Source organism: Mesorhizobium sp. M1D.F.Ca.ET.231.01.1.1 (assembly GCF_003999155.2).
In the GTDB taxonomy this organism is placed as follows: domain Bacteria; phylum Pseudomonadota; class Alphaproteobacteria; order Rhizobiales; family Rhizobiaceae; genus Mesorhizobium.
In genome coordinates this window covers 1054049-1109869 of record NZ_RZOZ02000001.1, presented here as the reverse complement: position 1 = coordinate 1109869, position 55821 = coordinate 1054049, and the positions used below count along the sequence as shown (strand labels likewise).

The 55821-nt window shown below is 64.7% G+C and carries 55 protein-coding genes and 2 pseudogenes (2 of these 57 only partly in view); 31 read left to right on the top strand and 26 right to left on the bottom strand.

Going from position 1 to position 55821, the window contains the following annotated elements:
* The 3 genes in view from EN874_RS05580 to EN874_RS05570 are tightly spaced (at most 27 nt apart) and all read left to right on the top strand, a layout consistent with a single transcriptional unit that may run on beyond the window.
* Window positions 1–612 carry the 3' portion of a sugar ABC transporter permease gene (locus tag EN874_RS05580; protein WP_127424362.1) on the top strand. Its footprint begins 315 nt before the window's first position, so 612 of the gene's 927 nt are visible here — the last part of the coding sequence; the start codon falls outside the window, past its left edge; it ends in the stop codon at window positions 610–612.
* On the top strand, window positions 612–1463 hold the full coding sequence (locus EN874_RS05575) for a carbohydrate ABC transporter permease (protein ID WP_127424361.1): 852 nt from the start codon (window positions 612–614) through the stop codon (window positions 1461–1463). Before EN874_RS05580 ends, EN874_RS05575 begins: the two co-directional genes overlap by 1 nt.
* Before the next feature lie 27 nt (window positions 1464–1490).
* Window positions 1491–3677 carry a glycoside hydrolase family 127 protein gene (locus tag EN874_RS05570; protein WP_245513459.1) on the top strand — a complete coding sequence of 729 codons (2187 nt, stop codon included), beginning with the start codon at window positions 1491–1493 and terminating at the stop codon, window positions 3675–3677.
* Here the strand turns inward: EN874_RS05570 and EN874_RS05565 are convergent.
* Window positions 3606–4379, bottom strand: a pseudogene (locus EN874_RS05565) (DUF1194 domain-containing protein); the annotation flags it as partial. The gene EN874_RS05570 and the pseudogene EN874_RS05565 sit on opposite strands and share 72 nt — an antisense overlap.
* Window positions 4380–4530: 151 nt before the next feature.
* Between EN874_RS05565 and EN874_RS05560 the strand changes: the two are divergent.
* Window positions 4531–6507 (top strand): BTAD domain-containing putative transcriptional regulator, encoded by a 1977-nt coding sequence (locus EN874_RS05560; protein ID WP_127424359.1) that lies wholly within the window; start codon window positions 4531–4533, stop codon window positions 6505–6507.
* Here EN874_RS05560 and EN874_RS05555 read toward each other — a convergent pair.
* Window positions 6504–7139: a TetR/AcrR family transcriptional regulator gene (locus tag EN874_RS05555; protein ID WP_127424358.1), complete on the bottom strand. Its 636-nt coding sequence runs from the start codon at window positions 7137–7139 to the stop codon at window positions 6504–6506. The genes EN874_RS05560 and EN874_RS05555 overlap by 4 nt on opposite strands.
* 73 nt (window positions 7140–7212) lie before the next feature.
* Here EN874_RS05555 and EN874_RS05550 point away from each other — a divergent pair, with 73 nt between their 5' ends.
* Window positions 7213–7737 (top strand): quercetin 2,3-dioxygenase, encoded by a 525-nt coding sequence (locus EN874_RS05550; protein WP_127424357.1) that lies wholly within the window; start codon window positions 7213–7215, stop codon window positions 7735–7737.
* A gap of 5 nt (window positions 7738–7742) precedes the next feature.
* Here the strand turns inward: EN874_RS05550 and EN874_RS05545 are convergent, their stop codons facing one another.
* Together EN874_RS05545 and EN874_RS05540 are read right to left on the bottom strand one after the other, a co-directional pair.
* Window positions 7743–8543, bottom strand: coding sequence for an endonuclease/exonuclease/phosphatase family protein (locus EN874_RS05545; protein ID WP_126084428.1), 801 nt, complete (start codon window positions 8541–8543; stop codon window positions 7743–7745).
* 24 nt (window positions 8544–8567) lie between these two features.
* Window positions 8568–10028, bottom strand: coding sequence for a phospholipase D-like domain-containing protein (locus EN874_RS05540; protein WP_127424356.1), 1461 nt, complete (start codon window positions 10026–10028; stop codon window positions 8568–8570).
* 270 nt (window positions 10029–10298) lie between these two features.
* On the opposite strand from EN874_RS05540, the gene EN874_RS33605 reads away from it, so the two are divergent.
* Complete coding sequence (locus EN874_RS33605; RefSeq protein ID WP_168247362.1) at window positions 10299–10580, top strand: hypothetical protein; 282 nt, start codon at window positions 10299–10301, stop codon at window positions 10578–10580.
* A gap of 39 nt (window positions 10581–10619) precedes the next feature.
* On the opposite strand, the gene EN874_RS05530 is transcribed toward EN874_RS33605, so the two are convergent.
* The 4 genes and pseudogenes from EN874_RS05530 to EN874_RS05515 form a co-directional block, all read right to left on the bottom strand.
* The gene (locus EN874_RS05530) at window positions 10620–13091 is read right to left on the bottom strand and encodes an adenylate/guanylate cyclase domain-containing protein (protein WP_127424536.1); all 2472 of its coding nucleotides are present in this window, start codon (window positions 13089–13091) and stop codon (window positions 10620–10622) included.
* An 82-nt stretch (window positions 13092–13173) separates the two neighbouring features.
* A complete protein-coding gene (locus EN874_RS05525; RefSeq protein ID WP_127424354.1) occupies window positions 13174–14268 on the bottom strand; it encodes a branched-chain amino acid ABC transporter substrate-binding protein in 1095 nt (364 codons plus the stop codon).
* A 373-nt stretch (window positions 14269–14641) separates the two neighbouring features.
* A pseudogene (locus EN874_RS05520) lies at window positions 14642–14836 on the bottom strand (hypothetical protein); the annotation flags it as partial.
* 137 nt (window positions 14837–14973) lie between these two features.
* Entirely contained in the window at window positions 14974–15723 is a 750-nt protein-coding gene (locus EN874_RS05515; protein WP_127424353.1) for a DUF899 family protein, read from the bottom strand.
* 121 nt (window positions 15724–15844) lie between these two features.
* Here EN874_RS05515 and EN874_RS05510 point away from each other — a divergent pair, with 121 nt between their 5' ends.
* The 3 genes from EN874_RS05510 to EN874_RS05500 all read left to right on the top strand — a co-directional run bounded on the left by EN874_RS05510 (window position 15845) and on the right by EN874_RS05500 (window position 18055).
* Window positions 15845–17065: a helix-turn-helix domain-containing protein gene (locus tag EN874_RS05510; RefSeq protein WP_127424352.1), complete on the top strand. Its 1221-nt coding sequence runs from the start codon at window positions 15845–15847 to the stop codon at window positions 17063–17065.
* 32 nt (window positions 17066–17097) lie between these two features.
* Window positions 17098–17757: a DUF5074 domain-containing protein gene (locus tag EN874_RS05505; RefSeq protein ID WP_127424351.1), complete on the top strand. Its 660-nt coding sequence runs from the start codon at window positions 17098–17100 to the stop codon at window positions 17755–17757.
* 109 nt (window positions 17758–17866) lie between these two features.
* Complete coding sequence (locus tag EN874_RS05500) at window positions 17867–18055, top strand: DUF1059 domain-containing protein (protein ID WP_127424350.1); 189 nt, start codon at window positions 17867–17869, stop codon at window positions 18053–18055.
* A 13-nt stretch (window positions 18056–18068) separates the two neighbouring features.
* Here EN874_RS05500 and EN874_RS05495 read toward each other — a convergent pair whose 3' ends face one another.
* From EN874_RS05495 to EN874_RS05480, 4 genes are all read right to left on the bottom strand, one after another.
* Window positions 18069–19157 (bottom strand): acyltransferase family protein, encoded by a 1089-nt coding sequence (locus tag EN874_RS05495; protein WP_127424349.1) that lies wholly within the window; start codon window positions 19155–19157, stop codon window positions 18069–18071.
* 202 nt (window positions 19158–19359) lie between these two features.
* Window positions 19360–20265: an ankyrin repeat domain-containing protein gene (locus EN874_RS05490; RefSeq protein ID WP_127424348.1), complete on the bottom strand. Its 906-nt coding sequence runs from the start codon at window positions 20263–20265 to the stop codon at window positions 19360–19362.
* A 218-nt stretch (window positions 20266–20483) separates the two neighbouring features.
* Window positions 20484–21740: an MFS transporter gene (locus EN874_RS05485; protein WP_127424347.1), complete on the bottom strand. Its 1257-nt coding sequence runs from the start codon at window positions 21738–21740 to the stop codon at window positions 20484–20486.
* Entirely contained in the window at window positions 21737–22468 is a 732-nt protein-coding gene (locus tag EN874_RS05480) for an MBL fold metallo-hydrolase (RefSeq protein ID WP_127424346.1), read from the bottom strand. The genes EN874_RS05485 and EN874_RS05480 overlap by 4 nt, the downstream gene beginning before the upstream one ends.
* A 109-nt stretch (window positions 22469–22577) precedes the next feature.
* Between EN874_RS05480 and EN874_RS05475 the strand changes: the two genes are divergently transcribed.
* Complete coding sequence (locus tag EN874_RS05475; RefSeq protein ID WP_127424345.1) at window positions 22578–23243, top strand: metalloregulator ArsR/SmtB family transcription factor; 666 nt, start codon at window positions 22578–22580, stop codon at window positions 23241–23243.
* Window positions 23244–23263: 20 nt separating this feature from the next.
* Here EN874_RS05475 and EN874_RS05470 read toward each other — a convergent pair whose 3' ends face one another.
* The gene (locus tag EN874_RS05470) at window positions 23264–25258 is read right to left on the bottom strand and encodes a BTAD domain-containing putative transcriptional regulator (RefSeq protein WP_245513484.1); all 1995 of its coding nucleotides are present in this window, start codon (window positions 25256–25258) and stop codon (window positions 23264–23266) included.
* Window positions 25259–25427: 169 nt separating this feature from the next.
* Between EN874_RS05470 and EN874_RS05465 the strand changes: the two genes are divergently transcribed.
* The 4 genes from EN874_RS05465 (at window position 25428) to EN874_RS33530 (ending at window position 29302) form a co-directional block, all read left to right on the top strand.
* Complete coding sequence (locus tag EN874_RS05465) at window positions 25428–25676, top strand: DUF1127 domain-containing protein (protein ID WP_127424344.1); 249 nt, start codon at window positions 25428–25430, stop codon at window positions 25674–25676.
* Between the two features lie 173 nt (window positions 25677–25849).
* Window positions 25850–26572, top strand: a complete 723-nt coding sequence (locus tag EN874_RS05460) for a phytochelatin synthase family protein (protein ID WP_127424343.1) — start codon at window positions 25850–25852, stop codon at window positions 26570–26572.
* Window positions 26573–27143: 571 nt separating this feature from the next.
* Window positions 27144–29153: a BTAD domain-containing putative transcriptional regulator gene (locus tag EN874_RS05455; RefSeq protein ID WP_168247361.1), complete on the top strand. Its 2010-nt coding sequence runs from the start codon at window positions 27144–27146 to the stop codon at window positions 29151–29153.
* Window positions 29150–29302 carry a YdhR family protein gene (locus tag EN874_RS33530; RefSeq protein ID WP_148671274.1) on the top strand — a complete coding sequence of 51 codons (153 nt, stop codon included), beginning with the start codon at window positions 29150–29152 and terminating at the stop codon, window positions 29300–29302. Before EN874_RS05455 ends, EN874_RS33530 begins: the two co-directional genes overlap by 4 nt.
* Before the next feature lie 377 nt (window positions 29303–29679).
* On the opposite strand, the gene efp is transcribed toward EN874_RS33530, so the two are convergent.
* Window positions 29680–30249: an elongation factor P gene (efp, locus tag EN874_RS05450; protein ID WP_127424341.1), complete on the bottom strand. Its 570-nt coding sequence runs from the start codon at window positions 30247–30249 to the stop codon at window positions 29680–29682.
* A gap of 129 nt (window positions 30250–30378) precedes the next feature.
* On the opposite strand from efp, the gene epmA reads away from it, so the two are divergent.
* Entirely contained in the window at window positions 30379–31425 is a 1047-nt protein-coding gene (epmA, locus tag EN874_RS05445) for an EF-P lysine aminoacylase EpmA (RefSeq protein WP_127424340.1), read from the top strand.
* Between the two features lie 90 nt (window positions 31426–31515).
* On the opposite strand, the gene EN874_RS05440 is transcribed toward epmA, so the two are convergent.
* Window positions 31516–31932: a VOC family protein gene (locus tag EN874_RS05440; RefSeq protein WP_127424339.1), complete on the bottom strand. Its 417-nt coding sequence runs from the start codon at window positions 31930–31932 to the stop codon at window positions 31516–31518.
* Window positions 31933–32124: 192 nt separating this feature from the next.
* Here EN874_RS05440 and EN874_RS05435 point away from each other — a divergent pair, with 192 nt between their 5' ends.
* The 6 genes from EN874_RS05435 (at window position 32125) to lpxK (ending at window position 37783) form a co-directional block, all read left to right on the top strand.
* On the top strand, window positions 32125–33468 hold the full coding sequence (locus EN874_RS05435; RefSeq protein ID WP_127424338.1) for a TldD/PmbA family protein: 1344 nt from the start codon (window positions 32125–32127) through the stop codon (window positions 33466–33468).
* The gene (locus tag EN874_RS05430; RefSeq protein WP_127424337.1) at window positions 33455–34264 is read left to right on the top strand and encodes a 3'(2'),5'-bisphosphate nucleotidase CysQ; all 810 of its coding nucleotides are present in this window, start codon (window positions 33455–33457) and stop codon (window positions 34262–34264) included. The genes EN874_RS05435 and EN874_RS05430 overlap by 14 nt, the downstream gene beginning before the upstream one ends.
* 75 nt (window positions 34265–34339) lie before the next feature.
* Window positions 34340–34585, top strand: a complete 246-nt coding sequence (locus EN874_RS05425) for a DUF4170 domain-containing protein (protein ID WP_040973997.1) — start codon at window positions 34340–34342, stop codon at window positions 34583–34585.
* 5 nt (window positions 34586–34590) lie between these two features.
* Window positions 34591–35367, top strand: a complete 777-nt coding sequence (locus EN874_RS05420) for a lysophospholipid acyltransferase family protein (protein ID WP_127424336.1) — start codon at window positions 34591–34593, stop codon at window positions 35365–35367.
* Window positions 35364–36680: a lipid IV(A) 3-deoxy-D-manno-octulosonic acid transferase gene (gene waaA / locus EN874_RS05415; RefSeq protein ID WP_127424335.1), complete on the top strand. Its 1317-nt coding sequence runs from the start codon at window positions 35364–35366 to the stop codon at window positions 36678–36680. The genes EN874_RS05420 and waaA overlap by 4 nt, the downstream gene beginning before the upstream one ends.
* 74 nt (window positions 36681–36754) lie before the next feature.
* A complete protein-coding gene (lpxK, locus tag EN874_RS05410) occupies window positions 36755–37783 on the top strand; it encodes a tetraacyldisaccharide 4'-kinase (RefSeq protein ID WP_127424534.1) in 1029 nt (342 codons plus the stop codon).
* A gap of 7 nt (window positions 37784–37790) precedes the next feature.
* Here lpxK and EN874_RS05405 read toward each other — a convergent pair whose 3' ends face one another.
* Entirely contained in the window at window positions 37791–38024 is a 234-nt protein-coding gene (locus EN874_RS05405) for a DUF2093 domain-containing protein (RefSeq protein WP_126084405.1), read from the bottom strand.
* Between the two features lie 114 nt (window positions 38025–38138).
* Here EN874_RS05405 and EN874_RS05400 point away from each other — a divergent pair, with 114 nt between their 5' ends.
* A complete protein-coding gene (locus tag EN874_RS05400) occupies window positions 38139–38729 on the top strand; it encodes a hypothetical protein (protein WP_127424334.1) in 591 nt (196 codons plus the stop codon).
* A gap of 15 nt (window positions 38730–38744) precedes the next feature.
* Here the strand turns inward: EN874_RS05400 and EN874_RS05395 are convergent, their stop codons facing one another.
* Window positions 38745–39671, bottom strand: a complete 927-nt coding sequence (locus EN874_RS05395; protein WP_127424333.1) for a LysR substrate-binding domain-containing protein — start codon at window positions 39669–39671, stop codon at window positions 38745–38747.
* Window positions 39672–39761: 90 nt separating this feature from the next.
* Between EN874_RS05395 and EN874_RS05390 the strand changes: the two genes are divergently transcribed.
* The gene (locus EN874_RS05390) at window positions 39762–40655 is read left to right on the top strand and encodes a DMT family transporter (RefSeq protein WP_127424332.1); all 894 of its coding nucleotides are present in this window, start codon (window positions 39762–39764) and stop codon (window positions 40653–40655) included.
* A 73-nt stretch (window positions 40656–40728) separates the two neighbouring features.
* Entirely contained in the window at window positions 40729–41073 is a 345-nt protein-coding gene (locus tag EN874_RS05385) for a DUF2185 domain-containing protein (RefSeq protein WP_127424331.1), read from the top strand.
* A 64-nt stretch (window positions 41074–41137) separates the two neighbouring features.
* Here the strand turns inward: EN874_RS05385 and mutL are convergent, their stop codons facing one another.
* Together mutL and EN874_RS05375 are read right to left on the bottom strand one after the other, a co-directional pair.
* The gene (gene mutL, locus EN874_RS05380; protein WP_127424330.1) at window positions 41138–43012 is read right to left on the bottom strand and encodes a DNA mismatch repair endonuclease MutL; all 1875 of its coding nucleotides are present in this window, start codon (window positions 43010–43012) and stop codon (window positions 41138–41140) included.
* A gap of 45 nt (window positions 43013–43057) precedes the next feature.
* A complete protein-coding gene (locus EN874_RS05375) occupies window positions 43058–43960 on the bottom strand; it encodes a LysR substrate-binding domain-containing protein (protein WP_127424329.1) in 903 nt (300 codons plus the stop codon).
* Window positions 43961–44050: 90 nt separating this feature from the next.
* On the opposite strand from EN874_RS05375, the gene EN874_RS05370 reads away from it, so the two are divergent.
* From EN874_RS05370 to EN874_RS05355, 4 genes are all read left to right on the top strand, one after another.
* A complete protein-coding gene (locus EN874_RS05370) occupies window positions 44051–45601 on the top strand; it encodes a trimethylamine methyltransferase family protein (protein WP_127424328.1) in 1551 nt (516 codons plus the stop codon).
* A gap of 44 nt (window positions 45602–45645) precedes the next feature.
* The gene (locus EN874_RS05365) at window positions 45646–47295 is read left to right on the top strand and encodes an ABC transporter substrate-binding protein (protein WP_127424327.1); all 1650 of its coding nucleotides are present in this window, start codon (window positions 45646–45648) and stop codon (window positions 47293–47295) included.
* 100 nt (window positions 47296–47395) lie between these two features.
* On the top strand, window positions 47396–47869 hold the full coding sequence (locus EN874_RS05360; protein ID WP_127424326.1) for a DUF3828 domain-containing protein: 474 nt from the start codon (window positions 47396–47398) through the stop codon (window positions 47867–47869).
* A 4-nt stretch (window positions 47870–47873) separates the two neighbouring features.
* Window positions 47874–48431, top strand: coding sequence for a hypothetical protein (locus EN874_RS05355; protein ID WP_127424325.1), 558 nt, complete (start codon window positions 47874–47876; stop codon window positions 48429–48431).
* 221 nt (window positions 48432–48652) lie between these two features.
* Here EN874_RS05355 and queF read toward each other — a convergent pair whose 3' ends face one another.
* Window positions 48653–49114 carry a preQ(1) synthase gene (queF, locus tag EN874_RS05345; protein ID WP_126084394.1) on the bottom strand — a complete coding sequence of 154 codons (462 nt, stop codon included), beginning with the start codon at window positions 49112–49114 and terminating at the stop codon, window positions 48653–48655.
* Complete coding sequence (locus EN874_RS33600) at window positions 49107–49265, bottom strand: hypothetical protein (RefSeq protein WP_168247360.1); 159 nt, start codon at window positions 49263–49265, stop codon at window positions 49107–49109. Before EN874_RS33600 ends, queF begins: the two co-directional genes overlap by 8 nt.
* On the opposite strand from EN874_RS33600, the gene EN874_RS05340 reads away from it, so the two are divergent.
* The gene (locus EN874_RS05340; protein ID WP_127424324.1) at window positions 49255–51300 is read left to right on the top strand and encodes an NADH:flavin oxidoreductase; all 2046 of its coding nucleotides are present in this window, start codon (window positions 49255–49257) and stop codon (window positions 51298–51300) included. The two genes, EN874_RS33600 and EN874_RS05340, sit on opposite strands and share 11 nt — an antisense overlap.
* Before the next feature lie 242 nt (window positions 51301–51542).
* Here EN874_RS05340 and EN874_RS05335 read toward each other — a convergent pair whose 3' ends face one another.
* Window positions 51543–52238 (bottom strand): glutathione S-transferase family protein, encoded by a 696-nt coding sequence (locus EN874_RS05335; protein ID WP_127424323.1) that lies wholly within the window; start codon window positions 52236–52238, stop codon window positions 51543–51545.
* Between the two features lie 229 nt (window positions 52239–52467).
* Between EN874_RS05335 and EN874_RS05330 the strand changes: the two genes are divergently transcribed.
* On the top strand, window positions 52468–53529 hold the full coding sequence (locus EN874_RS05330) for an AraC family transcriptional regulator (RefSeq protein ID WP_127424322.1): 1062 nt from the start codon (window positions 52468–52470) through the stop codon (window positions 53527–53529).
* A gap of 123 nt (window positions 53530–53652) precedes the next feature.
* Here EN874_RS05330 and EN874_RS05325 read toward each other — a convergent pair whose 3' ends face one another.
* Window positions 53653–54060 (bottom strand): hypothetical protein, encoded by a 408-nt coding sequence (locus EN874_RS05325; RefSeq protein ID WP_127424321.1) that lies wholly within the window; start codon window positions 54058–54060, stop codon window positions 53653–53655.
* A gap of 135 nt (window positions 54061–54195) precedes the next feature.
* Here EN874_RS05325 and EN874_RS05320 point away from each other — a divergent pair, with 135 nt between their 5' ends.
* Entirely contained in the window at window positions 54196–54624 is a 429-nt protein-coding gene (locus EN874_RS05320) for a MarR family winged helix-turn-helix transcriptional regulator (RefSeq protein WP_127424320.1), read from the top strand.
* A 6-nt stretch (window positions 54625–54630) separates the two neighbouring features.
* Here EN874_RS05320 and EN874_RS34260 read toward each other — a convergent pair whose 3' ends face one another.
* The 3 genes from EN874_RS34260 to EN874_RS05310 form a co-directional block, all read right to left on the bottom strand.
* Window positions 54631–55065, bottom strand: a complete 435-nt coding sequence (locus tag EN874_RS34260) for a hypothetical protein (protein WP_245513457.1) — start codon at window positions 55063–55065, stop codon at window positions 54631–54633.
* The gene (locus tag EN874_RS34255) at window positions 55047–55340 is read right to left on the bottom strand and encodes a polysaccharide deacetylase family protein (protein ID WP_245513456.1); all 294 of its coding nucleotides are present in this window, start codon (window positions 55338–55340) and stop codon (window positions 55047–55049) included. Before EN874_RS34255 ends, EN874_RS34260 begins: the two co-directional genes overlap by 19 nt.
* Window positions 55341–55414: 74 nt before the next feature.
* A protein-coding gene (locus EN874_RS05310; protein ID WP_127424319.1) for an EAL domain-containing protein crosses the window boundary here: on the bottom strand, window positions 55415–55821 show its final stretch. It continues 1663 nt past the right edge of the window; 407 of the gene's 2070 nt are visible here — the last part of the coding sequence; its start codon lies beyond the right edge, outside the window; the stop codon is at window positions 55415–55417.

Here is a 55821-nt window from a genome sequence, read left to right as displayed (position 1 = left end):
ATCTTCATCGAGCGGCCGCGGCCGCTCACCAATCTCTACCGCACCGCCTTCTTCATGCCGGCGGTGGTGGGCTTCGCTTCGGCGAGCCTGCTCTGGTCGTGGCTCTTGAACGTCGATTCCGGCCTGTTCAGCCCGGCCGCCTTCGACCTCGGCCTGACCGAAAAGAAGGTCAATCTTCTGGCCACCTTCCAGCCGGCCTTCTGGTCGATCATCGCCATGGTGGTCTGGAAGGTCGCCGGCTTCACCATGATCATCCTGATGACCGGCCTGCAGTCGATCCCGCAGGACCTGCAGGAGGCCGCCGTCATCGATGGCGCCGGCCCGTTTGCCCGCTTCCGGGCGATCACCTTGCCGCTGATGCGCCGCACGCTGGCGCTGGCGCTGATCCTGTCGGTGGCGGGCTCGATCCTCGCCTTCGACCAGTTCTACATCATCCTGCGCGGCGGCCCGCGCAACCAGACGCTGACGGCGGTCTACTGGATCTTCAACCAGTCCTTCGTCTCGTTCAAGCTCGGCTACGGCGCCGCACTTTCGATGGTGCTGCTGGTCATCCTGGTGGCGCTCAGCCTCATCCAGCTCTGGCTGCTGCGCAAGCCCGAGGGGCTCGACTGATGGCCGAGGCGATGTCGCAAAACCGCAAGGCGGCCTTCGCCAGGCATTCCACCGGCATGATCGCCTCAGTGCTGTTTTTGGCGCCGATCGTCTGGACGGTGCTTTCCACCTTCAAGCCGGCGCAGGAAGCGCGCCAGCCGCCGCTGCCGCCCTGGCCGACCACCGGCTTCTCGGTCGAGAACTATCAGACACTGAACACCTTCGGTGACGGGCTCTGGGCCTCGGCGCAGAACAGCATCTACGTCTCGGCGATGACGGTGTTGCTCTCCGTGCTGGTCAGCGTGCTTGCCGGCTACGGCTTCTCGCGCTTCCGCTTCCCGTTCCGGGACTTCTTCTTCGTCCTCATCCTGTCGACGATCATGATCCCGTTCCAGTCGATCCTGACGCCGATCTTCCTGGTGCTGACGAGGCTCGGTCTCCACAACACGCTGACGGGCCTGGTCTGCGTCTACGTCACGCTGCAACTGCCGTTCTCGATCTTCATGATGCGCAACGCCTTCGACGCCGTGCCGCGCGAGATCGAGGAGGCCGCGCGCATGGACGGCGCCAACAACGTCACCATGCTGGTCAAGGTGATGCTGCCGCTGGTCTGGCCCGGCGTCGTCACCATCGCGCTGTTCGCCTTCCTCGGCGCCTGGAACGAGTTCCTGGCAGCGCTCGTGCTGATGACCGACCAGTCCAAATTCACCCTGCCGGTGATGATGACGGCGCTGCAATCCGGCCGCTTCGGCGCCATCGACTGGGGCGCCGTGCAGGCCGGCGTCACGGTGATGATGGTGCCCTGCCTGATCCTGTTCCTGGCGCTGCAGCGCTTCTACATCCGCGGCCTGATGGCCGGGGCCGTCAAATGATTTCCCGCATTCGAATGGAGTGACGTCATGACCGCATCGCAGCCCGCCGCCGCAACCGACACTGCCAGGCCGAAGCTCGCCTTCCGGCCGCTGCCTGTGCCGCAGGTCGATGTCCGCGGCTTCTGGGGCGACCGGGTCGATGCGGTGGCTGCCAAGACCGCCGGCATCCTCTACGACCGCTGCGTCGAGGCGCGCATGCTGGAGCAGATCGATCCGGACCGGCCGTCGCCCGGCGTCGTCATCCCGTTCCATTCGGCGTCGCCGGACGAGGCGGACACGCAGGGCGCCGAGTTCACCGGCTCGACGGTGACGACCCAGATGTTCTGGGATTCCGACTGGGGCAAGACCATCGAGACCGCGGCCTATTCGCTCTACCGGCGCCGCAATCCGGAGCTGGAACGGAAGATCGATGCCGTCATCGACATGTACGGCAAGCTGCAGCAGCCGGACGGCTACCTTTCGAGCTGGTACCAGCGCATCCAGCCCGGCCTGCGCTGGACCAATCTGCGCGACTGCCACGAGCTCTATTGCGCCGGCCACCTGATCGAGGGCGCGGTCGCTTACTTTCAGGCAACCGGAAAACGCAAGCTGCTCGACATCATGTGCCGCTACGCCGACCACATCGCCTCGATGTTCGGTCCCGAGCCCGGCAAAAGGAAGGGCTACTGCGGCCACGAGGAGATCGAGCTGGCGCTGGTCAAGCTCGCGCGGGCGACGGGCGAGAACAAGTACATGGAGCTGGCGAAATATTTCATCGACCAGCGCGGCCAGCAGCCGCATTATTTCGACGAGGAGGCGCGCGCCCGCGGCGCCGACCCGAAGGCCTATCACTTCAAGACCTACGAATACAATCAGTCGCACAAGCCGGTGCGCGAGCAGCACAAGGTCGTCGGCCACGCGGTCAGGGCGATGTATCTCTTCTCCGGCATGGCCGACATCGCCACCGAATATGGCGACGACAGCCTGCGCGCGGCGCTCGACCGGCTGTGGGACGATCTGACGACCAAAAGCCTCTACGTCACCGGCGGCATCGGCCCTTCGGCGCACAATGAAGGCTTCACCAGCGACTACGACCTGCCCAACGACACCGCCTATGCCGAGACCTGCGCCTCGGTCGGCCTCGTCTTCTGGGCGAGCCGCATGCTCGGCATGGGACCGAATGCCCGCTACGCCGACATGATGGAGCGCGCGCTTTACAACGGCTCGATCTCGGGCCTGTCGCTCGACGGCTCGCTGTTCTTCTACGAGAATCCACTGGAGAGCCGGGGCGGCCACCATCGCTGGAAATGGCACCGCTGCCCGTGCTGCCCGCCCAATATCGGCCGCATGGTGGCGTCCATCGGCAGCTATTTCTACGGCCTCGCCGACGATGCGCTGGCCGTGCATCTCTATGGCGACTCGACCGCCCGCTTCGAGATCGCCGGCCGGGCGGTCAGCCTCGTCCAGACCAGCAACTATCCCTGGGACGGCGCCGTCGCGATCGAGATCGAACCGCAAGCGCCGGTCGAGTTCGCGCTTCACCTGCGCGTGCCGGCCTGGTGCCGCAACGCGGCGCTCCGGGTGAACGGCAAGATGGTCGATCTCGATCAGGCCACCAGCGACGGCTACGTCGCGATCCGCCGCGAATGGCGCCCAGGCGACCGGGTCGAGCTCGACCTCGAAATGTCGATGTCCAGGCTCTTCGCCAACCCGCAGGTGCGCCAGGATATCGGCCGCGTCGCGCTGGCACGCGGCCCGCTGATCTACTGCGTCGAAGAAACCGATAACGGCGCTGGGCTGCATCGCATCGCTCTGCCGCGCGAGGCCAGACTCGAGGCGCATCCAGAGCCGAACCTGCTCGGCGGCATCGTCACGCTTTCGGCCATCGGCAGCAGGGCCGAAACGGAAAACTGGGGCAGCGATCTCTACCGCTCCGAGCCGCCGGCCACCGAGGAGACGACGCTCAAGGCCGTTCCCTACTTTGCCTGGGACAATCGCGATCCCGGCGAGATGCTGGTGTGGCTGCGGGAGGGTGAGACTAGCCGGCGCCGGCTCCGCACCGGACGCGAAATGCCACCGCGGCCGGCAGGTCCTGACCAAGTTCAGACCGGTCTATCGGATTTCCGCAATGGGACCGGGCAACTCCGCTGCGCCCGTTGCCGGGATGTGCATGCTCACTTCCGTCACCAGCTTGCGGCGAAGCGCCGTGACGTAATCGTGCGGCCCCGTCGGTGACATCACGAAGGCCTGTGAGCCGCCGATCACGGATCGGGCAAAGTAGGCCGCCAGCGGTTGCCCGGGGTCCTCGTCATCCGTCGGAATGGCGATCGCGTTGATGGTGTATCCCTTGGCGATGGCACTTTCCCGGCTCGGCTGAACGGGTAGCCCGTCATTGTTCTCGCCGTTGGAAGAGATATCGATCACTTTCTTCATCGCATTTCCGGGAAACCTATCAAGCAGAAGACTCCCGACGTCGATGGCCGCCGACACCGATGTTCCGCCCCGACCGCGGCGACGATAGCCGGTATCGCCTTTGTTGCTGATCATTGACGCCGCTGCTTTGGCATCTTCCAGCCCGCAGATGCGGGTCCACGGCAGCACGGTCCGTGTGTAACCGGGACTTGACCATTCGAAATAGGCCACGCCGATGCAACCGATATAGTTCTGGGAGATGGCGCGGATGATCTCGGGCGAGGTGAGTGCTGCGGCATGTCCCTCGCGTTGCAGGTCGGCGATTTTGGGGTCGATCGACGACGAGAAATCGACGGCGAACACGACCGCGACGTCCACATTCAGCACCGCATCATCGACGTTGGCAGCATATGCCGTCGGGACCCAAAATCCCGCGACTGCGAGCGTTGCCAGTCTCAGCCAAGAACTGGCCCGCTTCCCCAGCCCGGCAAACAGGAGCAGCACGTTGGCTGTGAGCTTTGACATTCGCCGCACCCCCCGGCCAGAAACAAGCGGCCGCTAATTCAGCGAAGTCTAATCAGATATCGTCACGACAGCGCTTGGGGACTGGGCTGCCGAGTTTCCGCAGCGTTAGTTTTGGGTTAGAATTTCGTCATTCTGAAAAACTGTTAGGCAAATGCGGGACGGGCGAAGCATCGCCACCAGTAGGATCTCACTCTTCGGCGGTTTCCAGATTGAAAAGGAAGCCGGCGGGTCGGTCTGGCTGACCGGAAAGCGAGGTCCCGCGATCCTTGCCTACCTGGCTCGCTGCCCGGGCATGGCCGCGCCTCGGGAACGGCTGGCCGACCTTCTATGGAGCGACAGCGACAGCGAACACTCGCGCAACAGTCTGCGACAGACTCTCAGCGTCCTGCGCCGGGATCTGTCGCGGGCGGGTATCGATATCATCCATTCCCGCAGGGACCTGATCGGCCTCAGGCCGGATGCGGTACGGGTTGACGTCGAGGATTTTGAAACCGGTCTGTCGGCGCGTTCCGCTCCGGAACTCCAGACTGCCTTGGCGCTTTACACCGGGCCGTTCCTCGATGGCTTTTACGTCGGCAGCAACGCTTTCGATGATTGGGCGGCATCCGAGCGCGAAAGGCTGGCGAGCCGCGCGCTCGAGTCGATGGAGAAGCTCGCCCGTCTCGTCGATGTCGAAAGCGGATTGGCCGTGGCTGACCGGATTCTGGCCATGGAACCGACGCGAGAGGAGTCCTATCGGTTGAAGATGGAACTGCTGGTTGCGTGCGGTCAGCGGGACAAGGCGTTGCGAACGTTCGAGACTTGCAGAAGCGTCTTGAAGAAGGAGTTCGGCGTCGACGTCAGCCCCGAGACAAAGGCCCTTTGGCAGTCGCTGCTTTCGACCGAGTTTCCGTCAAATCCGCAGACGGCAAATGGAACTCATGCCGGTCAGCGCCAGGGTCGTCCATCCATCGGCGTCGCCGAGTTCGTCAATCTGACGGGAGAGCGGGGCGACGACTTCTTCGCCAAGGGTCTCGTCCACGACATCACGACAGCGCTTTCGGAGGTGGCCGACTATGTCGTGCTCTCGGGGCTGACATCCAGCGATAGAAATGGCGAGGAACCGAGGTCCCCGGGTGGCTTACGGGCACGCTATACGCTCAAGGGCAGCATCCAAAGGTCCGGAGACGAGTTGAGGGTGAACGTCCAGCTTGTCGACGCCGCCGACGGACACAATGTCTGGGCGCAGAAATTCGATGGCCATTCGGAGAACGCGCTCGATTTCCAGGACAGGATAGCGCGGTCGGTCGTGCTGGCGGTCAGCCTCGAGCTTCAACTGACCAACTGGAAGGTTCGCGACAAGAGCCCGGCGGGCGCCCCCGAAGTCCGCAGGTTGGTGAATGAAGCGCTGATGAAGTACTTCGAGATGACTCGGGACTCGCTCCTGGTGTCGAAGCAACTCGCCGAGAAGGCCCTGTCGATTGCGCCCGAAAATGCCCGGGCAAAGCGGACGCTCTCCATCGCGACGACCATGGGGATTGCATTCGGCGCGCTACCTGGCAAGCGGGAGCATGTCGACAACGCGATCCGGCTTGCCGAAGATTCGGTAAGGGCTGTGCCGGACGATGAAATCGCCCGCTGCATCCTGTCTTTTGCCTATTTGTGCGATGGCCGGATCGACGAGGCAATTGTCGAATGCCGCCACGCGGTCAGCCTCAACCCCAGCTATCCGAGCGGTCACGGCGATCTCGGCGAGCTCTACGCCCTGCGCGGCCAAGTGAGCGAAGCCCTACGCTCGGCCAACGAGGCTATCCGCCTCGGCGCGCACGACGTCATCGATTTCTGGCGTCATCACGGCCTGGCGGTCGCGCTGTTCGCCGGCGGCGACGACCGGAGGGCAGTCGAAGTCGCCCGCACGGTTGTCAGGACGAAGCCGGGTTTCGTCCGTGGCGCCCTCTACTGGGCGGCCGCTGCTTCGGCGACTAGAAACAATGAGGAAGCCTCACGCGCCATCCACCATTGCCTGTCGCAACTTCCACATCTCAACCTTGGCAATGTCTGCCCCGGCTTCCTGCCGCGCTATGTGAGGGATGACCATCACGCGCGCTTCCTTGAAATGCTGTCGAGAGCCGGCCTTCCGAAGTCCTAACCCCGTGATGCCGGGGCGAGAGCCTGCCGCTCATCCTCAAGCGCCGCCTTCACCAGCGCATTCGCCGCCCATACCGACAGTGCCTCTCCCTCGGCCGGGCCGAGGCCGCAGACGTCGCGCTGGACGATCAGAGCTTCCCAGCCGATCACCATGGCCAGGGCCCGGACGAGCTTGCTCCAGCGCGTTGGATCGAGCTGGTCGCGCAATGGCGCCAGGGCCGATTCGATCCATTCGATCCGGCGATAGCCGCGGCGCGGCGCGCCGTCCGCGGGCGGCTCCGCATTGGTATCGACAGTGAGCCTGATCAGTGCGCGTCCAAGCTTTTCAACTTCGGGACTGACGTGATGCAGCGCGCGGACAAGATGCTCCACGCGCGCTTCGCCACTATCGCTCGCCTGCTCGATGGCGCGATCGACCGACGCCTGGCTGAGCGCGCCGACGGTGGCGTCGAGCAACAGCTGATCGAAGCTCGGGAAATAGAGATAGACGGTTCGCCGCGAGACATCGGCCGCGGCCGCCACATCGTTGACGGTCGGCGTCTCGCCGCGTGCGAGCAACGCGATCGCGGCATCGACGATCGCTTTGCGGGTGCGACGCTTCTGTGCGGCGCGCGGGTGCTGATTGACATTCATGCGGACAAAGTATACCGGAATGCACTAATTGCACAAGAGTGTAATAAGGCACACTGAATGGAGATAACCTGTCATGATCACGTCGAGTCGCACCGCCGATGACGCCCGCTTCCTGGGACCGGGCGAGGGGGAAGCAATCTGGTTCCTGCGAAACCGCATGACGGTCAAAGCCACCGCCGCGGACACCGGCGGCGGATTTGGCCTGCTCGAATCCTTCATCGCGCCCGGCTTCTCGCCGCCGCTGCACATCCATCATCGCGAGGACGAGTCGTTCTATGTGCTCGAAGGGGAACTGACGATGAGATGCGGCGACCACACCTTCCGCGCCACTGCCGGCTCCTTCGTATTCCTGCCGCGGGACGTCCCTCACACCTTCGTCGTCGAGGGCGATCGGCCGGCGCGGATGCTGACGCTGCTGACGCCTGGCGGCGGTGAACGGGTTTTCATTGACGGCGGCCGGCCGGCGGAGGCGGCAGGATTGCCGCCGGCAACACCGCCAGACATCGAGGCTCTGAAGCGTGTGAGCGCCCGCTATGAGGCCGAAATCGTCGGGCCGCCGATGGCGCCGACTGCCAGCCACGCTGTGGCCAGCGCCTAGCTTCGCTACAGGTGCACGTATGCCGTCAGCGGCAAATGATCGGATGCCACCCGCGACAGCGGTGTGTCATGCGCTTCCACCGCCGAGACCATGCCGTGCCGGTTGCCCATGATGCGGTCGAGCGCCAGCACCGGCAGACCTGACGGAAAAGTGGGCACCGCCGGCGGCGAAGGTCCGAAGATCGAGTGCAGCGTGTTGAGCGCCGAGCGGTTGCCCAGCCGCCATTCGTTGAGGTCGCCGAGCAAAAGCGTCGGCCTTTCGTCGGCGCTGCTCATGATATCGAGCACGACGCGAGCCTGTTCCGAGCGCGAGCGGCGCAACAGGCCGAGATGGGCCGCTATCACGCGCAGCGTCCGGCTCTCGTCGAGATCGATTTCGGCGACCAGCGCCCCGCGCGGCTCCAGGCCCGGCAGCTTGATCTGGTGGACGTCGCGCACGGTGCCGCGCTTGAACAGGAGCACGTTGCCACGCCAGCCATGCGCCTTGCCGTTTCCGGTGATCGGCACCGGCACCAGACCGGTTTCGATTTCGAGACGGTTGAGGTCGAGCAGCCCGGCGCGATCGCCGAAGCGGTTGTCTGCTTCCTGCAGCGCGATCACGTCGGGACTGATTTCACGAATGACGCGGGCGGTCCGCTCGGGATCGAACTTCCTGTCGACGCCTATGCATTTGTGGACATTGTAAGAGGCGACCACCATCTCGGCGCCTTCAATCCGCTTGCGCGGCGTCGACTTAGCCTTGCGCGCTTTTCTGCCGCGGATCGACAGGAGCACGGTCTCCGGAAGGCTGCGTCCGTTTCTGTCCATATGCCTGCTGCTCGTCTTCCTCGTCTATAGATAGGGCGATCCCAGCCACAGCAATCGGTCGAAAACGCGAATGACGAAAGGCCTGGCCTTCAGCGTCTGCAGCGTCACCGGCTGGGCGGAAGCGATCGCGGCGCCGATACGGGCATCGATCTCGGCCGCGAAGTCGGCATCCAGAATCTCCATGTCGATCTCGAAATTCAGCCGCAGCGAGCGGGCATCGAGATTTGACGAGCCGATATAGGCCCATACGCCGTCGATCGCCATCAGCTTGGAGTGGTCGAACGGGCCTTCGTGGCGCCAGACGCGGCAATAGTGCTTCAGCACCTGGTCGAGCTGCGCCGTCATCGCATGGTCGACAAGGAAAAGGTTGTTCACCGCCGGCACGACGATGTCGATCTCGACGCCGCGCCGGCCGGCGGTGGTCAGCGCGCTGATCAGCTCCCGGTCCGGCAGGAAGTAGGGCGACATGATGCGGATCGACTTGCGGGCGACCGAGAAGGCACCCATCAAGAGCTTGTGGTTGGTTTCGTTCGAGGCATCGGGTCCCGTCGCGACGGCTCTGACCAGCATCGGCTGTCCGGGCGGCGGCAAGGCTCGCTCGACTTGCCAGATGTCGTCCTTCAGTGCCTCGTTGCCGGCGAAGCGCCAGTCCTCGGCGGCGACCGAGAACAGGTCGGCCACCACCGGCCCGGTGACCTCGAAATGCGTGTCCCTGGAACTGTCGGAGCCGGCGAATTCGGCGGAAAAACCCTTGCGGATGTTCATGCCTCCCGTGAACGCCACCATGCCGTCGACGACCAGGATCTTCCTGTGGGTTCTAAGGTTCGCATAGGGAAGTCTCAATCCCACGACGATCTTGCCGTTGAAGAGGTCGACGGCGACGTCAGCTTCCCTCAGTTGATGGAGAATGCTGGGCACGGAATAGCGCACGCCGACGGCGTCGATCAGCACCCGCACGGTAACGCCGCGCTTGACGGCATTGCCGAGCGACTGGACGAAAAGCGCTCCGACCGCGTCATTGTCGAAAATATAGGTTTCGAGCAGCACGCTTTTTTGCGCGCCGTCGATCGCCCGGCACATCGCCGCATAGGCCTCGTCACCGGTCTTGAGAACGCCGATCGTGTTTCCGGAAGTCAGCGGCCGCCGCGCCACCCTGTCGCCGAGCGTCTTCAGCCCGATGAAGCGCTGGCCGTATTGGGTGTCGATCAACGCCTCCATGGCGACGTCGCGGTCATGTCTAGCCTCGGCGGCCTCGCCGGTGACGGGCCGCAGGGCGCTGATGGTGGCGCGGCGGATACGGTTGATGCCGGCGATGGCATAGATGATCGCGCCAAGGAAGGGCGACAAGAGCATAACGCCGACCCAGCCGGTGGCCGCGCGCACGTCCTCCTTCGTCATGATGGCGTGGACGATGCCGACGGCCGCCATCGCCAAGGACAGGAGAAGGATAAGCGTCGACCAGTGGCTCGCAATCGTCTGCAACATCGGCCCGACTATTGAGCGATGATGAGCGGAAGGCAATGCGCCACGTCAGCACGGTTCGGGAATGGATGCGAGGCTGGGGTCAGTCGCTGTCGTGCAAAACCTTGGGGAGCCGGACCTCACCCCCGCCTCGCCACCAGCCTTAGCCACGGCGCCAGATGGAAGGCGGCCGTCAAAAGATACATCGGCACCATGCCGCGGAGCATCGAGGTTCCAGGGCAAGGCTGCGCGGGATTATGTCATTCTCCGGACGACCCAGAGCGACCGTCCCGCATGAGCGATTCCGGAAACGAGTCGAAGGCGAGGATCATCTTTGAGCCGGTCAGCCTCAACCACATCAAGAAGCAGGATCCGCTGCTCGGTCTCGTTTGCGTTCGGCGTAATCCAGCAGCGCCGATCCTCGCAGCAAAGCCCGGCTTCCGGATGCTCCTGGAGGTACTCAATCGCATATTCGGCGTCCACATTTCTTGGTTCCGCGTCCACGGACATTTGCTCTTCTCCTCCTTCGTCTGCGATCGGCCAGGAATTATACTCGATTATGGCGCTGCGCGATGACATCGCTGGGGTGCCTAAGGGGAGGGGTCGAACCAAGCCCTACTGCCCGGGCTTGTGGGAAAGCCGATCCAGCGCATCTCGAAGCGCAGTGGCCGCACCGCCACGCTCGTCGGCAGACATCAGCTCCGGTTCAAGTTCCAGCCTGAAGTGCGGCAGCTCGGTTCGAACGGCGCGACAAGCGCCCGCTCGATTGGCCTTCAGATCGATGACGCGGTAGGTGGCGACGGGATAGGCGATCCCCTTGACCTGTACGTGCCCCATCTCCTCGCAATCGATCGTGTCTTTCACTTGCGCAAAGGTCTCGTAGGAAATGAGGATGGCGCCCGGTGCCGCCTCCTGTTCCAGGCGCGAGGCGAGATTCACGGCGCCGCCGATTATCGTGTAGTCCATCCGGTCCTCGCTGCCGAAGTTACCGACGGTGCAGTAGTCGGTATGGATGCCGATTCGGCAGCGCAGCGGTGTTTCGATCCCCATGTCCCGCCAGACTTCGGTAAGCTCGCTGATCCGCTTTTGCATGGCAAGCGCCATTTGCACGCAAGCCAGCGCGTCTTGCTTGACGCCTCGCGTCTCAGGGTCGCCGAAAAACATCAGGATCGCGTCGCCGACGTACTTGTCGATCGTGGCGCCATGATCCGACGCGATTTTCGACATTTCCGTCAGGTAGTGATTGAGGAGCTGGGTGAGATCCTCGGACTCCATCTTGTCGGTGGTCTCGGTAAAGCCGGCAATGTCGGAAAAGCATATGGTCAGCTTCTTGCGCTGACTGGCGATTCTAACGTCTTGGCGACCGGTGAATATCGAGCTGTACACTTGCGGCGCCAGATATTTGGCCAGCTTGCTGGAAAGCGCCTCCAGGGCAGTGGACTTCTCGGCGAGGTTCTCCTCCCTTTGCTTCAGCTCGGTGATGTCCGAGTAGACGGCGACCGTGCCGCCGGCGCTGATCCGCCGCTCGCTTATCATGATCCATCGTCCATCGCCCCGCCGCTGCACCCATGGTTCGCCAGGGTTGCGGTGCCGCCACAGGCGCTCCGCAACCCACTCATCGACCCGCCCCTCGGCATCCCTGATGTAGCCGCGCTCGGCGGATCGGCGAATGATCTCCTCGAATGCCGTGCCAGGGGTAAGCTCGGCCTCCAGACCGGCGTATAGAAGTTCGCGGTAGCGGCTGTTGCTAAGGACAAGCCTGTCCTCTCTGTCATAGAGAGCGAAACCTTCGGAAATGCTCTCGATGGCATCGACAAGCCGCTGGCGCGCTTCTGCAACGTCGCGCAGGTTCTTTTCCTCGACCTCGACTGCGGTATCCCGGAAGAGGCTCAGCGCCTCGGCCATGCGCCCGATTTCGTCGCTGCCTGCGGCCGGCAGCGGCGCACGAAGATCGCCGCCCGCGATCGCGAGCATGCCCTGGCTCACCGCTCCCAGACGGGCGAGAAGGCTGCGGTCGACATAGAGCCAGACGACCAGAACCGAGCTCAACAGGCTGAGAAATGCGGAGCCGAGGACAACTCCGGTGCCGTAGCGCTGGACGAGCGCGGCTTCGCGACCGGAGGCGGCGATCTCGCGGTCCGCTGCTGCGACGAGACGGTCGACGGCAGCGGTGAGACTGCGCGACAGCCGATTGTTTTCGGCCAGAAGCTTTTCGCCCTGCGCGAGGACCGCAAGCTCATCCTGCCGTGCCTTCGGGATGCTGTTCTCACCATCGGCCAGTGCTTTGAACTCGTCCACCCGCTGCCGGAAACGGGTCTGCAGCTTTTGGTCGATCTCCGAGGACGCCGTTTCCAGAGCGGCAAGCGAGCGGCGCAGCGGAAACAGGATCAACGCCAGGTCGCCCATTGTTGGCGCGGTCGCGGCCTTCACCAGCGCGTCGTTGACCGCCGAGATCTCCAGCAGCGCCTTCTGCTGGGGGATGTAGGCCGCAATCGCCTGGACCATGTCGGCCATCGCCGCTGCGTGTCGATCGGGCGACAGCGACGTATCGGTCGCGACCGCCCGCCATTGCGGGAGCCTGGAATCCATCACCAAGATGGCGGTGGCCAGAAGGCGGTGGCTTCCGGTCGTCGTCGCGGTGAGATGGTTCAGGAGCTCCTCCTTGCGGGCGACCACATCGAGCCGGGCGATAACCAGAGAGTCGAGCTCCTTCAGGTTGCGCCTCAGAACAATCGCGGCTTCCTCGATCTCAGCCAAAGGCACTGTGCCCAGCGTGGCATCCCTGAGGTCCGTGCGCAGGGCCTCGAGGCGGGACATCTCGAGCGCGACGGCAGCCGAAACCTCGCCGTGCTGAGCCCTGCTTGTCGCCGCCAGCACCGATGGCGCGGCAGCAGCGACCCGTTCGGCCTGGCGCGACAGTTGGAGGGAGGCCAGCGCCGAGGGCACCCGATCCGTGGTAATTCGGTCGACGACGTCGCCGACTTGGAGGAAGGCATAAAGCGCCGCAGCAGTTGCCAGCACCGCAAGGGCGCTGATCCCGAAAAAGGCGAACAGCAGCCGGCCGCGTATGCCGAGGCGTTCAAGCATCGCGGTGAGTCGGAACGATCCATCCACACTGGTCTGCATCAGGCTAGACGTCTCAGGGCGGCACGCCGGCGTTCGGCGAACCCTATTCGACCGGCACGTACTCCCCGCCGCGCCAGACGTACCAAACCCAGCTCTGCCTCGTCAGGTCGCCCTTGTCGTCGAAATCGACGCGGCCAATGACGGTGTCGAATTCCTGTTCGTGCAGTGCCGCGATGACCGCCTTCGGTTCCAGCGAATCTGCCTTCGCGACCGCCTGGGCCCAGACCTGGACCGCGCAGTAGCTCAACAGCGTGTAGCCCGCCGGCTCGAAGTTCTCCGCACGGAACTGCTCCACGATCGCGGCCGCGCCGGCATTTCGCCGCGGGTCCGCCGGGAAGGTGAACAGGGTGCCCTCCGCCGCTGGGCCTGCGATCAGGGCGAATTCCTCGGTCGCCAAGGCATCTCCGGATATGAGCTGAACCGTGTAGCCGCGGTCGTGTGCAGCGCGAGCAATCAGCGCAACGTCGGCATGATACCCACCCACATACAAGGCTGAGACGCCGGCAGTCTGCAACGCAGCGACCTCGGCTGAATAGTCGTCCTTCCCGGGCGCGTATGCGTCGTAGACGGCTTCGGTCACGCCCCGTTTGTTCAGCTGCTTCCTGGTCTCGTCGGCGAGACCCTTCCCATAGGTCGAACTGTCGTGAAGGATCGCAATCTTCTTGTCGCCCCAGCGATCGGCAAGGTAGTTACCGGCGATGAAACCTTGCGCGTCGTCGCGGCCAATGGTGCGGAAGACATTGCGACGGCCCTGTTCGGTCAGCTGCGGATTGGTCGAGCCTGGGGATATTTCGACGATGCCCGCCTCCTCGTACACTTTTGATGCGGGGATCGAGGCCCCGGAGCAAAAATGCCCGACGACGAGCACCACCCCGTCAGCCACCAGCTTCCGGGCGGCCGCGACCGCTTGCTCGGGATCGCAGAAATCGTCGACCGAGATGAGCCTCACTTTCTGGCCGAGCACGCCGCCTGCCGTGTTGACGTCGGCCACCGCCATCTCGGCGCCGCGCTGTCCCTGCTCGCCGATCCAGGCAAGCCGTCCTGTCATCGCAGACGAGACCCCGATCAGCACCTCGGCCCTCGCGGAACCGAACACGGCCGCGAGAACTACGATCGCTATGGCTATAATACGGTGCATGTCTGCACCCTCTTGTAGACATTAGCTTACGCTAATCTTGCCGGAGCCGACAGCCCCTTCGGCAAGCGCGAGGGTTTCGGATGTCATTGCAGTGCAGTTGGCGAATTGATCGTTCACTTGAACGGCGTGTCATAACTTGGTTTGCCGAGGTCGGAATCGCGCACCAAAGCCGGACACCCACTGGCCGGAGTGCGCATCGCGATTTGGGTCAGGTCATGATGATGCTAACGCCGGGCCCGCTCTTGAAGATGCGCAGTCTGAAGCTGCCAGTCCGCTGTCGGGCGCCAGTCCGCTCATCAGAGCATCTGGTCCGCTTCTGGCGCTGAGCGGGCACGTGGGCCGGTACGGCGGTCGTTAGCCGCAGCGTCACATCTCAAGCCCGCCTCGCCAGCAATCTTAGCCACGGCGCCAGATGAAACGCCGCCATCAAAAGATACATCGGCACCATGCCGCTGAGCATCGGGGCTCCGGGGCCGGACATGCACATCATGTCCTGGCCGCCATAGGCAGCGGTCAGCAGCGCCATCATGGCGAAGGTGGGGGCTGCCGCGAGGCAGAGCAAGTCGGCGAGGCCAAAGCCGCGCAGGCCGGCCGGGCGAGGGGCGGGATGGTCGATGCTCATGATCTCCACCTTCCAAACTGGTCTGGCTCTCGGGAAAGATCGGCTCTGGCGGCGCGGGCCACGCCGCCAGAGTCGCTTCGCGCTCAGGCGTTCTTGTTGCGGAACGCCGCCTCGCCGACATCCGACACCTCGACCCATCTCTGGTCGGGGGCGGCGCCTTCCTCGTAATTGTCGTGCCAGTTCCACCACTTGTAGGTCTGGGTCTGCGGATAGCCCTTGGGCGAATCCTCCCACAGCTCCTGGCGGCCGAGCGGGGTGACGTCGAGATAGCTCCACACGGTGCCAAACGCCTCGTCGCCGCGGTTGTTGATGAAATAGGTGCGGAAGATGCGGTTGCCGTCGTGGATGAAGACGTTGTGGCCGTGCCATTGGTCGACGCCGAAATCCTTATCCCAGCTGTCGGTGATGGTGTACCAGGGCATCTTCCACTCCATCCGCTCCTTCAGCCGTTGAATGTCGGCCTGCGGCGCGCGCGAGGCATAGACAAGCGTGGTGTCGCGGGCGTTGAGATGGGCGAGGTTGCCGACCTGGTCGGCGCCGAGCGAGCAGCCGCGGCAGGCGTGCTCCGGCCAGCCATAGACGCCCGGCTCGAAGAAAGCGCGGTACACGACGAGCTGGCGGCGGCCTTCGAAGAGGTCGAGGAGGCTTGCCTTGCCGTTCGGGCCTTCGAACACGTAGTCCTTCTCGACGAGCATCCATGGCATGCGGCGGCGTTCCGCCGCGAGCGCGTCGCGGGCGCGGGTGAGAGCCTTTTCCTTCACGAGCATCTCTTCGTACGCGCCTTCCCAGGCTTCTGGTGAAACGACCGGCGGTGTCTGCATTTGCTGGGTCATTGCTCTTGTCCCATTCTTTCGGTTGGTTGAGGGTGACGCGAACAGACATAGGGCCGGTTGGCGCGATGGTGAGAGTTACAAGTGTGACGCGATTTGATCCGGGCGCCGAGGCAGGCATTGCATGGATTCGCTGATCAATGCCGCCGGCCGCGCGTTGGCGTCGGGCGACCCGCTCGGCGCACTGAAACGCGTCGCGCTGCGCGACGACGCGCCGGCGTTGGCGCTGCGCGGCATCGCGATGGCCCAGCTCGGCGACTTCGCCAAGGCCAAGGCACTGTTGAAAAATGCTGCCCGCGCCTTCAGTTCGAGGGAGACTGTCGCCCGCGCGCGCTGTGTCGTCGCCGAGGCCGAGATCGCCCTCGTCTCGCGCGATCTCGGCTGGCCGGAGAAGGCATTGCGAGCCGCTCGAGCGACGCTTCAGGCGCATGGCGACCGGGTCAATGCCGCCTATGCCGGCAGCCTCGAGGCGCGCCGCCTGATCCTCATCGGTCGCCTCGACGAGGCCGAGCGCCTGCTTGCCGGCTTCGATCCGGCGCCGCTGCCGCCGGTCGCGCGCGTCGCGCATGAGCTTGCGGCTGCGGGCATCGCGGTCAGGCGTCTTCGGACGAAGGTCGCGCGCGCGGCGCTCGGCCGGGCGGCGCTCGCGGCCTACCAGGCCAACATTCCGGCGCTGAGGGCCGAGGTCGAAAGCGCGTCGCTGGTGCTGAACACGCCCGTCGCTCGGCTCGTGGCGAAGGGCTTGGAGACGCCGCTCCAGCTCGACGAGGTCGAGGCGCTGCTCGCATCCGGCGCGCTCGTCATCGACGCCTGCCGCAATGTCGTGCGCAAAGCCGACACGGTCGTCTCGCTGGCGACGCGGCCGGTGCTGTTCGCGCTGGCGCGCGCGCTGGCCGAAGCCTGGCCGGTCGATGCGTCGCGGGAGATGCTGTTGCGGCGCGCCTTCCGGGCCAGGCACGCCGATGAATCGCATCGCGCGCGACTGCGGGTCGAGATGGGGCGGCTGCGCGCCGAACTGAGCGCAATCGCTGAAATCAACGCGACCGCCCAGGGCTTCGAGCTTTTGCCGCTGAATGCCGCCGAGGTGGTCGTGCTGGCGCCGCCTGTCGAGGAGAAGCATGGCGCGGTGCTCGCCTTCCTGGCCGACGGCGAGTCCTGGTCGAGCTCGGCGCTGGCGATCGCACTCGGCGCCAGCGCGCGCACCGTGCAGCGGGCGCTGGAAGCGCTTTCGGCCGACAATAAGGTGCAGGCGGTGGGGCGCGGCCGCGCGCGCCGCTGGATGACGCCGCCGGTGACCGGATTCCCGACCGTCTTGTTACTCCCGGGTCCGCTGCCGAGCGACTAGTCTGCGGCCAATGTTCAGAATGGAGATCGAAAATGAAACGAGCCACTGCCGAGATCCTGCGCGAATACGGCCCCTTTCCCGACGCCGAGCGCGTCAACGGCGTCACCTATGACGGCAAGAATGTCTGGTTCGCCACCGGTGACAAGCTGAAGGCACTTGATCCGGAGAGTGGCGCGATCGTGCAGTCGATCGACGTCGCTTCGCATGCCGGGACCGCCTTCGACGGCGAGCACCTCTACCAGATCGCCGAGGACCGCATCCACAAGGTCGACCCGAAGACCGGCAAGGTCGTCGCGACCATTCCCGCCCCGGGCAACGGCGGCGATTCAGGCATGGCCTGGGCCGAAGGTTCGCTCTGGGTCGGCGAATACAGGGCGCACAAGATCCATCAGATCGATCCTGAAACGGGCAAGGTGATCCGCACCATCGAATCGAAGCGCGTCGTCACCGGCGTCACCTGGGTCGATGGCGAGCTCTGGCATGCCACCTGGGAAGGCGAGGAAGGCGACCTGCTGCGCATCGATCCCGAGACGGGCGACGTGCTGCAGGAGGTGGCGATGCCCTCCGGTGTGTCGGGGCTGGAATCCGACGGCGGCGGCTGCTTCTTCTGCGGCGGCGGCAGCAGCGGGAAGATCAAGGCCGTGCGCCGTCCCGGGTACAATCGGGACAAGCACACGACCATCGGCAAATAGCCGGCTCTGGCGAGCCTTTGTTCGGCGGTGGCGCCTCAGTTTGGACCTCTCCATTGACAAAGATCGGGCCCCTTCGCTCCATTAGGTCTTCCTAAAAAAGGAAGCAGCGATGGCGTACACGTATCGGTGCAAGGACTATCCGGGAATGGAAGCTTGTCCCGGGAGCTTCACTGCAGAAAACGCGGAAGAGGTGATGAAGCACGTTGAGCTTCACGCCAGGTCCGCGCATGGTGAAGACCCTAGCCAATGGTCCAAGGAGGACCGGAAGCAGCTACAGGCGATGATGATCGCGAGCTAGGCGCGCTTCTGGATTAGGCCGCCTCGCGCGCCGGCCGAGCAACGCCCTTGTTTGAGATCTGGCCGGCATTCGGCTCATCGACATGCGCCCAGGCCGGCCGCTCGAACAGGAAGTTGCCGAAGCCGGTGCGCTTGACGATGAAATAGAGAATGACCGGGCTGATCACCGAGACAAGCAGCACCGCGAGGCTGAGCATGCCGGTGTCGGTCAGAAGCCCGCTGGCCAGCGCAAGACCGCGGAAGATCGACATCGGGATCGTGAAGGCGACATAGACGACCAGCGAATGCTCGCCGAGCCAGCGCAGCCATTCCATCGAGGCGAATTTCGACAGGAAGCCGCCGGCCACGCAGAGCGCCACCGCGCCCGCGACAGCCAGCGTAAGATGGAGCGGCGGCCAGGCCGCCAGGCCCATCTGCATGCCGACCGGCTCGATGGCGTAGCCTGGCGAATAGACGAGCAGGCCATTGACGATCGCCCAGGCGAACAGGCCCGCCACCGCGATCGCCGAACGGTCTTGCGTCCACGCGACAAGCCGGAACACCAGCGGGGCCATGACGAAGCCGAGATAGAAGAACACGAAATAGGCGGCGAATTGCGTGAGCGCATAGCTCTCCGAATGCGGCGCCCACATCTGCTGCCCCGCCGCGGCCAAGATGACGATCCAGCGCGGTACGCCGAGTTCGCGCAGGACGCGCGCGACGAGGCCGAACACCGCCAGCATGTAGATGAACCACAGCACGCCGTAAGGCTGGACGACGGCCAAGGCGAGGTCGTGCAGCATTCCGGCGGGATCGCGGCTGAAGATGCCGATCTTGAGCCCGATCGAGATGATCGCCCACAGCACATAGAAATAGAGGTAGTGGACGACGCGCCGGTCGATATAGCGCCGCCACGGCCGGTCGATCACCTGCGACAGGAACAGGCCGGAGATAAGGAAGAATTCCGGCATCCGGAACGGCGTCGCGAAGCCGATGACATAATGCAGGAAGCCGACGCCGCCGGTGTATTCACCGGTGTTGTAGGCCGAATACATCATCACCACCAGGATGATCGAAAGACCTTTTGCCGTATCCACCCACGGCATGCGCACCGAGTTATTCATGAGCAATCTCGAGGAAAAGCACCTGCACAGTAGTATCGGACGGGCCGAACTCTAGCAGCACGAAGCTTCGGATATCGTAAACGCAGCGCTGCTGGTGATGAAAGTCTGACGATTGGTACCCAAGGCGAATCCCGGCAATGGGCGGCGAATTGCCGTTGCGTGCTGCGCAGGCCCTGCAGTGGTTGCGTAAGAGATTATCGATTCAAGGTAGCGGGATGGGCTTGTCACTGAGTGTGCGCAAGTAGGCGATCAGGTTGACCCGTTCGGTCTCGTCCGGGATGCCAGCGATCTCCATCTTAACGCCTGGCGTGGTGAGCATGGGCCCGAAGAGATATCTATTCAGATCTTCATACGTCCACACGCCTTCCCAGGCGAGCAAAGCCTCGGAATAACTCATTTTTGCCATGGATGCCTTGTCGCGGCCGACGACGCTCCACAAGTTCGGTCCCGTCTTGGTCCCTCCCTCAGGCTCGTGATTGTGGCAACCGGCACACAGGCGGGTGAAGGTGGTTCGGCCTTGCTCGACATCGGCAGAAGCCAACTTCATTGAGATCGGAGGTGGTGTTGGCAAGACGACGCCGTGGGACAAGAGATAGTCGGCAATTTCACGTTGCCCCCTGCTCTTGGCCAGATGGAGAGGTGTCTTTCCGTCCCTTGTCTTCGCATTCACATCTGCGCCGGCCTCGACCAATGCCTGCACGCAGTCGAGACAACCGAGAGTGACCGCGAAGTGTAGGGCGTTTTCCCGGTTGCTGTGCGAATTTGGGTTTGCGCCCCCATTCAGCAAAAGCTTGATCAAATCGATCCTGCGCTTTGCCAAAGCCGGCATGAGGGCAGGACCTAAAAGCGGCGTCGGGATGGCATTGACGTCGGCGCCACGCTCTATGAGCAGTTTTGCCGCCGCAAAATGCCCGCCCCTGACCGCAAGATAGAGTGGCGTCATGCGCACGTCGCTCTCATCGCTCTCATTTATTCCGGCGCCCGCATCCAGCGCTGCCGTGATCGCCGCGACGTCGCCGTTCTTCGCTGCGTCGTGAAGGGCGGCGGCGCGCAATTCAATCGGGAAATATGCAAACAGTAGCGCGATGAAAAGCAGGAGCCTGCGCATTGGCACCTCCCCAAGGCAAACCGGAGCACGCAGCATGCTTTTAAGGGCATAAGCATATCTCAAATGCCCCGCGAGAACGAGAGTTTTCAGGAAGACTGGCCATGGCCTTTGCTGCCCTCTGTCAGCGGGCTGTAAGTGCCCGGCCGGATCAACTCGTGCCGTGGCGCGAGCAAAAGGTGGGCTCTTCTGCGCGGGTACCAAGCGTCAGGCTTTCACCGCTAGCCGTCGCTTCGTGCCGTCGTTGAAGCGGTTGTTTCCCGCATCGCCACCGCCACGATTGCGCCCGACAGGAAGGTCAGCGCCGCGATTGCGCCGATCGCCGCGGCGAAGCCGAAGACGTCGGCGATGAGACCTGCCGACAGCGCTCCGATTGCGTAGCCGAGATCGCGCCAGAAGCGGTAGACGCTGAGCGAGCGCGCCCGCCAGGAGGGATGCGATGCGTCCGACACCGCCGCGATCAGGCTCGGATAGACCATCGCCGTGCCGAGGCCGAGCAGCAGGCTCGCCAGCAGCCACCAGCCGAAATCGCGCGTCATGGCGGTAAGCAGGAGCCCTGCGGCCTGCACCCACATGCCGGCGACGATCAGGCCCTTGCGGCCCCAACGATCGCTCAATGGCCCGGTTGCCACCTGCAAGATGCCCCAGACCGCCGGATAGACCGCCTTGAGGACGCCGATGCGCTCGACGCCGAGGCCGTTGGCAGCGAAGAAGAGCGGAAACAGGCCCCAGCTCATGCCGTCATTCAGATTGTTGACCAGGCCGGCCTGCGAGGCCGCGAACAAATTGCGGTCGCCGAACGACGTCAGCATGAAGATCTCGCGGAAGCCGAGGGCCGAAGCCGCTTTGGGATGGTTGGCCAATTCCAATTGCACATGCTCACGCGTGTCGCGCACGAGCAGGATCGACAGCGCGGCGCCAAGCACCGCGTAACCGACGCCGAGATAGATCGGCACCGGACGCAGCCCGTAGCGGCTGGCCAGATAGCCGGTGAGGAAGGCGGTGACGCCGACGGCGAGGTAGCCGGCGAACTCGTTGAGGCCGACGGCGAGCCCACGCGATTTCGGCCCGACGAGATCGACCTTCATGATCACGGTCATCGACCAGGCGAACCCCTGGTTGATGCCGAGCAGCGCGTTGGCGGCGACGATCCAGCCCCAGCTCGGCGCCCAGATGATGATGAAGGGCACCGGCAGGCCGAACAGCCAGCCGAGGATCAGCACGCGTTTGCGGCCCCATGTGTCGGCAAGCTGGCCTGAGACGAGGTTGGCGCAGGCCTTGACCACGCCGAAGCTGACGATGAAGGAGGTGACGAGCGTGGTGGAGGCGACGCCGAATTCCTCGGCGCCGATCAACGGCACAACGGTCCGCTCGATGCCGACCATGCCGCCGACGAAGGCGTTGATCAGCACCAAGAGCGCGAACTGCTTCCAGTTGGCCTTGAGGCCGAGCGCGACGCCAGGCGCCGCTGCGCTCAAGACTTCGCCCCGGCATTCGCGGCCCGGGTCCGGGCGGCGTCCGGCGGCGGGGGAGGGATGTCGGCGGTCATGGCGGCGACGAACTGATCCTCGTCCTCGATGCGGAAGGCCTTGTTGAAGCGCCGCTCGAAGCCGATCGTCGATGTCGGCTTGCCGCTGAGCGAGCGGCCGCAGACCGAGCCGGAATAGGCGCCCGGCAGCACCTCGATGTGGTCGGGCAACTCCTTGAGGCGCCGCACGCTGGCATAGAGCACACGCGCCCCGTCCTCGGCGCTCGAGGCAAGCTCCGTGCGGCCGAGATCGCCGACCATCAGCGTGTGTCCGGTGAGCACGAACCAGGGTTCGGCCGACCGCGTCCGGTCGGTGACCAAAAGGCTCAAATGTTCCGGCGTGTGGCCCGGCGTATGCATCACGGTCGCACTCACGTTGCCAAGCTCCAGCACCTCGCCGTCCTTTACGCGCCGGAACGGGAAGCCTGCTTCGGCGCCTTCGAACAGCACGTATTCGGCGCCGGTCGCCTCGGCGAGCGCCCGACCGGCCGAGATATGGTCGGCATGGATATGCGTGTCGACGACATAGAGGATGCGCATGCCTGTGGCATTCGCCGCCTCGACATAGGGCGCGATGTCGCCGACCGGATCGACGACGGCCGCGGAAGCCTTGCCGCCGCAGCCGAATAGATAGGAAGCGGCAACCGGGTCGGTATGCAGGAACTGCCTGAGGATCATCGCCTTTCCTCCGAACGGGCAACTGGGCCGGGCGAGCCGCCGGCTTGACGGCAGGCCGAAACTATCATTCAATCATTATATTGAATGACGATGCGTCGCTGAAAGGCCGATGTCAATCCGCAATCCGAAACAGGCGCTTTACGAGCAGTTCGCGATCGTCGCCAAGGCGCTCGGCCATCCGGGGCGCCTGGAAATGATCGAGCATCTGGCGCAGGGCGCTCGCAGCGTCGAGGCGCTCGCCGCGAAGCTCGGCCAGCCTGTCGCCAATATTTCGCAGCATCTGCAGGCGCTTCGCCGCGCCGGCATCGTCTCGGCCGAACGCGACGGCAAGTTCGTCCGCTACGCGCTCGCGGACGAGAGCGCGCTCTCCGCTTTTGCATCGGTGCGCGCCGTCGCCGAGCGGCGGCTCGCCGAAGTCGACCGCATCGTGCGCGGCTATTTCGACGCGCGTGACGACGTGCGGCCCGTGGGGCGCGACGAACTCCAGGCGCTCATGCGCGACGGGCTGGTGACGCTGATCGACGTCCGACCGCCAGACGAGTTCGCGCTGGGCCACGTGCGCGGCGCGATCAATGTCCCGCTGGGTGAAATCAAGGCCTGGTCCCACAACGCCGACACCGGCCGGGAAATCGTCGCCTACTGCCGCGGTCCCTGGTGCGTGATGTCATTCGAGGCCGTGGCGACACTACGCTCGCTTGGCCATTCCGCGCGCCGCCTCGAGGACGGCATGCCGGAATGGAAGGCTGCCGGCCTGCCGGTCGAGATGGCCGCCTGATAGTGTGGCCAAGCTGATAGTCAGCGTTCGGGCAATCCCGCCAGCTTCAAGCCTTCGGCCACCTGGTTTGCCCATCCCGGGGTGTTGTGGAAGACAGGCAGCGACCGGAATCGCTCGATCGTGAAACTCGGCTGGGCGGCCATGAGCTTTTGCGCTGCCCAGCGGGCGGTCACCAGGTCGCCGTTCATCGCCGACCAGGCGGCGAGGTAGCGATAGGACGTGATGATGTCGGGGTGGGCGGCGATAACCCCCCGGGCGATCGCGACGGCCTGGGACAGGGAGCCCGACTTGGCCAAGGCGTAGCCCATTCCCAGTCTCACGGCGAACGCGAACGGATCCATTGGGCTCAACGCCATCGCTCGCTGGAACCATTCCGAGGCGCGGGCGGCTTCACCCTTATAGATCGCGATCCAGCCGCGGCGCGCCCATGCCCACGCATTGTTCGGATCAAGCGCGAGCGCCTTTTCGATGAAGGCGGCGGCGCGCTCCTGGTTACCGCCCATGCTCAATGCCGCGCCGGCGGCGGTCAACGCGGTTGGATCATCCCCGATCGAGCCCGCGGCTTCGACCGCCGCGAGCGCCTTTTCCAACTCGCTTTCCGGGTTCTCGGCCCACAGAAACACAGCGTTCGAGGCGTGGCACCATGCTAGCAACGCATGCGCGCGGCCATAGGCCGGATCGATGGCGATCGCTTTCTTGAGCAGCTCTATTGCCTGGTCGTTAGTGTCCTTGCGGCGGCCCCAGATGTTGGGATAGGCGCGCATGACGAAATCATAGGCGCGCAGGCTGGTTGGCGGCTTGCCCCTGGCAAGCTCGATCTCGGCGCCGCGGATGGCTGGATGGATGGCGCCGGCCACCTGCGCCGCGATCCTGTCCTGGAACTCGAAAACGTCCTCGGTCGCGCCCTCGTAGCGCTCGGACCACAATTGTGTCCGGGTCTCGGCATCGACCAGCTGCACGGAAATGCGCAGACGGTCCCCGCCCCGCCGCACGGTGCCTTCGACCACGTAGTTGACGCCAAGCTCCCGCCCGACTTCGCGCACGTCGGCGAAGCGCCCCTTGTAGGTGAAGGCGGACTGGCGCGCGATGACGAAGAAGTTGCGGATACGCGAAAGCGCGGCGGTGATCTCCTCGACGACGCCGTCGGCAAAATACTCGTCCTCCGCCCCGCCGAGATTGTCGAAAGGCATCACCGCCACCGAGGGCTGGTCATGTGACCTTGCCGGGATAGAGACAGGCTGAGGCGGCTGGGCCGTGTCGCGCGTGGGCACTGCGTGGTGACTTCCGTCCCGCGACTGAAGCGACGCCGCCAGTGCGTTGGTCTGCGCCTCCGGCTCCACGTCCAGATGCTTCTTCAGCAGCGCTCGGCAGGACTCGAACTGGCGCCGGGCCGCATTTTCGTGACCTCTGGCGGCGTGGATTCGCATCAACGCCCGATGGGCCGCCTCTGCGGTCGGGTCCGAGGCGAGCAGCCTTTCCGCGAGCCGTTCGCAGGACGCTTCATCCGTTGTTCCGGCATCAGGCAGCGCGAGGCTAAGGCGTTCCACCAGTTGCAGCGCCTTTTGCCGGTATCTGACCTGATGCGGGCTGAACCATTCATCCAGGCCGTCGGGAATGACCTCGCCTGCAAGCACGTCGCCACGGTAGAGTTCGGCGGCGAGGGCGAGGTCCGCCGTTCCGCTTTCGGCGAGCTTGCGCTCGAAGAGCCAGATATCCGCTTCGTCCGGGCCGGCCGTCAGCGCGACCGTTTCCTGATCCCCCTCGATGGAAATGGCCGCATTGCCGTCGGCGGGAAACCAGCGCCTGATGTCGGCAAGCGCCTGGCGGAGGCTGTTGCGTGACTGCGCATCGCCGCGTCCCGGCCAAAATCCTTCGGCAAGCCGTTCGCGAAGGTGGCCCCGGCGGCCTGCCAGGACCAGGGCAGCAAAGAGAAGCGCGGATTTGCGCGTGGCGAAGCGGACGGGCTGGCCGTCTGCGGAAGTCACTTCGAGGCCGCCAAGCAACCGGATGCGCACGATGCCCTCCGAAGTTCGAACGCGCCGGCAGAATAGCATCTTCGCCAGTCGATTTAACGCGGATTTAACAGCGGCCCACCGGGCTTCCCCCAATGGTTCACGCCTGGCTGAACAATCGCAAATCGCGTGTGTGACAAGCTGCGACCGTAATCTGGAACGGGAGAGCAAAATGGCTCATACGGAAGCTCACACGGAGACCCGCGCATCGAAACACTGGCTGCTTGGGGCGGCGTCGAAGACCATGGCGGCATCAGTCGCTGCCTTCACAGCCTGGCGGCGCACCATTGCAGGGCGCAGGGCGTTAGCAGACCTGACGCCCGATCAGTTGAGGGATATCGGCCTTTCGCAGCCCCCGGCACCAAAGTTCCTCGTTAGCGTCGGCGTCGGCCTGATGACGGATCTGATGTCAATGAGATGAGGCGGATCCGGATAAACGCTTGCGCAACGCAGCGTTCCGACGCCGGTACCGGCGTCGGGATTAGGTTGCCAGGCTTGGGGTTGGCGTGCCGGCAGCATCGAACTCGAACGTGCCACGGCATCGACAAGCTGGTATATTCCTCGACACTTTCTTTAACCGGGCGGAGGTTCACAATGCCTGCGCGTTTTTATTCGCTCTTGCTGATATTCCTTTTGGCTGCACCCAGCGCCTTCTCGGAGACGCTGAAGCTTCCGGACAATCTGACGGGATTCAGTTCCCCATCGGGAGAGAGCTTTCTTGACGAGAGCACGGCGAAGGAAGCCTATTTCCCTCTGGCGAGCAACTTTCTCACACAAAAGACCCAGGCCTATTGCGGCGTGGCAAGCATCGTCATGGTGCTGAACGCGCTCAACGTTCCTGCGCCTGCGGTGCCCGAATACGAACCCTATAAGACGTTCACGCAGGACAATGTCCTGAACGAGCGTACCGAGGCCATTCTTCCTCGCCAGGTCCTGGACAAGCAGGGAATGACGCTCGATCAGATCGGGGCCATTCTTTCCACTCAGCCGCTCAAGGCCGAGGTCCGCCATGCGTCCGACGCCAGCCTCGAGCAGTTCCGGACCCAGGCCAGTTCCTTCCTCTCCAAACCCGGACACTTCGTCATCGTCAACTATCTGCGCAAGGCAATGGGCCAGGAGAAGGGCGGGCATATATCTCCGCTGGCCGCTTACGACGAGAAGGCAGACAGGTTCCTGATCCTCGATGTGGCGCGCTACAAATACCCGCCGGTGTGGGTGAAAACGGCCGACCTGTTCGGAGCGATGAACACCGTCGACAGCGACAACGAGAACAAAACCCGCGGATATGTGCTGATATCGTCGCCTTCGGGAGAGTAGTTGAGCTCAACTTGCCACTGAAGCGTGCACTCTCGCACAGGAGCGACGGCTCCGGCCGTTTGGTGTAGGATGTAGCTTATATCTAGCTGATTGGTGACGCGGGCATTTCTCGGGTCCGAGGGTGCCATGGATATGCTCGAAGCAGTCGCTCTCGGCGAGCCTCGATAACCGACGGAACATCAGTCCGATGGAGCGACATTTCGCTGGGCTCGGTGCAGGTGAGCTGTGTCATCCTGACCGCTTGGGGAAACCACTCTGTGCGGGTGAGCGGCCTTCAAGGCCGCTTTCTCTACCAATTCGTCTGGCGTCTGCGGGTGGCGAACCACCCCGCCATTTTTTCCCGAACCTTTGACTCTTGCCTGAATGCCACTGCGTAAAAACGTCGTACGACGGCGTTGATGGCGACGATCCGAGTGCTCCTTCTTTCAGGGCGAAGCGGTTGTAGCTGCGGGGTCGCCTGCCGGTCCAGTTCCTTGAGGTGCAATATTGCGCCAAGTGGGTTTATATCATGCATCGCATTGTCTCCCTTCGAATGAGAGGGAGAATAAAGGAGCGCCGTGGGGCTATCGTCTTGGGCAACGTCAAGACACTGCAAAATCGACAATTGCGCTCCGCTGACGACACGGCTGATCTGCGCATCCGGTTATTCGGCCCAATGTCGATCACGCGTGGCGGCAAACGGATCATCATTGCCTCTCGGAAAGGTCGAGCACTCGTTGGCTATCTGGCTTTGCGGCAAGGCATTGAATTCGCTCGCATCAGCTTAACTGGCCTGTTGTGGGGTGAGCGTAGCGAAGACCAGGCGAGAGCGAGCTTACGGCAGACGCTTTCCGAGCTGCGGCGCGCGCTCGGGCCGCTTGCCCAGCACTCGATCGTCGCGACCAAGGAAACCGTCACCTGGGTACCGGGATTGGCGTGGGTCGACGCCAAAGCGGTGGAGGACTTGTCCGGCTCCAAAGACAAGGAGGCACTTAAGGAGGCGGCCGAGCTCATTAGTGGCGACCTCATGGAGGGCTTGTCAGTCGGAGAAGCGCCTTACGAAGAATGGCTGGCGAGCGAGCGAGAACGCTTCCGCCTCACCCGCTGCGGAATTTATGTGCGATTGATGGATGATGCGGAACAGGGCGGGAGGTTCGAAGAGGCATTGACTTATGGATTAAAGCTCCTGGCGCTTGATCCGCTTCACGAGCCAGTCCATCGCGCTCTGATGAGGCTCTATGCGGCGCAAGGGCGGCACGACGCGGCACTGTCGCAATACGAGAGGTGCCGGCGGGAGCTTTCGCAGCAGCTTGGGGTGCCGCCCGACATGGAAACCGAGGAGCTCGTCCGCGCCATCAGGGCAAGCCGCCGCGCCGGCACGGCAGGAACGCCGTTCCCGTCGGGCCGCGCTCCGAGCGCACGACAGTCCGATCGATCGGAACTGCAGGACCGCGCCTCGATCGCGGTGCTCCCGTTTACGAACCTCAGCGGCGATCCCGAGCAACGGTACTTCGCCGACGGCATCGCCGAGGACATTATCACGGAGCTGTCCCGCTACCGTTCGCTGCTCGTTATCGCCCGCAATTCCTGCTTCCAGTTCCGCGGCGACGTCGACGTCGCCGATGTGCGCAGCGCGCTCGGGGTCCGCTACGTCGTTGAGGGCAGCGTCCGAAAGTCCGGCCAACGCGTCCGAGTGGCCGCGCAATTGATTGATGCGTTGGACCGATGCCAGGTCTGGGCGGAACGCTACGATCGCGAGAGCCTGGACATCTTTGCCGTTCAGGACGAGGTGGCACGGGCCGTCGTCGCGACCCTGGAAGGCCGCGTTGCGGCAAGGGGCGCCGAGCACACTCGCCGGAAACCCACCGCCGACTGGGTCGCCTACGACTATTTCCTGCAGGGTCGCGAACTCAGCTACGGCTTCCGACATACGGAGGCCGAGCGGTTCTTCGCCCGCGCCGTCGAGCTCGATCCCGGCTATGTCCACGCCCACGCCTGGAGGGCGATCGCGCTCGGCGTCAGCTATCTGCACGACGCCCGGGAAGACACGCTCGACGCGGCGTTTGCCAGCGCGCGCACGGCGCTAGCCCTCGACGACAATGACGCGCGCTGCCACTACGCCATGGCCTATGTCGCGCTCCGCCGCTGCGAGTACGATCTGGCGGGCCGCCACCACGACCGGGCGCAGAGCCTCAATCCCGGCGATCCCGACATCGCCGCCGGCCGTGCGAACTGGCTCATGCATATCGGCCGGCTGGACGAGGCGCTCGCCACGCTGGACACGGCGCTGGAGCGCGACCCGTTTCCCCCGACGTGGGTCTGGAATGTGCGCGGCTGCGTCCTCTATCACCTCGAACGCTATGCCGAGGCAATCAACGCCTTCCGGAGCGTGCGCGCGGAGCCCTTCTGGACCATCGGCATGCTCGCGGCGGCTTATGCTCAGGCCGGTCGCCGCGACGACGCGCACCGCGAGCTTGAGCGCTACCTTGCAATCAAGCCGGGCGCGACGCTTGGCACCGTCACCGACAAGATCATTTATGCCACGGACGCCATGCGGCAGCGTTGGCTCGACGGTCTGCGCAAGGCGGGCATGCCGGAGTGAGAGTTGACCTGTTCGATGATGACGCCGCTGTGCAAGCCTTCGTCGACGGGCCTATTATTGCGGAGATGAAGGGCGACCCGACGTTGAGCATCAAGGCGTTTGACGTGATCGCGGATCTCACGACCATCACACGTGGCCCGGTGAAGTAGTATTCTCGGAGGTTAGGATGGCGTATGTGACAGTTGAGATAACGGGACGAACGTCCCAGCTGTCGCGCGTATGTAAAGTCAGTTCAAGCCGATCGGGAGCGCGCCTGGCGGGCGTCACGTTGCCCGCCGTGGTGCGAGACCAGGTAATCGGCTGGAAAGTCCGGTTATGGCCACGACCTCCAGCTTGGCCACGCGCAATGTCTGTTAGGAGGCGCCAAACCTGATCTCAATGGCTGGCATGCGGCGCAAAGCGGCCCGCCAGATCGCGCTCGCCACGTGTCACGTTTCAGTTCGAGGCGGCCGCTCCCCGGTGGGTCATCAATGCTTGTGAGCCCGCCTGGGCAAGCGAGCCGCGGGTAATCGAGCTGCTCTAAGCCTCAGTCCTTGGCGCGCTCGACGTAAGAACCGTCGGCGGTCATCACCACCACCCGCGTGCCGGCCGAGATGTGCGGCGGCACGGCGGTGCGCACGCCGTTGGAGAGCACGGCCGGCTTGTAGGAGGAAGACGCCGTCTGGCCCTTGGTGACCGGCTCGGTCTCGACAACCTCGAAGGTCGCGCGCTGCGGCAGCACCAGCGAGATCGGCACGCCGTTGAACTGCGCCAGCTGCACGGCCATGCCTTCCTGCAGATAGGGCGCGAAGTCGCCAACCACGCCTTCCGAGGCCACGACCTGGTCGTAGCTTTCCGGGTTCATGAAGTGAAAACCTTCGCCGTCGGAATAGAGGAAGGTGTGCTCGCGCTCCTCGACATAGGCGCGCTCGACCATCTCGGTCGTGCGGTAGCGCTCCGAGACCTTAACTCCGTCGCCGATGCGGCGCATGTCGAGCTGGGTCACCGGCGTGCCCTTGCCAGGGTGGATGTTTTCGGCAAAGAGGATGACATAGAGCTTGCCGTCCTTATCGACGACGTTGCCTTTGCGTAAGGAGCTGGCGATGACCTTGACCACGATATTCGATCCCGTTCGAGTTTTTCGGCCTGCAAGCGTCGATTTTCGCGAAGCGGCGACGGCGGCCATCGCGTGCGCCCTAGCGCATCTTGCGCCGAACCGCCAGCCTTCGGCGCGATTTTCCTGCCCATGACCAGCGCTTCGCCCTGGTGGACGCCGCATATTCATGCCGATCGCCGACCCCGATTGATGGCGCGCAATGCCATCGCGGCGGCACTTCGCGACTGGTTCGCGACACGAGATTTCATCGAGGTGACGACCGCCGCGCTGCAGGTCTCGCCCGGCAACGAGGCGCATCTTGCAGCCTTCGCCACCGAGGCGATCGGGCCCGACGCGTCGCGGCAGCCGCTCTATCTTCACACCTCGCCGGAATTCGCCTGCAAGAAGCTGCTCGCCGCCGGCGAGAAGCGCATCTTCAGCTTGGGCGCCGTCTGGCGCAACCGCGAGCGCGGGCCGCTGCACCATCCCGAATTCACCATGCTCGAATGGTACCGGGTCGGCGAGACTTACCGGAGTCTGATGGCCGACTGCGCCGAATTCCTGGCGCTCGCCGCGGAAAAGGCCGGCACAAGGCGCTTCCGCTTCCGCGGCCGCGAGGCCGACCCGTTCGCCGAGCCGGAGCGGCTGAGCGTCGCCGAAGCCTTTCTGGCGTATGCCGACATCGACCTCCTGGCGACCGTCGCCGCCGACGGCAGCACCGATCGCGATGCCCTTCATGCGGCGCTGGTCCGTGGCCGCTTGCGCACTGCGCCCGACGACAACTGGGCCGACCTGTTCAGCCGGGTGATAGTGGAAAAGGTTGAGCCGGCGCTGGGGCAGGGCCGCGCGACCATCCTCTACGGCTATCCGGTGTCGGAGGCAGCCCTCGCCCGGCCGAGCGCCGAGGATCCACGCGTCGCCGAGCGCTTCGAGCTCTATTGCTGCGGCGTCGAGCTCGCCAACGCCTTCGGCGAGCTTACCGATCCGACCGAGCAGCGCCGCCGCTTCATCGCCGAGATGGATGAGAAGGAGCGCGTCTATGGCGAACGCTATCCGCTCGACGAGGATTTCCTCGCCGCCCTTGCCGTGATGCCGCAGGCCAGCGGCTCGGCGCTCGGCTTCGACCGGCTGGTGATGCTGGCGACGGGAGCCCAGAAAATCGAGGATGTGATCTGGGCGCCGGTGGCAGGGTCATAAGAGTCTTAGTCATGATTGCCGGCCGGGAGCAGGCGCGGCTTTTTGGCGCAATTCCGGACGGAAAACCGCTGCGCGCTTTTGCTGGAATTGCTAATGCGCGAAGATCTGCTCCAGCGAGCGGAAACCCTTGAACTCCAGAGCATTGCCTGACGGGTCGCGGATGAACAGCGTCGCTTGTTCGCCGGGCTCGCCCTTGAAGCGCACCATCGGCCGCTCCAGCCAGTCTATGTCGGAGCGGGTTTCCAGCCGCGCGGCGAGCCGCTGCCATTCGTCCATCAGAAGAACCGCGCCGAAATGCGGAATCGGCACGGCGACCCCGTCGACCTTCCCGTCACGCGCCGCCTGGGCCGCCTGCGGTCGCAAATGCGCCGACATCTGGTGGCCAAAGAGGTCGAAATCGACCCAGGTGGTCGATGAGCGACCGATCGCGCAGCCTAGCACCTCGCCATAGAAAGCGCGGGTTTCGTCGAGATCACGGACCGGGAAGGCGAGGTGGAAGGGCGTCATGGGCAAGCTCCGAACAGGCAAGGTGCCGCAGGCGGCCGTTTCGACCGCTCTTGGGCGATTTGGTCGCGACATCCTGATTGCCCTTCGCCCATTGCACAAGCCGCGGTGGAACAATAGATGGTGCGTAAGCATCCGGCGAGGGTGCGGCAGCGTCTGCCTTCCCGGACAGCTTGAACAAACAGGACTAACCGCATGACCGATACGCTCGACGCAGCGAAACTGACCGACCGCGTCGCTGCGCTCGTCGAGGCGGCCAAGCGCGCCGGAGCGGACGCCGCCGACGCGGTCGCGGTGCGTGGGCGTTCGGCCGGCGTGTCGGTGCGGCTGGGCAAGGTCGAGGGCACCGAATCGTCCGAGAGCGAGGATGTCTCGCTGCGCGTCTTCGTCGGCCAGCGGGTGGCAAGCGTTTCGGCCACCGCCGCCTCCGACCCGAAGGCGCTCGCGGAGCGCGCCGTCGCCATGGCGAAGGTGTCGCCCGAGGATCCTTTCCAGGGGCTCGCCGATCCGGCACTGCTCGCCCGCAATTTGCGCGACCTCGATCTCTTCGATCCGACCGAGGTGTCGGCCGACCAGTTGAAAGAGGCAGCGCTTGCGGCGGAAGCCGCGGCTCTTGCCGTCAAGGGCGTCACCAATTCGGCCGGCAGCGGCGCCAGCGCCGGGCTTGGCGGCCTTGTGCTCGCCACCTCGCACGGCTTCCTCGGCCAGTATGTCGCCTCGCGCTTCTCGCGCTCGACCAGCGTCATTGCCGGCGAGGGCACGGCGATGGAGCGCGACTATGAATTCTCCTCGCGCCAGCATTTCGCCGATCTCGACGCGCCGGAAGATATCGGCCGCAAGGCCGGCGAGCGCGCCGTGCGCCGCCTCGGCGCCCGCAAGGCCGCGACCGGCCCGGTCGATGTCGTGTTCGATCCGCGCGTGGCGCGCGGCATCGCCGGCCATCTCGCCGGCGCCATCAACGGCGCCGCCGTGGCGCGCAAGACGAGCTTCCTGCGCGACATGATGGGCAAGCAAGTGGCTTCAAGCGCAATCACCGTCACCGACGAGCCGTTGCGGCGTCGTGGCCAGGCTTCGCGTCCCTTCGACGGCGAAGGCGTCGAGGGCGAGAAGCTTTTGATGCTCGACAAGGGTGTGCTCAACCACTGGTTCCTGTCGACCTCGGCGGCGCGCGAGCTCGGTCTCGTTACCAACGGCCGCGGCTCGCGCAGCGGTTCTTCGGTTTCGCCGTCCTCGACAAATCTCGCCATCGAGCCCGGCGAGCGCGCGCCGGAGGAACTCATCGCCTCGTTGAAGCGTGGCTTCTACGTCACCGAAGTGTTCGGCCACGGCGTCGACATGGTGACCGGCGAATACAGCCGCGGCGCTTCCGGCTTCTGGATCGAGAACGGCGCGCTTGCCTATCCGGTGGCCGAGGTGACGATCGCCTCTAACCTGAAGACAATGTTCCTCAACATGGTCCCGGCAAGCGACCTCGACCGCAATTTTGGCACCGCCGCGCCCACGCTGCTGATCGAGGGGATGACCCTTGCCGGTGCCTGACATGGTCATCTCAGCCGGAGCGCGCGAGGACCTCGCCCTGCTTCGTGACGCCGCCCGCGAGGCCGGCGCCATTGCCATGCGCTATTTCGGCAACAACCCGCAGGTGTGGATGAAGGGCGGCACCTCGCCGGTCAGCGAGGCCGACCATGCCGCCGACGCCTACCTGCGCGAGACCCTGCTCAAGGCGCGCCCGGATTACGGCTGGCTGTCGGAAGAGACCGCCGACGATCATGCCAGGCTTTCGGCCCGCCGCACCTTCGTCGTCGATCCGATCGACGGCACGAGGGGCTTTCTCGACGGACTGCATTCCTGGTGCGTCAGCGTCGCCGTGGTCGAGGACGGCCGCTCGCTGGCCGGCGTGCTCGAATGCCCGGCAAAGCAGGAGACCTACTGGGCGCTGCCCGGCGAAGGCGCCTTCCTCAACGGCAAGCGGATCCATGTGCGCGCGCCGGGCGAGACCGTCGATATCGGCGGGCCGAAGCCGCTGGTAGACCGCATGCCCGGGACCTGGCAGGATCGGATGCGACGCATAGCCTATATCCCTTCTCTCGCTTACCGGCTGGCGATGATCGCCAACGGCAAGATCGATGCGACCTTCGTCAAGTCCAATGCGCATGATTGGGACATCGCCGCCGCCGACCTGATCCTCAGCGAAGCCGGCGGCGCCCTGCTCGACTGCGGCGGCGAGCGGCCACGCTACGCCGGCGAGGTGATCAACCACGGCGCGCTCGCGGCCGGCAGCGGCGAACTGCTGGACGTCCTTGCCGGCGTCATCGCCGGAGCTGACGAAGCGTGAGGCTGTCCGCAGTTCCAAAAACGGCCGCTTTGGTCTAGACCTGTCACAAAACTCATGAATCTGCGAAGGATCGGCATGGCCGTGGAAGACGGAAAGAAACAGCTTTTGCACCTGGTGTTCGGCGGCGAGCTGAAAAAGCTGGGTGGAACCGAGTTCCGTGACCTGGACGCGCTCGACATCGTCGGCATCTACCCCGACTATCAATCGGCGCACGCCGCCTGGAAGGCAAAGGCGCAGGCCAGCGTCGATAATGCGCATATGCGCTATTTTGTCGTTCACCTGCACCGGTTGCTCGACCCGGAAACAAAGGCAGCCGGTTGACATCGATGGAGCATGAAGCGGTGAAAGGGGCGACAGGGCGCGCCGCCGGGCGGGGCGGGACGCGCACGCTGTGGCGCCGCATCCGCGAGCCGCTCGCCCAGTCGCGATTCGTCAAGAATTTCATCGCCGGCCTGTTCGCCTGGTTCGTGCGGCTGATTCGCATCACCAGCCCGCTGGTCAAAGGCTCGACCCAGGTCGCCGGCGGCGCCTACGCGCATCTCGAGCCCGGCATCATCGCGCTCTGGCACGGCCAGCATCTGCTCACGCCTGCCTACTATCCCAAGGGCCGTCCGCTGGTCGCCATGGTCTCGCGCAGCGCCGATGCCGAGCTCAACGCGCTGATGATCGAGAAGTTCGGCATCGAGGCGGTGCGCGGCTCGGGTGGCCGCGACAGTTCGAGGCATCTCGACAAAGGCGGCGCCAAAGCCTTGATCGCGCTCAAGAAAGCGCTGGTCGCCGGCAAGAATGTCGCGATGATCGCCGACATCCCGCATGGCACGCCGCGCGACGCCGGGCTGGGAATCGTGCTCCTGGCCAGGCTTTCGGGCAGGCCGATCCTGCCCTCCGCGATAGCCACCAGCCGCCGCAAGGTGCTGGAAAGGAGCTGGGACAAGACCACCATCAACCTGCCCTTCGGCCGCTCCGCGGTCATCGTTGGCACACCCGTCTTCGTGCCCGCCGACGCCGACGACGCCGAGATGGAGCGCAAGCGCCAGGAGGTCACCGCCTCGCTCAACGCCGCGACGGCCGAGGCCTATCGCCTTGTGGACGGCGCCAAATGAGCGAGCGCTGGGCCCGCGCGGCTCTCAGGGCCTACCGCTATGCGGGGGCCGCCGCCTATCCGCTGATCGGACCCTATGTCGCCTGGCGCGCCTCGCGCGGCAAGGAAGACCGCGTTCGCCGGCGCGAGCGTTACGGCGTCGCCGGCCGGCCGCGCCCGGAAGGGCCGGTGATCTGGATCCACGCCGCGAGCGTCGGCGAGACGATCGCCGTCGTGCCGCTGGTCGAATGCATCCTCGACTACGGCGTCAATGTCGTGCTGACGACCGGCACTGTGACCTCGGCGAAGGTTGCCGACGAGCGGCTTGGCAGCCGCATCATCCACCAATATGTGCCGCTCGACCTCAAGCCCGCGGTCAGCCGCTTCCTCGACCACTGGCGGCCGGAACTGGCCATCATCGCCGAGTCGGAGATCTGGCCGATGACCATTTTGGAGCTCGGCGCCCGCAACGTGCCGCAGGTCCTGGTCAACGGGCGGCTGTCGGACCGTTCCTTCCGCTCGTGGAAGAAGCGCGCCAGCGTCGCCGAGGCGCTGTTCGAGAACCTTGCCCATGTCGTTGCCCAGTCTGATGTCGACGGCGAGCGTTTCCGCGCCCTGGGCGCCCGGCCGGTCACCGTTTCCGGCAACCTCAAGGTGGACACCAACCCGCCGCCGGTCGACGAGCGGGCGCTGGCGACCTTGCAGCGCCAGATCGGCGAGCGCCCGACCTGGGCGGCGATCTCAACCCATGACGGCGAGGAAGTGGTCGCCGCGGAAGTTCATGCGACCTTGCACAGGCGTCACCAAGGCCTGCTGACCATCGTCGTGCCGCGTCATCCCGACCGCGCCGACGCGCTTGCCGCGCAGATCTCCGGCATGGGGCTGACGGTCGCGCGCCGCAGCACGGGCGATCGCATCACGCCCGACACCGATATCCTGCTCGGCGACACGATCGGCGAGATGGGCCTTTATCTGCGGCTGACCGAGATCGCCTTCGTCGGTCGCTCGCTGACCTCCGAGGGCGGCCAGAACCCGCTGGAGCCGGCGATGCTCGACACGGCGGTGCTCGCCGGCCGCAACGTGCAGAATTTCCGCGAAGCCTATCAGCGCCTGCTCGACCGCGGCGGCGCCAAGCTGGTGCGCGACCGCGACATGCTGGCCGGCGCCGTCAATTTCCTTTTGACCAACGAGGCGGCGCGCCACGAGATGATGGCGGCGGGGGCCGCGACCGTCGACGAGATGCGCGGCGCGCTTCAGCGCACGCTGAAATCGCTCGAGCCCTACATCCAGCCGCTGGTCGTCAAGGCGCGCCTGAAAGGCGCCAACGGGCGCTAGCGCATGAGCCCAAAAATCGGAACCGGTTTTTGGACAGGATCATGCGCAAGATCGAATTGCGCGGAACCGGCGCCATGACCAGCGAAGCGCCGCCCTTCTGGTGGGAAAAGCCGGACTGGCGGGTGCTGGCGCTGTCGCCGGCATCGGCGGCCTACGGGATGGTGGCGGGCCGCCGCATGCGCCGCGCGCCGCGCGAGAAGGTCGCGGCGCCCGTGCTTTGCGTCGGCAATTTCACCGTCGGCGGCAGCGGCAAGACGCCGGTCGCCATCGCACTGGCGAAACAGGCTAGGCGCATGCAGCTCACGCCCGGCTTCCTGTCGCGCGGCCATGGCGGCTCCTTCGCCAAGCCGCATGTCGTCGATGCGCATCACGACGCCGCCAAGCATGTCGGCGACGAGCCGCTGCTGCTTGCCGAGCATGCGCCGGTGGCGGTGACGGCCAAACGGGCCGCCGGCGCCAGGCTGCTGATGGAAGAGCACGGCTGCGACTTCCTGATCATGGATGACGGCTTCCAGTCGGCGCGCATCCATATCGACTACGCCCTGATCGTGGTCGACGCGCGCTACGGCATCGGCAATGGCCGCGTCATTCCCGGCGGGCCGCTGAGGGCCAAGGTCGTCGACCAGCTGGTCTTCACCAGCGCCTTGCTGAAGATGGGCGAGGGGAGCGCTGCCGATAGGGTGGTGCGCCAGGCGGCGCGCGCCGGCCGGCCGATCTTCCTGGCGCATGTCGAGCCGGCGAGCCCGGCGCGCTTTGCCGGCGGCCGCTTCCTTGCCTTTGCCGGCATCGGCCATCCGGAAAAATTCTTCGACACGGTGCGCGGCGCCGGCGGCGAGGTCGCGCTGTCGCGCGCCTTCCCGGACCACCATTTCTATGCCGCGGACGAGCTCGCCGACCTTGCCGCGCTTGCCAGGCGCGAGGGGCTGCGTCTCGTCACCACCGCCAAGGACGCCGCGCGGCTGCGCCATGGCGATGCGCCGGGCGGCTTCCTCGAACAGCTCGACGTGCTTGAGATCGACGCGGCCTTCGAGCTCGACCACGTGCCTGAACGCATCATCAATGAGACGCTGGACGCATGGCGGCAGCGCAAGATCCGGGGCTAGCCTGCGACTACCGCCGGCTGCGCAGTTCCGGATGGATCTCGATCTCACGGCGCAACGATGCCGTTGCGTTCACATAAGGCTCCTGCCTGGCGACGCTCCAGTATTTGAGCTCGTCCAGCGGGATGCTCTCGCCAGTCACCGCGCAGCGCACGAACGCGCCGGGGCTGGTCACCTGGAAGTCGCCGTCGAGATAGCGGATGCGCGCTTCCTTGCCGCCGGGGCCTTCAAAACGGTTCATCATGAAATGACGCTTGGGTTCATCGCGGTTCAATCGCCACAAATCGCGGACAAGGTCAAGCTTGGCGCAATGCTCATGTAATATTGCTGCATGGCACAATGGTAGTCAGGAAGCGCCATGGACATCACCAATGCCAGCAAGGCGTCACTGCTGAAAGAGGCGCTCACCCCGCAGCCGGTGCCGTCGCCCCGGCCTGATCCGGCGACCGCCGCGCTGGTCAAGGCGCTCGTCCAGCCGCCGGCGCCCGCGATGGCGCAATCGGCGCAGTTCGCCGCGCAGGCGCTGAACAGCTCCCTGGCGAGGCCGCCGGCTCAATCGTCGCAGCGCCTGTCGTCAGCGGAAATCGAGAACGCCTATAGAGCCGTCATGGAGCCGGATGCCGGCACGGATGACGCATCGGCAAGGGCCCAGGCTCGTATGCCGGCAGGCGATGCCGATCAGCCTTCGGCGATCCGGGCACAGCCGCCGGCCGCCGACAACACGGCGAGGGTTGCGCCAACTCCGCCGCCTTCGTTCTCGCCGGCCCTTGCTTCGACGGTGCTGGTTGCGGCCAACGCCAACGCACCGCAACCGAGGGGTAGGGCGGCTGGTCCGGCGGTTCATGCCCCGCGACCCGAACCCGGCCAAGTGTCGCTGTGGATGATATCCATCGTGACGGCCATCGTATCGGCCGCGACCACCACGGTCGTGCTGATGCTGCTTCGCTGATCGAAGCTGGTCGGCCTAGATATCGTCCCGCAGAAAGGTCTCGAGCTTCTCCGGCGCCAGTCCCGCCTGTTGGGCGATCCGCCGCGCGAGATCGGCGGCGGCCGCGCGGGGGCGCCCGACCGGACGGTCGAGCCAGTAGGACACCGGATTGAGCGCGACACGCTCGTCGACAGGAACGATGCGGCCCGATTGGAGCTGGTCCTCGACCAGCGGTGGCCGCGCCAGCGCGACGCCCAGGCCGTGCGCCGCCGCGTCGAGCACCAGGTTGTAGTCTTCGAAACGCCGGTCCTGCGGGCGCGGGCGGTAGTCGATGTCCTGCGCCGCGAACCAGGCGCGCCAGGCGGAGGCGTCGGAATCGTTGATCAGCGGGAATTTGAGCAGCCGGGCAGGGTCGCCTCGCCCGATCTCCTTAGCCAGTTCCGGCGACGCGATCGGGAAGATCTGTTCTTCGAAAAGCTGCACAGAGACGCGGCCAGGAATGCGCCCGCGCCCGCAGCGCACCGAAAGGTCGATGCCTTCGTCGGCAAGATCGGCCTGGCGGTTGTCGACATCGAGCACGATGCGCAGCCTGGTCGGGCTGTTCTCCAGCGCTGCCATGCGCGGCATCAACCACAGCCCGCTCACCGAGGGGATCGAGGCCAGTCGCACCACGGCGGTGCCGCGCGGCTCGACCCAGCGGTCGGAATTGACCGAGATCAGCGCGAAGGCCTCGGTGGTTCTCAGATGCAGCCGGTTGCCCTCATTGGTCAGCGTCACGCCGCGCGCGTTGCGCTCGAACACTTTCAGCCCCAGCCAGTCCTCCAGCTTGGCAATCTGGCGGCTGACCGCGCCATGGGTGAGGTTGAGCTTTTCGGCCGCCGCGGAAAAGCTCCCGGTGCGCGCCGCCGCGTCGAAGGCGCGCAAGGTTTCGAGCGGCAGCATCTGGTTCGAGCTGTGATCCATGCTCACAGCTGACCCTCGAATTGCTCGTTTGTCAATCGGCCGGCAATGGCGTTTTCTTGTCCCATGGCATTGAAAGACGAGGATTCGGCAATGAGCGCTTACACCGGCACGTTGAATGAGACACAGCGCGTGGACAGCACGGCGGCTATCGCGGTGGCCCTCACCGTGCTCGGCTGGGCCTCGGCCTTCCCAGCGATCCGCGCCGGCCTCGCCGCCTTCCAGCCGTTGGAGTTGGGGGCGCTGCGCTTTGCCATCGCGGCGGTGCCGGCGGCGATCTTCCTCGCCGTCAAGCGCCCGGCGCTGCCCAGGGTCGACGAGTTGTGGCGCTTCGGCTTCGGCGGCGCGATCTTCGTCGCGCTCTATACCGCCATGCTCAATTTCGGCGAGCTGACCGTCTCGGCGGGCGCCGCCGGCTTCATCATCAATGTCAGCCCGATCTTCACGGCGATCATGGCGATGGCGCTGCTCGGCGAGCGCTTTTCCGGCATGGCCTGGATCGGCACGGTCATCTCGTTTGCCGGCATCGGCATCATCGCGGTGGCTGACGGGCATGGCCTGCATTTCAACGCCGGCGCGCTGCTGGTGCTGGGCTCGGCACTTTGCTCGGCCGTCAACACCATAGTCCAGAAGCCGCTCTTTGCCCGCCATCATCCGCTGACGATCGCCGCTTCCAACATGGTGCTTGGCGCGCCGTGCCTGTCGCCCTTCCTGCCGGAAGCGTTCTCCCAGGCAGCGGTCGCCGACACCGCCGGCCTCGGCGCCGTCATCTATCTCGGCATCGTGCCCTCGCTGATCGCCTATGCCGCCTGGGCGACCGCGCTGTCGCGCCTGCCGGCCGCACGCGCCTCGAACTTCCTCTATCTGGTCTCGCCGACGTCGGCCCTGATCGGCTTCTTCTGGCTGGGTGAAGTGCCGACGCTGCTCGGCATCCTCGGCGGCGCGCTGGCGCTGGGCGGCGTCATCGTGGTGAATTTGAAGCGGTAAAAACTGCAGAGCTTGACTGATGGCGAGGTTTTGCGGCTGATTGCAGGAGGAAAGGGCTGGCTGCAAACCTGAGATGCCTAAGGCGTTCTTTCGTGATGCATCGACATTTCGTCCGATCGCTGTTGGTTATGGCAGCTGTATTGCGACCGATCGAATCACCGTGGACGGTGCGAAAGTAGGCTATCTGTATCGCGAGACGCCTGACGATCCGAGTGACAGCGGGTGGCGCTTCTTTGCAGGCGATGAGTCCGACGAGTATGTCGAGAATCCCGGCAAATTCGGATTGTACGACGTCAACACGATCGCAAATTATGACCCGCTCATCGCCTCCTGTTTAGAGGCCTCCTCAGGTAGTGCTTTTTTGAGAGTCGAGGGGAAGTTTGTCCGCGAAGAATTGGACCAGCCAACCGACACTTGATGTGCTCGCAAAGCTGAGACCTCTGTGACCGTCAGAGAAACTCGGATTCCTTCGGACGGCCTGCTCACCGCCGCCCGAACAGCCTTTCGATATCGGCGAGCTTCAATTCGATATAAGTCGGGCGGCCATGGTTGCAGGTGCCGGAGCCCGGCGTCGCCTCCATCTGGCGCAGCAGCGCGTTCATCTCCTCGGCCTTGAGCAGGCGTCCCGAACGCACCGAGCCGTGGCAGGCCATGGTGGCGGCGATTTTGTCCAGCCGCTCCTTCAGCGTTTCGACGGTGTCGTTGTCGGCGATCTCGTCGGCGAGGTCGCGCACCAGCTGCTGCACATTGGTCTCGCCGAGCATCGACGGCGTCTCGCGCACCGCCACCGCGCCGGGCCCGAAGCGCTCCAGCCCGAGGCCGAATTTGGCCAGCGTCTCAGAATGCATCGCCAGCCGCTCCGCGTCCTCTTCCGGCAAGTCGACGATCTCGGGCAAGAGCAGCATCTGTGAGGGGACGGCGCGCGAATGCAGCGCGTTCTTCAGCGCCTCGTAGACCAGCCGCTCATGCGCGGCGTGCTGGTCGACGATGACGAGCGAATCCCTGGTCTGCGCGACGATGTAGTTCTCATGCACCTGCGCGCGCGCCGCGCCCAGCACCATGCCGAGCAGCGCCTCAGTCGGCTCGGCCATGCCGGCGCGGGCATCGGCGCTGGCAAGCGGTCCGGTGTCGAAGGCCGCCTGCTCGTTTTCGGCGAAGCCGTTGCGCTGATGCCTCGCCTCGCCGTAACCCATATCCAGCGGCCGCTGCGGCGAATGCGACAGATCGAAGCCGCTGGGCCCGGAGGCACGATGGGCTGCCTCGTAGCCTCGGTGTCCGCCGACAGGACCGGGATGCGGGTAGGCCGCCGCGCCCGGCCGGAACGCCGCCATCATGCCCGCCGCGCCTGAGGTCGCGGCGCGGATGCCGGCGCCGGCCAGCGCCTCGCGGATGGCGCCGACGATCAGCCCGCGCACCAGGCCCGGATCGCGGAAGCGCACATCGGCCTTGGCCGGATGGACATTGACGTCGACAGTCACCGGATCGAGCGAAAGGAAAAGCACCGTCACCGCATGCCGGTCGCGCGGCAAGACGTCGGCGAAGGCGCCGCGGATCGCCCCGGCGATCAGCTTGTCGCGCACCGGCCGGCCGTTGACATAGGCATATTGCTGCAAGGCATTGGCGCGCGTGTAGGTGGGGATCGAGACGTGCCCGGCAAGATGCACGCCGTCGCGCATGGCATCGATGGCAATCGCGTTGTCGGGAAAATCCTTGCCCATCACCTGCGCGACGCGGGCGAGCCGTCCTTTCGGCGTGTCGCCGGTCGCCGGCAGCTCCAGCGTGGAGCGGTCGGAGCCGGCAAGCGTGAAGCGCACGCCGGGAAAGGCGATGGCGATGCGCTTCACCACGTCGCTGGTCGCCGAGCTCTCGGCGCGTTCGCCCTTCATGAATTTGAGCCGGGCCGGCGTCGCAAAGAACAGGTCGCGCACCTCGACGGTCGTGCCGCGATTGGCCGCCGCCGGCTTGACCGCTGAAACGCGCCCGCCCTCGATGCCGATCTCGGCCGCGCTGTCGCCGGTTGCCGTGCGCGAGCGGATCGACAAACGCGCCACCGAGCCGATAGAGGGCAGCGCCTCGCCGCGAAATCCGAGAGAGCGGATGTCGTGGATGTCGTCGGAGAGCTTCGAGGTGCAGTGCCGGGCGACCGCCAGCGCCAATTCTCGTTCAGGGATGCCCGAGCCGTCGTCGGTGACGCGGACAAGCGAAAGCCCGCCGCCGGAGGTGACGACCTCGACGCGGGATGCGCCGGCATCGAGAGCGTTCTCCACCAGCTCCTTCACCACGCTCGCCGGACGCTCGATCACCTCGCCGGCGGCGATCTGGTTGATCATCGTTTCGGAAAGCTGGCGGATGGGCATGCGGCGATTATAGGCGGATTCGAGTGCAGCGGGGGAGGGGCCACTTCACGCTTGCGCCACCAGCCAGTCCCTGACCTTGCGCGCGTTGTCGCTGAGCTCTCGGTTTTTCGGCCAGATGACATAGAAGCCGATGCCGGTCCTCATCACGTGGTCGGTCACCGGGACCAGCAGGCCCGATGCCACCAGACGCTCGACCAGATGCCGCCAGCCAAGCGCGATGCCTTGTCCCTCCATGACCGCCTGGATAACCAGGGCATAGTCGTTGATGCGTAGCCCGCGCTCGGCGTTGCGCAGGCTGGTTCCGGCGGACGAAAACCATTCGTCCCAGTTCGGGGCCTCGCGATAGGGCTCCTCGAGATGGATGAGCCTGTGCGCTGCCAGTTCCCCGACGGTCTCCGGCAAGCCGAATTTGGCGAGGTAGCTGGGCCCTGCGACCGGAAAGATCTCCTCGTCGGACAGCGACAGCGAGTGATAGTCCGGCCAGTCGCGCGGCACGCCGCCGCGCACGCCGAGCGGAATGCCCTCGGCGATGATGTCGAGGTCGCGGTCGGCGGTCTGGATGCGCAGGTCGACGCCCGGCAATTCGTCGCGGAACTGCTGCAGGCGCGGCATCATCCAGAAGGAGCCGAATGCGGTCGAGGCGGCTAAAGTCACATGGCCGCCGGTCGCCTGCAGGCGCAGGTCCTCGGCGGACTTGCGGATATGCGACAGGCCCAGCGAGACGTCGGCATGGAAGCGCTCGCCGGCCTCCGTCAGCAGCACCTGGCGGTGGCGGCGCAGGAAGAGCTTGGCGCCGAGCTGTTCCTCGAGCCCCCGCACCGCGTACGAGACGGCCGCCTGCGTCATGCCGAGCTCGCGTCCGGCGGCGGTGAAGCTCGACAACCGGCCCGCCGCCTCGAAGACGATCAGGCTGCCGGCCGAGGGCAGGAGGTGGCGCAGGCTTCGCATAAGGAGAGCTTATACAAGAGATCAGGATTTTCCAGCGTCACATCCATATTTCGTCTCGCTAACTTGGGCAGGCGGGAAGTAGGAGGATCCATGAACGCACCGGCCGCTGAATTGACTGAACCGACCCACCGTCGCGGCGGCGGCCGCCTTGGGCGCAAGGCGCTGAGAAGCGCGCCGGTCGCGTCCTTTCCGACGCTGGTTCGGCAGATCCCCGTCTACGAGATCGTGCCCGACGAGGCGGTGGAACTGATCCACGAGGAGTCGCTCAAAATCCTCGAGGAGGTGGGCTGTGAATTCCGCGACGACGAGGCGATCGCGCTCTGGAAGGCGGCGGGCGCCGACGTCAGGGAAACGCGTGTGCGCATCGATCGCGCGCTCCTGATGGAGCTCGTCTCGAAGGTTCCGTCGGAATTCACGCTCAATGCGCGCAATCCCGAGCGCACCGTCCGCGTCGGCGGCAAGAACTCGATCTTCGTGCCGATGTATGGCGCGCCCTATGTGCGCGACCTCGACAACAAGCGGCGCTACGGCACGCTCAACGACCTGAACAATTTCCACAAGCTCGCCTACATGGCGCCGGCGCTGCATTCGTCGAGCTCGATCATCTGCGAGCCGATGGAGATCCCGGTGCCGAAGCGGCACCTCCACATCATCCATTCGGCGCTCAAGCACTCCGACAAGCCGTTCATGGGCATCGTGACGTCGAAGGAGCGAGCCGAGGACACGATGGCGATGGCCGGCATCGTGTTTGGCGAAGAGTTCGTGCGTGACAATCCGGTGCTGGTGGCGATCACCAACTGCAATTCGCCGCTGGTGTGGGACGCTACCATGCTCGACGCCATGCGGGTCTATGCGCGCCACAACCAGCCGCTGATCCTGGCGCCTTTCGCGCTCTGCGGCGCCTCGACCTCGGCCTCCGCTGTCGGCGCGGTCGCGCAGGTCAATGCCGAGGCGCTTGCCGGCGTCGCCTTCACCCAGCTCATCCGTCCCGGCTCGCCCCAGATCTACGGCCAGTTCATGGTCACCGTCGACATGAAGACCGGCGCCCCGATGGGCGGCACGCCGGAAGCCGCCCAGATGATGTATCTGATGGGCGCGCTGGCGCGGAAATACAAACTGCCGTGGCGCACCTCCGGCTTCCATGTCGGCTCCAAGCTCAACGATGCCCAGGCCGGCTACGAGGCGAACATGCTGATGCATGCCGCGATCCTCGCCGGCGCCAACTACATCTGGCACTCGGCCGGCTGGCTCGAGGCAGGCCTCACCTGCGGCTACTCGAAATTCGCCACCGACTGCGAACAGCTCGTCGGCTGGTACAAATATGCCGGCGGGGTCCCCTTCGACGATTTCAAGGAGGCCATGGCGGCGATCCGCGAGGTTGGTCCGCAAGGGCATTTCCTTGGCACGCAGCACACGCTCGAGCATTTCGAGCGCGCCTTCTTCATGCCGAGCATCATGGATTTCAACTCCTTCGAACAATGGACAGCCGAGGGTGCGAAGGATCATGATACGCGCGGCCTGGAAAAGGCGCGCAACATGCTCGCCGACTATCAGGAGCCGAAGCTCGACGAGGGCGTCGCCGAAGGTCTCAGGGATTTGATCGCGCGGCGCGAGGAAAAGCTGCCTGATAGCGTTAGCTGATAGAGAACGCGCGAAGACCCGCTGAAACCAATGGGAGAAGGAAAATGACACTTTTCAGAAGCAACGGTGATCGTGTTCCCGCCGCCATCGAGGCGATGGCGCAAGAGACGCGTGCCGGCCGCATGGACCGGCGCGAATTCCTGGCGCTGGCAAGCGCCTTCGGCGCCTCGACGGCTTTCGCTTACGGCCTGATCGGCCTTGCCGCGCCGACGAAAGCCCTGGCCGAGGAACCGAAGAAAGGCGGAACGCTTCATGTCTCGATGTCGGTAAAGGCGCAGAAGGATCCGCGCACCTACGACTGGACAGAGATGGCGAACGTCACCCGCACCTGGCTGGAGCCGCTCGTGCGCTACACGCACCAGTTCACGTTCGAGCCGGTCCTGCTGGAGAGCTGGGACGTCAATGACGACGCCACCGAATACACCCTGCATCTGCGCAAGGGCGTCACCTGGAACAATGGCGACGCCTTCACCGCCGATGACGTGGTCGCCAATCTGAACCGCTGGTGCGAGAAGGGCGCGTCCGGCAATTCCATGGCCGCACGCGTCGGCGCGCTGGTCGACCCAAAGACCGGCAAGGCGAAGGACGGCGCCATCACCAAGGTCGATGACCTCACGGTCAAGCTGAAGCTCAACGAACCTGATATCGCGATCATACCGGGCTTCACCGACTACCCGGCGCTGGTCGTGCATCGCGACTTCGACAAGGATGGCGCCGACCCGATCAAGAAGCCGGTCGGTACCGGACCGTTCGAGCTGGTCTCCTATGACGTCGGCCAGAAGGCGGTCGTCAAGCGCCGCGAGAACGGCAAGTGGTGGGGTGGCGAAGCGCTGCTCGACAGCGTCGAGTTCATCGACTATGGCACCGACTTCAACGCGACGCTGAATGCCTTCGATTCCGGCGAGGTCGACCTCGATTTCGAAACGCCGGCCGACTTCATCGACGCCCTCGACAAGATGGATCTGGTGAAATCGGAGGTCGCGACGGCGACCACACTGGTTGCCCGCACCAACATCACGCACAAGCCTTACGATGACAAACGGGTGCGCAACGCGCTGCAGATGGCCGTCGACAACGATGCCGTCATGCAGCTCGGCTACGCCGGCCGCGGCACGGTCGGCGAGAACCACCACGTCAGCCCGATCCACCCGGAATATTATCCGCTGCCCAAGAAGACACGGGACGCGGCCGGCGCCAAGAAGCTGATGGCGGATGCCGGGCAGGCCGACTTCGAGCACGAGCTGATCACCGTCGAGGATGAGTGGCAGAAGAACACCGGCGACGCCATCGCCGGCCAGTTGCGCGACGCCGGCATCAAGGTCAAGCGCACGGTGCTGCCCGGCTCGACCTTCTGGAACGATTGGACGAAATACCCCTATTCCTTGACCATCTGGTACATGCGCCCGCTCGGCGTCCAGGTGCTGGCGCTGGGCTACCGCAGCGGCGAGGCCTGGAATGAAACGGCTTTTTCCAACCCGGATTTCGACGCCAAGCTCAAGGAGGCGCTTTCGCTGGCCGATCCGGCCAAGCGCAAGGAGGTGATGAAGGACGTCGAGCAGATCCTGCAGGACTCCGGCGTCATCATCCAGCCGTTCTGGCAGAAGCTGTACTGTCACATGAACAAGAAGGTGAAGAACTACACAATGCACCAGACCTACGAAATGGACTTCCAGAACGTCTGGCTGGAAGCCTGAGACGGGCAGCGCAAGGACTTCATGCGCCGCGCAAAAGCCGATATGCAGGATGCGTGGTGGCGATCCTGCCACCATGCCGCCGACCATCCGGAGATCCTGCATGAGACCGATAGTGCTGGCCGCCGCCATGTCGATTGCCTTGCCCGCCGCAGCGCTGGCCGGGCCGGCTTCCAAGGCCGTGAAGTTCTTCTATGTGCCTGAGGTGAAATTCGAGGCGGACGCGAAATACCGCGACCGCTTCACCGAACCGGTGACAAAACTCTTCGAGCTCAACGACAAGGCGCAGAAGGAGAAGCCAGACGAGGTATCCTGCATCGATTTCGACCCTGGGCTCGACGCCCAGGATTTCGACCAGAAGACCGTGTCGAAGACGCTGAAGCTTGCCGAGACCGTCAATGGCGATACCGCCGAGGTGACGGCGAGCTTCAATCTCTTCCCGGAAGGCGATGACTCCAAACGCGAAATGGTGTGGTCGCTGAAGAACGTGGACGGCAAGTGGAAGATCGCCGACATCACCTCCAAGACCAGCGACTGGACGCTCAGCGCGCTGGGATGCGGTTCTTCGACGGAGTGAGGCCGTGCTTCGCCGTTTTGTCCTCGTGCTGTCGAGCCTGTCGATGCTGGCCGCGGGGCTGAACGGCGCCTCGGAGCAGGGGCTGTTCGGTTCGCCGCCGCCGAACGCGTCCTCAGGCGACAATGCGCCTGCGCCCGAAACAGCGCCGGCTGAACCGGCGCCTGCCGCGCCCGTGCTGCCTGGTTCGCCGACGGCCGTGGTGAAACCCTTTTACGAGCATCCGGGGCTCGAATTGGACCCGACCCAGCGCAAGAACTTCATCGATCCGGCCAAGACCGTGCTCGACAAGAGCGATGCGCTGCGCGCCTCGGGGCAGGGCGAGTGCCTCGACCCCAACATGGCGTTCGACAATGCCGATTACGACAAGCGCGCCATCGACAAGAGCCTGAAAACCATCGAGGCGGTCAATCGCGACGAAGCCAAGGTGGTGGTCGCCTTTGTCGTCGAGGGCCACCAGCATCGTCTCGAATGGAAGCTGAAGAAGGTCGGCGGCGACTGGAAGATATCCGACCTTCTGTCGGTCACCGGCGAATGGGCGCTCAGCCAGTACCAGTGCGAATGATGATGGTGATTGAAGATCGGAGCTGGCGATCCTTCGCGCCCCCCTCTGGCCGGCCGGCCATCTCCCCCACTTGGGGGGAGATCAGACGTCACGCCGGCTTTCGCCAATCTCCGACGTTGCAGGATAAGCGGGGCGCCGAAGCTGCCAATCTCCCCCCTTGTGGGGGAGATGTCCGGCAGGACAGAGGGGAGTGCTGTCCCGCCAGCTTTTCGCAACAAATTTCACCCTCTCCCGCGATAGGGCGCCACTCCGGTGTCGGGCAGCCAGGCATCCTTGGGCGGCGCGCCGGTTTGCCAGAAGACGTCGATCGGGATGCCGCCGCGCGGGAACCAGTAGCCGCCGACGCGCAGCCAGAGCGGCTTGGTCGCCTCCACGATGCGACGGCCGATCATGACGGTGCATTCCTCATGGAAGGCGCCGTGGTTGCGGAACGAGGTCATGAACAGCTTCAGCGATTTCGATTCCACCAGCGTCTTGTCGGGTGCGTAGTCGATGACGATGTGGGCGAAATCGGGCTGGCCGGTGACCGGGCAGAGCGAGGTGAATTCGGGGCAGGTGAAGCGCACGATCGCCGGCGGGCCGTCGCCGCGAGTGAACGGCACGGTCTCCAGGACCGCCTGTTCGGGGCTTTGCGGCGTCTCGACGTGCTTGCCGAGCTGGGTGAGGTTCTTTGCGTCAGTCATGGGCGGAGCCTTCTTGGTTTTTGCGGCTCATTAGCACCGGACCGAAAAGCGCGCAGCCGTTTTCGCGTGAATCCGATGCGTGAAATGGAAGCGGGGCAGCACCACGTTGCTCCCTCACAATTTGAAACGGCAGGAAGACGATGACCAGCAACGACCCGCTTCTCCAACCCTATCAGCTCAAGCACCTGACGCTGAAGAACCGGGTGATGTCGACCAGTCATGAGCCGGCCTATTCCGAGGATGGCATGCCGAAGGAGCGCTACCGGCTCTACCATGTCGAGAAGGCCAAGGGCGGTATGGCGCTGACCATGACGGCGGGCTCGGCGATCGTGTCGCGCGACAGCCCGGCCGCCTTCGGCAACCTGCACGTCTATGACGACCGCATCGTGCCGTGGCTTCAGGAACTCGCCGACGGCTGCCACGAGCATGACTGCAAGGTCATGATCCAGATCACCCATCTCGGCCGCCGCACCGGCTGGAACAAGGCCGACTGGCTGCCCGTGCTTTCGGCCTCGCCGGTGCGCGAGCCGGCGCATCGCGCCTTCCCGAAGACCATCGAGGACTGGGACATCGAGCGCATCGTCGCCGACTATGCTTCCGCCGCCCAGCGCTGCCAGGCGGCCGGCCTCGACGGCATCGAGTTCGAATCCTATGGGCACCTGATGGACGGCTTCTGGTCGCCGGCCACCAACCAGCGCGACGACGAATTCGGTGGCTCGCTCGACAACCGGCTGCGCTTCACCAACATGGTACTGGATGCGGTTCGCGCGGCGGTCGGGGAGACATTCGTCGTCGGTATCCGCATGGTCGCCGACGAGGATTTCGAAAAAGGCCTGTCGAAGGAGGAGGGCGTCGAGATCGCCCGGCGGCTGGCCTCATCCGGCAAGGTCGATTTCCTCAACATCATCCGCGGCTCGATCGAGACCGACGCGGCGCTGACCAAGGTCATCCCGGTGACCGGCATGCGTTCCTCGCCGCATCTCGACTTCGCCGGCGAGATCAGGGCCGCGACGAAGTTCCCGACCTTCCACGCGGCGCGCATTTCCGATGTCGCCACCGCGCGGCATGCCATCGCCACCGGCAAGCTCGACATGGTCGGCATGACGCGCGCCCATATTGCCGATCCGCATATCATCCGGAAGGTGATGGAAGGGCGCGAGCACGAGATAAGGCCGTGCGTCGGCGCAACCTATTGCCTCGACCGCATCTACGAGGGCGGCGAGGCGCTCTGCATTCACAATGCAGCGACCGGGCGAGAGGCGACTATCCCGCACGTCATCGCGAAAAGCGACGGGCCGAAGAAGCGGGTCGTGGTCGTCGGGGCCGGCGCCGGCGGGCTCGAGGCCGCGCGCGTCGCCGCCGAGCGCGGCCACCAGGTGACGGTGCTCGAAGCCTCCAGCCAGGCCGGCGGCCAGGTGCGGATGGCGACGCAGAACCCGCGCCGCAAGGAACTGATCGGCATCATCGACTGGCGGCTCGCCGAGCTCGATCGCCTCGGCGTCGAGCTGCGCTACGACACATGGGCCGAGAAGGACGATGTGCTTTCGCTGTCGCCGGATGTGGTGATTGTCGCGACAGGCGGCCTGCCGCAGAACCCGCCGCTGGCGGCGGGCGACAATCTCGTCACCTCGAGCTGGGACATCATGGCGGGCAGCGTCAAGCCGGCCGAGAATGTGCTGCTCTATGACGACAATGGCGGCCATCAGGGCATGGGCGCGGCGGAAATGATCGCCAACAGCGGCTCGAAGCTGGAGCTGGTCTCGCCGGAGCGCTTCTTCGCGCCGGAAATGGGCGGCCTGAACCACGTGCCTTATATGCGCGCCTTCCACGAGAAAGGCGTCACCGTCACCATCAACACCCGTCTGCGCTCCGTGCGCCGCGAGGGCAACCAGCTCGTCGCAGAGCTGGCCTCGGACTTCGCCGACGGCTGGCGCGGCGAGCGGCGGGTCGACCAGGTTGTGGTCGAGCATGGCACGGCGCCGCTCGACGACCTCTACCTGTCGCTGAAGCCGCTGTCGAAAAACGGCGGCGCGGTCGATTACGAGCAGCTGGTGAGCGGCGGCGACATTTTTCCACCGCGCAATCCGGAGGGCGGCTTCGTCATGTTCCGCATCGGCGACGCGGTCGCCTCGCGCAACATCCACGCCGCCATCTATGACGGCATCAGGTACGGCATCCGGATCTGAGCCTTGGAGCATGATCCCGAACGACCGGTTCGCAGAAGATCATGCTCTATCGGTGGCAGGATTTGCTCTTAACTTGCGGCTTGGCCTGTCTTGTGCGGTGCGGGAGTTTCCAGAGCGGAGGGTCGCATCGGGCTGTTTCGTACTGCGACGCAGAGTGGGCTGTCGCCGCGCCCACCACGGCGGCGACAAACCGGAAGTTGAGAGGCAAAACTGATATCCGTAACGGGCTTTGTCCGGGGAACTCATGAAGTCCCATTGTTCGCATCAGCCCGCTGCAGCAGCGCCTCATCCTTGGCCACGCCCCGCTTGAAAGCGTCTCTGTTCACCAGCTTTCCGACATAATCGAGAAACGCCTGACGCGGTTCCAGCGTCTGAAGACCAAGACCCCAACCAATATGGGATCCGACATAGATATCTGCGGCGGTGAACCTGTCTCCCGCGATGAAGGGATGTACCTGGACCGCACGCTCCAGTTCATCCAACGTCCGCTCATAACTGCCGTAGCCGAAGAAGAACTCCTGCTCCGGCGCCGGCACGAATTGAGCGCGGTGATTGGTGACGGCCTGTTCGATCGGACCGGCGGCGAAGAACATCCAGCGATAGTAATCGGCACGCTCTTCCGGGGTAGGCGCCAAGCCGGCTTCCGGAAAGGTTTCCGCAAGGTAGGTGATGATCGCGCCGCTTTCGGCCACTGCGCGGCCGTCATGCACGATCGCAGGCACCTTGCCTATGGGATTGACATGCGTGAAGAAGCGGACCCGCTCGTCATTGGGATCGTTCGACACCGGGCGTTCAAGAGTTGCGCCGCCCCACGCGTCAAATGCACTGGTCTTTTGATAGTCGATGACCACTGTTTCGTAGGGCTGGCCGATTTCCTCCAGCATCCAGCGCACAATGCGGCCGCGGGAATTGGGATTGGTGTAAAATGTGAGCGACATGGTTCGTATCCTCTAGCGGTCGGTTCGAGTGGTGCACGCCGGAAGTGGCGCTGTCGGATGCGGTTATAGCGGCAGAGGCATCACGCACGCATCGGCAGTCTGCGCCAAAGAACTTGCAAAGTGCGCCAAAGGTGCGATGCTGTGGTGGTCTGGCCGGAGGCCCATTCTTCGACAAGACAGGACGCGCCGGCAGCCCGATCTCGACCGGCTTGCAAATGGAGGTGGGGAGATGACAAAGACCAACGTGACCTCCGACCGGTGCAAGCTTACCCGACCGTTTTGGCAGTCGCTTGAGCAACTCGGACTGCGACCCGCGGCCGTGCTGCGGCAGGCGAGGCTTCCCGCAACTCTGCATCTCGACCAAACTGCCGTCATCAGCACGCCGCAACTCTTCGCGATCTGGAATGCCATTGAGACACTGTCCGGCGATCCCGCTTTCAGCATCAGGATGGTTCGCGAGACCAGCACTGCGAACCACAAGCTCGCGTTTCTGGCGGCGTCCTACGCGGCCGACTTTCGCGGCGGGCTGGAGAGGATCGCCCGCTTCAACCGGCTGTGCAGCCCCGACCGTCTGTGTTTCACGGAACGCGACGGGGCGGTGTCGGTGACAATCGAGTGGCCGGCAGGCACCGAGCCGCAACCGTATTTGTCGGTTGACGCGAGTTTCGCCCTTTTGCTGGAGCTCGGCCGCCGCGGTACCGGCAAACATCTTCTCCCGATCGCAGTGGACCTGCGGCGACCGGATCCGGGAGCGGACCGTCATGCCGCCTTCTTCGGTTGCCCGATCCACTTCGGCGCGGAGCGGGATCGGATGGTGATGGAGGCGGCGGACCTCGAGCTGCCATTTCCGGGGCACAATTCCGAATTGCTGGAAATGCTGGCGCCTGCGCTGGCCGCTGCAATGCGCGAGATCGAGGCGCACGCCAGCCTTGGCGAACAGGTCAAGGCAGCTTTGAAGCGGGCGATGCCCGGCGGCCGTCCCGATGTCGCGAGCGTCGCCCACGAACTAGGCCTGAGCGAACGCACCCTGCAACGGCGGATAACCGCGCAGGGCAGGACATTTCGTGACCTCCTGGCCGAAGCACGGCAGGACCTTGGCCGGGAACTTCTGGCCGATCCATTGATCGAAGTGGAAGAGGTAGCGTACCTGCTCGGATACCAGGACACTAACTCATTCTATCGGGCGTTCCGGGAGTGGGAAGATATGACACCGGGGCGCTGGCGACGGATCAACGCACAGAGTGCAGCACGTTCGATCGCCTCCCCGTCAATCGATCCAGCCGCAGCTTGAGCCCGCCTGCACGTCACTTTGGCGCGGGCCAATGGTGGCGCGCAACGGACCTTTGCAAGGAGAGCCACCTGCCGCTTTGGTCCGTTGCGCGCCGCGCCCGGTCGGTTTCGCCGGCCGTGCGATTCAAAACATTCTTGCGGTCGCCATGCAAAGCACGGTGAGAACCAGCAGCCCGCCGGCGATCCGTTCGCCCCTGGTCATTTTCGCCCGCAGCTGGCTTTGCGCCGCCGCGTCGGCGCCTGCCAACTGCCTGCTGGCGGAGGCTACAAGCGCGCCCTGCACGCCGGCGGCGATCAGTGCCGTTAGAATGCCCAGCGCGAGCACCATCTCCATCGAGCCGAAAGCACCTTCATGGAAGAAGTACCAGAGCAATATGCCGGTCAGGAACACCACGCCGGATGCACCGAGTTGCGGTCGGATGAAGTGCTCTGCCTTGATCTCCGGATCGCGGGCAACCGCGATGGTCGTGCCGGCCCAGAAAACGCCGGCCATCACATGCAGGCCGATGACGACGATATAAACATATTGCATAACCGCATTCCTCTCTGCCGTACGTCGCAGCCGTCAGACGACGCCATCACTAGGACAAAGTTAGATATCTAACGATTAGATGTCAATGCATGAACCCGAGTTTCGCTATCTCATCTCTTGCTCTACGGTCCGGCCATGACGCTGTTTGATCGCCCGCCAGTCGGCATGAATCTCGCCCGTACCGCCAAGATCGTGGCGCAGGCCTTCGACGCCGCTATGGTCGAGGCCGGCGGAACGCTGCCAGTCTGGGTGACATTGCTCTCCGTCAAGTCGAAGGAACTGGCCAACCAGCGCGAGCTTGCCGGCATGATCGGCATTCAGGGCGCGACGCTGACCCATCATCTCAACGCCATGGAGGCGCAAGGGTTGCTGATGCGCCGCCGTGATCCGCAAAACCGCCGCGTGCATCAGGTCGAGCTGACGGAGGCCGGCGAGGCGATGTTCGAGAAGCTACGGCTGGCCGCAATCGCCTTCGACAAGCGGCTGCGGGCCGGAATTCCCGACGAGAAGCTGGCCGAATTTGCGGAAGTGCTTGCAGCACTTCGCGGCAATGTCGGGGACTAGTCCGCCTTAAGAGTCATAGGTCGCGATGGCGCCGAAGGCGTAGTGGCGCAGCTTGAGCGCAGCGATAAGCGCGGTAAGCTTGGCCTTGCCGTCGAAGGCGTCCTGGAACATCTCGTCATGCATCAACAGGATCAGCTTGCCTGGCTTGGCGAAATGGCCGTAGGCGAAGAGATGGTCGATCTCGCTCACCAGAAGGTCGACGCCCCGCACCGGCTTGCCGCTGTCCTCATGCACCCATTCATGGTCCCAGCCGTAGAGCCAGAAGCCGGACGCGGCGACGAACTCGTAGTCGGGATCCTCGCGGCCGGCCTGCGCCAGCCCGAGCGAGTTGTCGTCCTTCGACATCGACGACAGCCGGAACACGTCGCGCCCCGGCAGCCGCGCATGCACGGCGGGCTTCAGGCCGAGCACGGCATTGGCCCTCAGCATGTCGGCGACCACGCCTTCCGTGTCGCCGTAGAAGTGCTGTAGCTGTGGTTGCCGATCGTCACCAGAGGCATCGACTTCGCCCGCAGCGCCCGGTTGGTCGCGTTGGCCTCGGCATGCATGCCGACCATGAACAATGTTGCCGGCACCTGCTCTGCCTGCAGCACGTCGAGGATGTTGGCGGTGCCGTTCGGCGGACCGTCGTCGAAAGTTAGATAGACTGTGCGGTCGGCGGCAAGCGCAGGAGATGCGATGAGCAGCAGGAACGACAAAACGAGACGAAGCGGCATCCGCGGCTCCCGGTTGCGACCACGGCAGGCCGCCATGCCCGTTCTGCCTTGTCAAGTTTGCCGGGAGCTTGCCCTCAGGCCAGGCTGCCTTGAAGCACTTTCAGCTTCGCCTTCTTCGGGCTGCGCGCCATGAGCCATTCGCGCGCCTTGTCCTGCGGCATCGGGAAGGCGATCGAATAGCCTTGCACCTGATCGCAGCCGATCGCCATCAGCGAGTCGAGTTCGGCCTCGGTCTCGGCGCCCTCGGCGACGATCGAGATGCCGAGCCCGCGGGCAAGCTCGGTGATGGCGCGCACGATCTTGGTGTTGTCGCCGTTCTCGTTGATGTTCTGGACGAAGCGGCGGTCGATCTTCAGCCGGTCGATCTCGTTCGGATTGACGTGGCTGAGCGAGGCATAGCCGGTGCCGAAATCGTCAAGTTCGAGGTGGACGCCGGCAGCGCGGATGTGCCTGAGCTTGGCGGCGATGCCGGTCTTCTCGT

Coding starts and splice junctions, on each gene's coding strand:
- EN874_RS05575 (WP_127424361.1), top strand. CDS start 612: ATGGCCGAGGCGATGTCGCAAAACCGCAAGGCGGCCTTCGCCAGGCAT.
- EN874_RS05570 (WP_245513459.1), top strand. CDS start 1,491: ATGACCGCATCGCAGCCCGCCGCCGCAACCGACACTGCCAGGCCGAAG.
- EN874_RS05560 (WP_127424359.1), top strand. CDS start 4,531: ATGCGGGACGGGCGAAGCATCGCCACCAGTAGGATCTCACTCTTCGGC.
- EN874_RS05555 (WP_127424358.1), bottom strand. CDS start 7,139: ATGAATGTCAATCAGCACCCGCGCGCCGCACAGAAGCGTCGCACCCGC.
- EN874_RS05550 (WP_127424357.1), top strand. CDS start 7,213: ATGATCACGTCGAGTCGCACCGCCGATGACGCCCGCTTCCTGGGACCG.
- EN874_RS05545 (WP_126084428.1), bottom strand. CDS start 8,543: ATGGACAGAAACGGACGCAGCCTTCCGGAGACCGTGCTCCTGTCGATC.
- EN874_RS05540 (WP_127424356.1), bottom strand. CDS start 10,028: ATGTTGCAGACGATTGCGAGCCACTGGTCGACGCTTATCCTTCTCCTG.
- EN874_RS33605 (WP_168247362.1), top strand. CDS start 10,299: ATGAGCGATTCCGGAAACGAGTCGAAGGCGAGGATCATCTTTGAGCCG.
- EN874_RS05530 (WP_127424536.1), bottom strand. CDS start 13,091: ATGCTTGAACGCCTCGGCATACGCGGCCGGCTGCTGTTCGCCTTTTTC.
- EN874_RS05525 (WP_127424354.1), bottom strand. CDS start 14,268: ATGCACCGTATTATAGCCATAGCGATCGTAGTTCTCGCGGCCGTGTTC.
- EN874_RS05515 (WP_127424353.1), bottom strand. CDS start 15,723: ATGACCCAGCAAATGCAGACACCGCCGGTCGTTTCACCAGAAGCCTGG.
- EN874_RS05510 (WP_127424352.1), top strand. CDS start 15,845: ATGGATTCGCTGATCAATGCCGCCGGCCGCGCGTTGGCGTCGGGCGAC.
- EN874_RS05505 (WP_127424351.1), top strand. CDS start 17,098: ATGAAACGAGCCACTGCCGAGATCCTGCGCGAATACGGCCCCTTTCCC.
- EN874_RS05500 (WP_127424350.1), top strand. CDS start 17,867: ATGGCGTACACGTATCGGTGCAAGGACTATCCGGGAATGGAAGCTTGT.
- EN874_RS05495 (WP_127424349.1), bottom strand. CDS start 19,157: ATGAATAACTCGGTGCGCATGCCGTGGGTGGATACGGCAAAAGGTCTT.
- EN874_RS05490 (WP_127424348.1), bottom strand. CDS start 20,265: ATGCGCAGGCTCCTGCTTTTCATCGCGCTACTGTTTGCATATTTCCCG.
- EN874_RS05480 (WP_127424346.1), bottom strand. CDS start 22,468: ATGATCCTCAGGCAGTTCCTGCATACCGACCCGGTTGCCGCTTCCTAT.
- EN874_RS05475 (WP_127424345.1), top strand. CDS start 22,578: ATGTCAATCCGCAATCCGAAACAGGCGCTTTACGAGCAGTTCGCGATC.
- EN874_RS05465 (WP_127424344.1), top strand. CDS start 25,428: ATGGCTCATACGGAAGCTCACACGGAGACCCGCGCATCGAAACACTGG.
- EN874_RS05460 (WP_127424343.1), top strand. CDS start 25,850: ATGCCTGCGCGTTTTTATTCGCTCTTGCTGATATTCCTTTTGGCTGCA.
- epmA (WP_127424340.1), top strand. CDS start 30,379: ATGACCAGCGCTTCGCCCTGGTGGACGCCGCATATTCATGCCGATCGC.
- EN874_RS05440 (WP_127424339.1), bottom strand. CDS start 31,932: ATGACGCCCTTCCACCTCGCCTTCCCGGTCCGTGATCTCGACGAAACC.
- EN874_RS05435 (WP_127424338.1), top strand. CDS start 32,125: ATGACCGATACGCTCGACGCAGCGAAACTGACCGACCGCGTCGCTGCG.
- EN874_RS05425 (WP_040973997.1), top strand. CDS start 34,340: ATGGCCGTGGAAGACGGAAAGAAACAGCTTTTGCACCTGGTGTTCGGC.
- EN874_RS05420 (WP_127424336.1), top strand. CDS start 34,591: ATGGAGCATGAAGCGGTGAAAGGGGCGACAGGGCGCGCCGCCGGGCGG.
- waaA (WP_127424335.1), top strand. CDS start 35,364: ATGAGCGAGCGCTGGGCCCGCGCGGCTCTCAGGGCCTACCGCTATGCG.
- lpxK (WP_127424534.1), top strand. CDS start 36,755: ATGACCAGCGAAGCGCCGCCCTTCTGGTGGGAAAAGCCGGACTGGCGG.
- EN874_RS05405 (WP_126084405.1), bottom strand. CDS start 38,024: ATGATGAACCGTTTTGAAGGCCCCGGCGGCAAGGAAGCGCGCATCCGC.
- EN874_RS05400 (WP_127424334.1), top strand. CDS start 38,139: ATGGACATCACCAATGCCAGCAAGGCGTCACTGCTGAAAGAGGCGCTC.
- EN874_RS05395 (WP_127424333.1), bottom strand. CDS start 39,671: ATGGATCACAGCTCGAACCAGATGCTGCCGCTCGAAACCTTGCGCGCC.
- EN874_RS05390 (WP_127424332.1), top strand. CDS start 39,762: ATGAGCGCTTACACCGGCACGTTGAATGAGACACAGCGCGTGGACAGC.
- EN874_RS05385 (WP_127424331.1), top strand. CDS start 40,729: ATGCCTAAGGCGTTCTTTCGTGATGCATCGACATTTCGTCCGATCGCT.
- mutL (WP_127424330.1), bottom strand. CDS start 43,012: ATGCCCATCCGCCAGCTTTCCGAAACGATGATCAACCAGATCGCCGCC.
- EN874_RS05375 (WP_127424329.1), bottom strand. CDS start 43,960: ATGCGAAGCCTGCGCCACCTCCTGCCCTCGGCCGGCAGCCTGATCGTC.
- EN874_RS05370 (WP_127424328.1), top strand. CDS start 44,051: ATGAACGCACCGGCCGCTGAATTGACTGAACCGACCCACCGTCGCGGC.
- EN874_RS05365 (WP_127424327.1), top strand. CDS start 45,646: ATGACACTTTTCAGAAGCAACGGTGATCGTGTTCCCGCCGCCATCGAG.
- EN874_RS05360 (WP_127424326.1), top strand. CDS start 47,396: ATGAGACCGATAGTGCTGGCCGCCGCCATGTCGATTGCCTTGCCCGCC.
- queF (WP_126084394.1), bottom strand. CDS start 49,114: ATGACTGACGCAAAGAACCTCACCCAGCTCGGCAAGCACGTCGAGACG.
- EN874_RS05340 (WP_127424324.1), top strand. CDS start 49,255: ATGACCAGCAACGACCCGCTTCTCCAACCCTATCAGCTCAAGCACCTG.
- EN874_RS05335 (WP_127424323.1), bottom strand. CDS start 52,238: ATGTCGCTCACATTTTACACCAATCCCAATTCCCGCGGCCGCATTGTG.
- EN874_RS05330 (WP_127424322.1), top strand. CDS start 52,468: ATGACAAAGACCAACGTGACCTCCGACCGGTGCAAGCTTACCCGACCG.
- EN874_RS05325 (WP_127424321.1), bottom strand. CDS start 54,060: ATGCAATATGTTTATATCGTCGTCATCGGCCTGCATGTGATGGCCGGC.
- EN874_RS05320 (WP_127424320.1), top strand. CDS start 54,196: ATGACGCTGTTTGATCGCCCGCCAGTCGGCATGAATCTCGCCCGTACC.
- EN874_RS34255 (WP_245513456.1), bottom strand. CDS start 55,340: ATGCCGCTTCGTCTCGTTTTGTCGTTCCTGCTGCTCATCGCATCTCCT.